The 54,092-nt window shown below is 60.4% G+C and carries 44 protein-coding genes and 1 tRNA gene; 17 read left to right on the top strand and 28 right to left on the bottom strand.

The genetic code is table 11. From position 1 onward, the window contains the following. Positions 1–375: 375 nt before the first annotated feature. From rplT to recJ, 9 genes are all read right to left on the bottom strand, one after another. Positions 376–735, bottom strand: a complete 360-nt coding sequence (gene rplT / locus GPK39_RS00650) for a 50S ribosomal protein L20 (RefSeq protein WP_006234421.1) — start codon at positions 733–735, stop codon at positions 376–378. A 46-nt stretch (positions 736–781) separates the two neighbouring features. Then, positions 782–973 carry a 50S ribosomal protein L35 gene (gene rpmI / locus GPK39_RS00645; protein ID WP_006234422.1) on the bottom strand — a complete coding sequence of 64 codons (192 nt, stop codon included), beginning with the start codon at positions 971–973 and terminating at the stop codon, positions 782–784. Positions 974–1,005: 32 nt separating this feature from the next. Continuing rightward, entirely contained in the window at positions 1,006–1,575 is a 570-nt protein-coding gene (infC, locus tag GPK39_RS00640; protein ID WP_006234423.1) for a translation initiation factor IF-3, read from the bottom strand. A gap of 432 nt (positions 1,576–2,007) precedes the next feature. Further along, a tRNA-Leu gene (locus GPK39_RS00635) sits at positions 2,008–2,094 on the bottom strand. A gap of 39 nt (positions 2,095–2,133) precedes the next feature. After that, positions 2,134–3,567, bottom strand: a complete 1,434-nt coding sequence (locus tag GPK39_RS00630; RefSeq protein WP_215673387.1) for a transglutaminase-like domain-containing protein — start codon at positions 3,565–3,567, stop codon at positions 2,134–2,136. 254 nt (positions 3,568–3,821) lie between these two features. Beyond that, complete coding sequence (fba, locus tag GPK39_RS00625; RefSeq protein WP_006234429.1) at positions 3,822–4,688, bottom strand: class II fructose-1,6-bisphosphate aldolase; 867 nt, start codon at positions 4,686–4,688, stop codon at positions 3,822–3,824. 194 nt (positions 4,689–4,882) lie between these two features. After that, positions 4,883–5,566, bottom strand: coding sequence for an MBL fold metallo-hydrolase (locus GPK39_RS00620; protein WP_055310560.1), 684 nt, complete (start codon positions 5,564–5,566; stop codon positions 4,883–4,885). Between the two features lie 88 nt (positions 5,567–5,654). Beyond that, positions 5,655–8,015, bottom strand: a complete 2,361-nt coding sequence (locus GPK39_RS00615; RefSeq protein WP_115596178.1) for a RelA/SpoT family protein — start codon at positions 8,013–8,015, stop codon at positions 5,655–5,657. Between the two features lie 15 nt (positions 8,016–8,030). Further along, positions 8,031–11,318: a single-stranded-DNA-specific exonuclease RecJ gene (gene recJ / locus GPK39_RS00610; protein ID WP_215673386.1), complete on the bottom strand. Its 3,288-nt coding sequence runs from the start codon at positions 11,316–11,318 to the stop codon at positions 8,031–8,033. Between the two features lie 276 nt (positions 11,319–11,594). Here recJ and GPK39_RS00605 point away from each other — a divergent pair, with 276 nt between their 5' ends. After that, positions 11,595–12,593: a bile acid:sodium symporter family protein gene (locus GPK39_RS00605; protein ID WP_215673385.1), complete on the top strand. Its 999-nt coding sequence runs from the start codon at positions 11,595–11,597 to the stop codon at positions 12,591–12,593. A gap of 27 nt (positions 12,594–12,620) precedes the next feature. Here the strand turns inward: GPK39_RS00605 and GPK39_RS00600 are convergent, their stop codons facing one another. The 7 genes from GPK39_RS00600 to GPK39_RS00570 form a co-directional block, all read right to left on the bottom strand. Continuing rightward, on the bottom strand, positions 12,621–13,421 hold the full coding sequence (locus GPK39_RS00600; protein WP_161145022.1) for a DUF4931 domain-containing protein: 801 nt from the start codon (positions 13,419–13,421) through the stop codon (positions 12,621–12,623). Positions 13,422–13,424: 3 nt separating this feature from the next. After that, positions 13,425–14,102 (bottom strand): copper homeostasis protein CutC, encoded by a 678-nt coding sequence (locus GPK39_RS00595; protein WP_215673384.1) that lies wholly within the window; start codon positions 14,100–14,102, stop codon positions 13,425–13,427. Positions 14,103–14,277: 175 nt separating this feature from the next. Further along, positions 14,278–14,991, bottom strand: coding sequence for an ABC transporter ATP-binding protein (locus tag GPK39_RS00590; protein ID WP_006234438.1), 714 nt, complete (start codon positions 14,989–14,991; stop codon positions 14,278–14,280). Beyond that, the gene (locus GPK39_RS00585) at positions 14,992–15,852 is read right to left on the bottom strand and encodes an ABC transporter ATP-binding protein (RefSeq protein WP_215673383.1); all 861 of its coding nucleotides are present in this window, start codon (positions 15,850–15,852) and stop codon (positions 14,992–14,994) included. Beyond that, positions 15,842–16,921 (bottom strand): branched-chain amino acid ABC transporter permease, encoded by a 1,080-nt coding sequence (locus GPK39_RS00580; RefSeq protein WP_215673382.1) that lies wholly within the window; start codon positions 16,919–16,921, stop codon positions 15,842–15,844. Before GPK39_RS00580 ends, GPK39_RS00585 begins: the two co-directional genes overlap by 11 nt. A gap of 9 nt (positions 16,922–16,930) precedes the next feature. Beyond that, positions 16,931–17,812, bottom strand: a complete 882-nt coding sequence (locus tag GPK39_RS00575; protein ID WP_099432746.1) for a branched-chain amino acid ABC transporter permease — start codon at positions 17,810–17,812, stop codon at positions 16,931–16,933. A gap of 139 nt (positions 17,813–17,951) precedes the next feature. Further along, entirely contained in the window at positions 17,952–19,139 is a 1,188-nt protein-coding gene (locus GPK39_RS00570; RefSeq protein ID WP_215673381.1) for an ABC transporter substrate-binding protein, read from the bottom strand. 581 nt (positions 19,140–19,720) lie between these two features. Between GPK39_RS00570 and GPK39_RS00565 the strand changes: the two genes are divergently transcribed. Then, positions 19,721–21,064, top strand: coding sequence for a homoserine dehydrogenase (locus tag GPK39_RS00565; RefSeq protein WP_138111975.1), 1,344 nt, complete (start codon positions 19,721–19,723; stop codon positions 21,062–21,064). Positions 21,065–21,286: 222 nt separating this feature from the next. Further along, positions 21,287–22,036 (top strand): SDR family NAD(P)-dependent oxidoreductase, encoded by a 750-nt coding sequence (locus tag GPK39_RS00560; RefSeq protein ID WP_215673380.1) that lies wholly within the window; start codon positions 21,287–21,289, stop codon positions 22,034–22,036. Positions 22,037–22,319: 283 nt separating this feature from the next. On the opposite strand, the gene GPK39_RS00555 is transcribed toward GPK39_RS00560, so the two are convergent. After that, positions 22,320–23,882 carry a cation:proton antiporter domain-containing protein gene (locus GPK39_RS00555; protein ID WP_215673379.1) on the bottom strand — a complete coding sequence of 521 codons (1,563 nt, stop codon included), beginning with the start codon at positions 23,880–23,882 and terminating at the stop codon, positions 22,320–22,322. A gap of 184 nt (positions 23,883–24,066) precedes the next feature. On the opposite strand from GPK39_RS00555, the gene GPK39_RS00550 reads away from it, so the two are divergent. Both GPK39_RS00550 and GPK39_RS00545 read left to right on the top strand, forming a co-directional pair. Beyond that, the gene (locus GPK39_RS00550; RefSeq protein WP_215673378.1) at positions 24,067–27,813 is read left to right on the top strand and encodes a phosphoribosylformylglycinamidine synthase; all 3,747 of its coding nucleotides are present in this window, start codon (positions 24,067–24,069) and stop codon (positions 27,811–27,813) included. 99 nt (positions 27,814–27,912) lie between these two features. Continuing rightward, on the top strand, positions 27,913–28,848 hold the full coding sequence (locus GPK39_RS00545) for a DMT family transporter (protein WP_215673377.1): 936 nt from the start codon (positions 27,913–27,915) through the stop codon (positions 28,846–28,848). A 187-nt stretch (positions 28,849–29,035) separates the two neighbouring features. On the opposite strand, the gene GPK39_RS09705 is transcribed toward GPK39_RS00545, so the two are convergent. The 4 genes from GPK39_RS09705 to GPK39_RS00525 form a co-directional block, all read right to left on the bottom strand. After that, positions 29,036–30,178 carry a GGDEF domain-containing protein gene (locus GPK39_RS09705; RefSeq protein WP_215673376.1) on the bottom strand — a complete coding sequence of 381 codons (1,143 nt, stop codon included), beginning with the start codon at positions 30,176–30,178 and terminating at the stop codon, positions 29,036–29,038. A 188-nt stretch (positions 30,179–30,366) separates the two neighbouring features. Then, on the bottom strand, positions 30,367–31,389 hold the full coding sequence (locus GPK39_RS00535) for a 2-keto-3-deoxygluconate permease (RefSeq protein ID WP_215673375.1): 1,023 nt from the start codon (positions 31,387–31,389) through the stop codon (positions 30,367–30,369). Between the two features lie 141 nt (positions 31,390–31,530). Continuing rightward, entirely contained in the window at positions 31,531–31,854 is a 324-nt protein-coding gene (locus GPK39_RS00530; protein ID WP_055310541.1) for an AzlD domain-containing protein, read from the bottom strand. Then, on the bottom strand, positions 31,844–32,500 hold the full coding sequence (locus GPK39_RS00525) for an AzlC family ABC transporter permease (RefSeq protein WP_161145017.1): 657 nt from the start codon (positions 32,498–32,500) through the stop codon (positions 31,844–31,846). The genes GPK39_RS00530 and GPK39_RS00525 overlap by 11 nt, the downstream gene beginning before the upstream one ends. Positions 32,501–32,662: 162 nt before the next feature. Here GPK39_RS00525 and GPK39_RS00520 point away from each other — a divergent pair, with 162 nt between their 5' ends. Next, positions 32,663–33,475, top strand: a complete 813-nt coding sequence (locus tag GPK39_RS00520; protein ID WP_215673374.1) for an HD domain-containing protein — start codon at positions 32,663–32,665, stop codon at positions 33,473–33,475. Here the strand turns inward: GPK39_RS00520 and GPK39_RS00515 are convergent. Genes GPK39_RS00515 through GPK39_RS09700 form a run of 3 tightly spaced genes read right to left on the bottom strand, consistent with a single transcriptional unit; the run spans position 33,472 to position 37,097 of the window. Then, positions 33,472–34,677, bottom strand: coding sequence for an electron transfer flavoprotein subunit alpha (locus tag GPK39_RS00515; protein WP_215673373.1), 1,206 nt, complete (start codon positions 34,675–34,677; stop codon positions 33,472–33,474). The two genes, GPK39_RS00520 and GPK39_RS00515, sit on opposite strands and share 4 nt — an antisense overlap. Further along, complete coding sequence (locus tag GPK39_RS00510; protein WP_215673372.1) at positions 34,678–35,493, bottom strand: electron transfer flavoprotein subunit beta/FixA family protein; 816 nt, start codon at positions 35,491–35,493, stop codon at positions 34,678–34,680. 2 nt (positions 35,494–35,495) lie between these two features. Continuing rightward, the gene (locus GPK39_RS09700; RefSeq protein WP_338404363.1) at positions 35,496–37,097 is read right to left on the bottom strand and encodes an FAD-binding oxidoreductase; all 1,602 of its coding nucleotides are present in this window, start codon (positions 37,095–37,097) and stop codon (positions 35,496–35,498) included. 346 nt (positions 37,098–37,443) lie between these two features. Here GPK39_RS09700 and GPK39_RS00500 point away from each other — a divergent pair, with 346 nt between their 5' ends. The 9 genes from GPK39_RS00500 to GPK39_RS00460 all read left to right on the top strand — a co-directional run bounded on the left by GPK39_RS00500 (position 37,444) and on the right by GPK39_RS00460 (position 47,191). Beyond that, positions 37,444–37,740, top strand: a complete 297-nt coding sequence (locus GPK39_RS00500) for a hypothetical protein (protein WP_117746255.1) — start codon at positions 37,444–37,446, stop codon at positions 37,738–37,740. Further along, positions 37,737–38,246: a hypothetical protein gene (locus GPK39_RS00495; RefSeq protein ID WP_117746254.1), complete on the top strand. Its 510-nt coding sequence runs from the start codon at positions 37,737–37,739 to the stop codon at positions 38,244–38,246. The genes GPK39_RS00500 and GPK39_RS00495 overlap by 4 nt, the downstream gene beginning before the upstream one ends. 90 nt (positions 38,247–38,336) lie before the next feature. Then, the gene (locus GPK39_RS00490; RefSeq protein WP_022095047.1) at positions 38,337–38,936 is read left to right on the top strand and encodes a hypothetical protein; all 600 of its coding nucleotides are present in this window, start codon (positions 38,337–38,339) and stop codon (positions 38,934–38,936) included. Positions 38,937–38,985: 49 nt separating this feature from the next. Further along, positions 38,986–39,201, top strand: a complete 216-nt coding sequence (locus tag GPK39_RS00485) for a hypothetical protein (protein ID WP_215673371.1) — start codon at positions 38,986–38,988, stop codon at positions 39,199–39,201. 18 nt (positions 39,202–39,219) lie between these two features. Next, positions 39,220–40,650: a hypothetical protein gene (locus GPK39_RS00480; protein WP_215673370.1), complete on the top strand. Its 1,431-nt coding sequence runs from the start codon at positions 39,220–39,222 to the stop codon at positions 40,648–40,650. 118 nt (positions 40,651–40,768) lie between these two features. Further along, positions 40,769–41,485 carry a DUF554 domain-containing protein gene (locus GPK39_RS00475; protein ID WP_006234467.1) on the top strand — a complete coding sequence of 239 codons (717 nt, stop codon included), beginning with the start codon at positions 40,769–40,771 and terminating at the stop codon, positions 41,483–41,485. An 87-nt stretch (positions 41,486–41,572) separates the two neighbouring features. After that, positions 41,573–43,333 carry a TerB N-terminal domain-containing protein gene (locus GPK39_RS00470; RefSeq protein ID WP_338404362.1) on the top strand — a complete coding sequence of 587 codons (1,761 nt, stop codon included), beginning with the start codon at positions 41,573–41,575 and terminating at the stop codon, positions 43,331–43,333. Beyond that, positions 43,326–44,630 (top strand): ATP-binding protein, encoded by a 1,305-nt coding sequence (locus tag GPK39_RS00465; protein ID WP_006234469.1) that lies wholly within the window; start codon positions 43,326–43,328, stop codon positions 44,628–44,630. Before GPK39_RS00470 ends, GPK39_RS00465 begins: the two co-directional genes overlap by 8 nt. A gap of 116 nt (positions 44,631–44,746) precedes the next feature. Beyond that, positions 44,747–47,191, top strand: coding sequence for a DEAD/DEAH box helicase (locus GPK39_RS00460; protein WP_215673369.1), 2,445 nt, complete (start codon positions 44,747–44,749; stop codon positions 47,189–47,191). A 26-nt stretch (positions 47,192–47,217) separates the two neighbouring features. On the opposite strand, the gene GPK39_RS00455 is transcribed toward GPK39_RS00460, so the two are convergent. The 4 genes from GPK39_RS00455 to GPK39_RS00440 all read right to left on the bottom strand — a co-directional run bounded on the left by GPK39_RS00455 (position 47,218) and on the right by GPK39_RS00440 (position 51,720). Beyond that, entirely contained in the window at positions 47,218–48,096 is an 879-nt protein-coding gene (locus GPK39_RS00455; RefSeq protein ID WP_215673368.1) for a spermidine synthase, read from the bottom strand. Continuing rightward, entirely contained in the window at positions 48,097–50,004 is a 1,908-nt protein-coding gene (locus GPK39_RS00450; RefSeq protein WP_215673367.1) for an elongator complex protein 3, read from the bottom strand. A 97-nt stretch (positions 50,005–50,101) separates the two neighbouring features. Next, complete coding sequence (locus tag GPK39_RS00445; protein WP_148332552.1) at positions 50,102–51,001, bottom strand: DUF4097 family beta strand repeat-containing protein; 900 nt, start codon at positions 50,999–51,001, stop codon at positions 50,102–50,104. Beyond that, on the bottom strand, positions 50,998–51,720 hold the full coding sequence (locus tag GPK39_RS00440; protein ID WP_148332550.1) for a helix-turn-helix domain-containing protein: 723 nt from the start codon (positions 51,718–51,720) through the stop codon (positions 50,998–51,000). Before GPK39_RS00440 ends, GPK39_RS00445 begins: the two co-directional genes overlap by 4 nt. Positions 51,721–51,987: 267 nt before the next feature. On the opposite strand from GPK39_RS00440, the gene GPK39_RS00435 reads away from it, so the two are divergent. Then, positions 51,988–52,860, top strand: a complete 873-nt coding sequence (locus tag GPK39_RS00435) for a class I SAM-dependent methyltransferase (protein WP_215673366.1) — start codon at positions 51,988–51,990, stop codon at positions 52,858–52,860. Between the two features lie 118 nt (positions 52,861–52,978). After that, positions 52,979–53,818 (top strand): tRNA (guanine(46)-N(7))-methyltransferase TrmB, encoded by an 840-nt coding sequence (gene trmB, locus GPK39_RS00430; RefSeq protein WP_215673365.1) that lies wholly within the window; start codon positions 52,979–52,981, stop codon positions 53,816–53,818. Positions 53,819–54,092: the final 274 nt, after the last annotated feature.

The following is a 54,092-nucleotide window of genomic DNA, read 5'->3' as shown; positions in this document are numbered from 1 at the left end:
TGCCCGGATGCGACACTGAAGTAAGTGTCCATCCTCGCAGTATCCGGTTCTCAAGGTGCACGCCCCGCGGCTGATCCGGTCCGACCGGGCCGCGCGGCAAGGAGATATATTGCCAGACCGTGAAGCCCTGTGGGACGTCAATTCCACTCTTCACAAGTCCTACACAATACATCGCTTCCTATATAAGTCATAGAAAGGCTGGTACAGAAATACTGCACGTATCAGATGATGACCCTTTGGTTCAGGAATATATAGAGATCGGTCACCTGTAAGTGTTTATCTACCCGCGCTTTTAGCAATGTAAACCGCGCTTCAGATAAAAAGAGGGAGCGCCGCGCACAACGCGACACTCCCCTAGCGATTCAAGAGAATCTATTAGGCCTCGAGAGCCTTCTTGGCGATGGTAGCCAGCTCGTTGAAGGACTCGATGTCCTCGTAAGCCATCTGAGCCAGGACCTTGCGGTCGAGCTCGATGCCGGCAACCTTCAGGCCGTGCATGAACTGAGAGTAAGAGATGTCGTTCAGGCGAGCAGCAGCGTTGATACGAGTGATCCAGAGAGAACGAATCTCGCGCTTCTTGTTGCGGCGATCACGATACTGATACTGCAGGGAGTGCTGGACCTGCTCTTTAGCATGCTTGTAAGTACGCGAAGCGGCACCGTAGTAACCCTTCGCACGGTGCATAACGGTACGGCGCTTCTTCTTGGCGGCAACAGCGCGCTTAATACGTGCCATGTTCTATCAACTCCTAGACGGTAAAACGAAAAACGGGAACGCGAACTTAGGCGAGACGCGACTTGATGACCTTGCGGTCGGCAGCGGCGATCTCGGTCTCCTGACGGAAGCCACGCTTACGCTTGGTGGACTTCTTGCTCAGGATGTGGCTCTTGAAAGCCTTGGCGCGCATAAGCTTGCCGGTACCAGTCTTGCGGAAACGCTTCTTGGTGCCGCTGTGGGACTTCATCTTAGGCATGAAATACTCCTTAATCGGTTACAGAACACTAGTTACTTGGTATCGCTTGCCGCTTTATCCTCATCGAAGGCGCCCTTAATCGGGGCGAGCAGCATAAGCATGTTACGGCCTTCCATCTTAGGCTTGGACTCGACCGTAGCGTAAGGCTTGAGATCCTCGGCGAGACGCTCGAGAACGTTAAGGCCCTGCTCCGGGTGAGCCATCTCACGGCCGCGGAACATGATGGTGATCTTAACGCGCGCGCCCTTCTTGAGGAAACGCAGAACGTGGCCCTTCTTGGTCTCGTAGTCGCCAACGTCGATCTTGGGTCGGAACTTCATTTCCTTGACCTCGACCTTGGACTGGTTCTTACGAGCAGCCTTGGCCTTCATGGCCTGCTGGTACTTGAACTTACCGTAGTCCATGACCTTGCAGACCGGCGGCTCCGCGTTGGGAGCGATCTCGACCAGGTCGAGACCCTGATCGTCGGCGACGCGCTGGGCATCGCGGATGGCGAACAGGCCGAGCTGAGAGCCATCGACGCCAATCAAACGGCACGAAGACGCAGTAATCTCGTCGTTGATGCGGGTGTCATCAGACTTAGCTATTTTCCCTACCTCCATTCATAAAAAAATAACCCGGCGCTTCTCAGCAACCAGGTCGTACACATAGACATCCTCGATTTGAGGAAGAGAATCTAATTTGTATGACCAGTCAGCTGCTCATTGGCGCCAAAAGGTGGGAACCCTCGGGTTCCTCTTTAGGGCATTGCGGAAACAACGCCTTGCGAATAATAACACGTACAGCGCGTTATCACATTACGTACACGAAAAAGGGGGCCGCAACCCCCTTGAAGCGCAGGTGCATGTATGGTGCCCGAGGCGAGACTCGAAGGGACTTCGCTTCGCGAAGCCCCGGGCTTCGGGCGCATGGCGCCCTCGCCACGCTCCGCTACAAACAGGCCACAGGCCTGTTTGCTTAACGCTCCGCGCGCTCACGCGAGTTCGGCACGAAAAAGGGGGCCTTGACCCCCCTTGAACGCTCACTTGCATGTATGGTGCCCGAGGCGAGACTCGAACTCGCACGTTGTTGCCAACGGTGGATTTTGAGTCCACTGCGTCTGCCAATTCCGCCACTCGGGCACGTAATGCGTGAGTTAGTTTATCACAGCTTTCTACCGATTAGTCCGAAAATGGAACTTCGAGCATTTCGATAAGCTCAACCTTGCGTAACATCTCCCGCTTACGACATCCACGTCCGTCAACCGAGGCCTCACCCATCTGGTTATCGTAAGGGTCCTCGCGCATGCCGTCGAAAGAGGGCTCAAACTCTGCCTGGAATCGATTGTTGGCCACCATACGCCACGGGTCGAGATTGCCAAAGTAGTGACGGCGGCGCCACTCCTCCCCCATCCTGCGAGCAGAAGATCCAAATGACACGTCGGCGTTGAGCCAACCGGTCTGCGGCGTATAGAACTCTGCCCAGTCGTGCGACCCCACCGAATCGGGCGCAACGTACAGGCCGCTCTGCCAACGGGCAGGCACGCCCGCGATACGGCACATGGTGATAAACGTGAGCGCCATAACGCCGCAATCGCCGCGGAGCGAATGCGCGCAGTCATCGGCAATAGATCCCAAAAGCAGGTACGGCGGCTGATAGCGATAGTCGATATGCTGCGTCAGATAATCATAGATAGCACGAGCGCGATCGAGCGGATCCTCGAGTCCGTCAACAACACCGGCCGTCAGCTGCTGCAGATACGGCGTGAATGCAATGTGCGGACGGTCCTCGGAAATATCTTCGGGCAACGGCGCGTCCATACACGGATGCGACGGAAGCGCACCCCCATAAATATCGCGATAAGCGGCATTGATTTGATAGCGATAGGTCACCGAGAATGAGCGATCACTCGAAGAAGACCACGAGGCGGTACGCGCCGAAGCGTTCGCGGGAGCAACAGCACCCTCCGGCGTCATATCGAGAATCTCGACCCGAGACTGCTGACGGCAGGCAGCCGCGACGGGAAGCCAAGCGCAAACGGTCTCCCCCTCTAGAGCGCCGGGGACAGACAAGGACGCCTGAAGCGTAATAACGCGAGTCAATCCGTTTTGCGACTCCATCTCCTTGAGCATCTCGTTGCGCAGTGCTATTCCGTCCGTAGAATCGGGACGCATGCCGGGGACCTCTTTGGGATATACGCGAAGCGAATCGAGGAAGTTGTCGAGAACGAACAGCTCGCCATCGATAAAGCGCCAGTCAATACGCTTACGATCAATCAGATCGTCAAACTGCTCCTCGGTAAACTCAGGCCACTCCTCGCGAATCATCGCAATAGCTCGATCGCGCGACACCGAAAAATGAAGCGGCGTCTCAAGCATGCGATACCGCTCGGCACGAACGCAAGCCGCCAGCGAAGGCTCAGGATTCTGCCCCAAAAGGCGATCACAAGCCGCAACAGCCTGCGTCAAATATCCGGCATCCTTGAGTCGAAGAATCTCGGGCGGCAGTCCAATATCGAGATGACGAAAGTCATTACAGCAAACATCAACAGAGCAACCAACAGGACCCTCGTCAATAACCTTCCCATCCGAAGGCAGCACATTAATAACAGCCATACCAAACTCCAAGTCATTAGAACTCTTGAAGTCCATTGTAGCGAGATAAAAAGAAAGCCCCAATAAAGGAACCCTCAACACCGATAAACGGTACCTATAATAAATGAATTCAGCCCAGTAACCCTGTGGCGAGTTAACGAAGGAGGCCCCGTTCACCCGAAGCTTTTCCCATTGCGCGACTTCTGGCGAAGCCAGGTGAGCGCAAAGGAAACAGTGTAGGGAGACGGGGCTTCCGGTGGGAAGTTTAGCGACGCTTACGCCTTGTTGACGGAGCCAAACTCCTCCATGAGCTCCTTGGTGCGGGCAACGATGTTGTCGCGACCAGGCTTGAGGAGCTTGCGGGGGTCAAAGCCCTTGCCCTGCTGATCCTTGCCAGCCTCGATATACTCGCGAACGCCCTTGGCGAAGACGAGCTGCAGATCGGTGTTGACGTTGATCTTGGAGATACCCAGGGAGATGGCCTTCTTGATCTGATCCTCGGGGATGCCGGTACCACCGTGCAGAACGAGGGGCAGGTCGCCGGTCTGAGCCTTGATCTCGCCCAGACGCTCGAAGGAAAGGCCAGCCCAGTCGGCGGGATACACGCCGTGGATGTTGCCGATACCGCAGGCGAGGAAGTCGACGCCCAGGTCAGCAATCTGCTTGCACTCAGCGGGGTCAGCGAGCTCGCCGTTGGAGGTCACGCCGTCCTCGGTGCCGCCGATGCCGCCGACCTCGGCCTCGATGGACATGCCCTTGGAGTGGGCAAGCTCAACGAGCTCCTTGGTGCGGTCGAGGTTAAGCTGGAAGGTCTCCTCGTGAGAGCCGTCATACATGATGGACGTGAAGCCGGCCTCGATGCACTTGAAGCAGTCCTCGTAAGAACCGTGATCGAGGTGAAGGGCGACGGGGACGGTAACGCCCGTGGCCTCGACGGCAGCCTTGACCATGTCGGCGCAGACCTTGAAACCGCCCATCCACTTAGCGGCACCAGCGGTGCACTGAAGGATCAGCGGAGACTTGGCCTCCTCGGCGGCCTGGAGAATAGCCAGGGTCCACTCGAGGTTGTTGGTGTTGAAGGCACCGAGAGCGTACTTGCCGGCCTCGGCCTTCTTGAGCATGTCTGCTGCGTTGACGAGCATAAAAGAAACCTCCTGTAAGGTTGCTCCGATAACGCCTGAGATTTTACCACGACATACCCGAGCATAAACGTTCGTTTGTTCACGAATACCATCCGATTGGACAATTTTTGACCGTTTGCCCCACAGAATCGACCCACTGGGGAAAATAGCTTGACGATTGAGCGGTCTTCGTGGTTCGAAAGACGGCTTCGAGCCTACATCTGCATAAACGGATTCTGCATAAGTTCGCGCGCCATCGTGGTCGAATCGCCATGGCCCGTCAAGCAAACGGTATCGGGCGGAAGCGTCTTGGCAAGTTTGGAGAGCGAGCGCATAATCGCCGCCTCGTCACCGCCGGAAAGATCGGTACGACCGTGGCTGCCCGGGAAAAGCGTGTCGCCCACAAAGGCGATGTTCCCCTGCTCGGTCGCGGCGAACAGGACGATGCCGCCCGGCGTATGCCCCGGCGTCTCGATCACCTGCAGGCAGATATCGCCCAATTCAATCGTATCGCCCTCGGCAAGCAGCCGCGTCGGCTCGCCCGGATCGGGCGTCTCAATACCCCACATGGCGCGCTGCTCCTCGATATTTGCGCGAGGCACCGTCACGTCCTTAGCGCACAACTCATATAGCGCGCTGTCGCCAACGACAGCTCGAACCCCGGCGACCCCGCCAACATGGTCGGCATGACCGTGCGTGCAGACAGAGCCGAGTACGCGAACCTCGGGATGCGCGGTGCGGATATGCTCCACAAGACGCTCGCCCTCCCACGCCGGATCGACGATTAAGCACTCGTCATTCGAAATCACGACGTAACTGTTGGTCTGAATCGGGCCGTTGACGAGTGCCTCAATCGAAGCTGCACCTCGGGGTGTCAGGTCCAAAGTCATATCGCCCATGCGCATACCCTCCTTCTAAAATACGTTCGAGGCACCAAACGATGCCTCGAACGTAACCAATATCTATGATGCTGAGAGGCTCTCGCACCTACACACGGCGCTTGAGCTGAGCTCCGCCTTCGCCGGGCATAAGACGGCGAGCGTCGTAGACCGAATCGACACTGCTGATGGAAGCCAGCAGCGGATCCAGACCACTCGCGTCCGAGATCTCGACCATAAAGCGCAGGGTTGCAATACCCTCGCGGTTGGTCGACGTGGCGGCAGAAAGGATATTGCCGCCCGCATCGCCAATGGCAATGGTGACATCCTTGAGCAGGCCCATACGGTCCAAGCACTCGACCACGATCTCGACCTGGAAGAGGGTGTCGGCAGCGCCGTCCCACTCCACATCGATCATGCGCTCGGGATGTTCCATAAGACCCTTGACGTTGGGGCAGTTGGCGCGATGTACCGAAACGCCACGACCGCGCGTGATGAAGCCGACGATGTCGTCGCCCGTCACGGGGTTGCAGCAATGAGCCAGACGGACCAGCAGGCCGCTGTTGCTCTCGCCCTTGACGATAATGCCGTTACTTGCGCTCTTGCCGCGCTTTTGCGGCTTGCGGTTGGAGCCGCGAGCAGGCTGTTTCACGACCTCGGCGATAGCCTCGGCCTTGGTGAGCTGTTCCTCGGGCTTGGGGTCCAAGATTTGCTCGACCTTATTGCCCACAGCGCGCGGGGCAACCTTGCCGGCGCCGACGGCGGCAAACAGGTCCTCGAGCTGCTTGAAGTTAAACTGCTCCGCTACGGCGTTGAGCGCACGCGTCGAACGCGGCGTAGAAATGCCATAGCCACGCTTCCGCAGGTCCTTGGCCAGCATATCGCGGCCGGCAGCAGCGTCGTCATCCTTGGTCGCAGCGGCAAAATAGCGGCGGATCTTTGACTTGGCGGAAGGCGTCTTAACGATCTTGAGCCAATCACGCGACGGCTTGGAACTCTTGTTAGTCAGGATCTCGACACGGTCACCCGTCTTAATCTCGTGCGTGAGCGGAGCCACCGCACCGTTGATTTTGGCGCCGACGCAATGGTTTCCCACCTCGGTGTGAACGGCATAGGCAAAGTCGAGCGGCGTGGAGCCGGCACGAAGCGCCATGACCTCGCCCTTGGGCGTAAAGACGAAGATCTCCTGATCGAAGAGGTCGACCTTCAGCGAATGCAGGTATTCCTTGGCGTCGGTGATCTCATCAGACGCAGCCCAATCGAGCGAATGCTTGAGCCAGTTGATCTGGTCGTCCAAACGTTGAGCGTCATTGGTCTTGGAAGCAGACGATCCGCCCGACTTCTTGTAAAGCCAGTGGGCGGCAATGCCGTACTCGGCCTGCTCATGCATCTCGTAGGTTCGAATCTGAATCTCGAGCGGACGGGCCGTGGGGCCGATGACCGTCGTGTGGAGCGACTGGTAGTTATTGACCTTGGGCATGGCGATATAGTCTTTAAAGCGACCGGGCATGGGGTGCCACAGCGTATGCACCGCGCCGAGCGTGGAGTAGCAATCGCGCACCGAATGCGTGATGACACGCAGTGCCACCAGGTCGTAGATCTCGGAGAATTCCTTGCCCTTGCGCTTCATCTTTTGGTAGATGGACCAATAGTGCTTGGAACGGCCGTTAATCTGGAAGTCCTCCAGGCCAATGCGGTTGAGTTCGTCGGTGAGTGTCTTGATGGTCTCGGCCAGATAGCGCTCACGGACCTCGCGCGACTCCGCCACCATGCGCGCGATGCGCTGGTAGGCGTCGGGTTCAAGGTAGAAGAAGGACAGGTCCTCGAGCTCCCATTTAATGGAGCTCATGCCCAGACGGTCGGCCAGGGGCGCATACACGTCCATGGTCTCGCGAGCCTTAAACAGGCGACGATCCTCGCGCAGGGCTGCCAGCGTTCGCATGTTGTGCAGACGGTCGGCAAGTTTAACGATGATGACGCGGATGTCCTTGGACATGGCGAGGAACATCTTGCGCAGCGTGAGGGCCTGCTTCTCGTCCATGCTGTCGACTTCGATGTTGGTGAGCTTGGTCACGCCATCGACGAGCTCGGCCACCGTATCGCCAAACAGGCCGGAAACATCGGCAAGCGAGGTCTCTGTATCCTCAACGGTATCGTGCAGCAGCGCGGCGCACACCACATCGCAGTCCATCTTGAGATCGGCCAAAATGATGGCAACCTCGACGGGATGGTTAATGTACATCTCGCCCGAGCGGCGCTTTTGGTTGCAGTGCTTCTCGGCGGCAAAGCAGTAGGCCTGCTCCACCTTGGAGAAGTCGTCCTCATTCATATATTTGAGGCACAGGCGCTCCAGCTTGTCGTAGCTGTCCGCCACAATCTCGGGCGGCAGCTCATCGGCATGCTTATAGTGCTCCATCTCCGAAAACGGCTGGAGGGTGGAATCATGGGCGGTACGGGCTGCGGCATCCATCGAGGTCCCCTTCCCCTAGGCCCGCGGTACGATCGGGCGGTTAACTTTGGCTAGCATATCAGAAGCGCACGAATCGAGCGCCCAGCTCCGGAAAGCCGAAAACTCCATGCGCGAGCGCAAGCCCTCCAAATAGCGAATTGACCTACTCAATTGCACGCGGCCGGGGTTTTTGGCCATCGCGATGCGACGGGTGTCGTCAAACCCCGAAACTCGACAAAAACCAAGCTCTTCGAAGATTCCCAGGCCGCTTTCCACCGAACGCTCGTCGACCGGCGTGCGAGCATCGATGGCAAGGCACATCTGTGCGATGTCGATATCGCTCGCGCTAAAGGAATCGTCCCCGGTTTTGCCGCGGTTGGAGCGCCACATGGTCTGCAGCGCGCGATAGAGCGTGACGAGCTCGTCGCGCTCGGGCGCATAGCAGTCGAGTAGGCGCTCGTTAATGCGGGCGTCGCGCGACGAATAGAGCAGATGGATCACGGCGGGCTGGCCATCGCGACCGGCACGGCCGCTCATCTGGTTAAACTCAATGCCGCCAAACGGCATGTGATAGAGCACGACATGGCGAATATCGGGAAGGTTGACGCCCTCGCCAAAGGCAGATGTCGAGACGATGCAGCAGAGGCTTCCGTCTCGGAATGCTTCCTCCACGCGACGGCGATCGGAACGCGCAAGCCCCGCGTTATAGAACGCGATATGGGTTGCGCAATCGGGCACACGCTTGCGCAACGTCTTGGCGAGCGCCACGGACTGGTCGCGCGAATTGACGTAGATGACGGTCTTTTCCCCCGTCGCCACAATCGACACCAAACGGTTCTCGCGACTTGCAAGATCACGGTCGTCCTCGAGCCGCAGGTTCTCGCGCACCGTCTCGTCGACCACCGTGCGAGTGATCGGCAGCATGCGGGCAAGCTCGGCCACGACCGGAGCCGTCGCGGTGGCCGTCGCAGCCATAACGACCGGGTCGCCCAGGGCTTTGAGGATATCGGGCATGTCGAGATAGGCGCTGCGGTCGCCGCCCTTGGCAAGGCCGGCGTGGTGCGCCTCGTCGATAACGACAAAGCCGATGCGGCCCGAACGTGCGAAGCGGTCACGGTGGATAGATAGGAACTCGGGCGTCGTGAGCACGATACCGGTGCGGCCCGAAGCTAGGCCGGCGAACACATCATCGCGTGCGGCCTCCACGGTCTCGCCGGTCAGCACGCCAACACCAATACCGAGCGCTGCCATCGTCGACGAGAGGTGATAGGCCTGGTCGGCAACGAGCGCACGCAGCGGATAGACAAAGATGCTCGAACGTCCGCGAAGCACCGCCTCACGCGCGGCATGCACATGGAAGATGAGCGACTTGCCGCGCCCCGTTCCCATAACGGCCAGAACACTTTGGTGATCGGCCAGGGCATCGAGCGCCTCGACCTGCGCGCGATGTGGCTGGTTCGAGCCGATAAAGCTATGGATAAGCGAGCGCGTGAGCTCGGTATAGGAAAGCTGGGCGAGCGTCTCGCGCTTGCGCGACTCCAAGCGCAGGCCGGAATCCGCCGGCTGCACGCCACGACGAAGCTCGCATGCCGGATCGTCGACGCTGGGCAGCGTGGTATCGCGGACCAGAACATCCTTGACCATGAGCTTGGGCTTCACACGACCCTGCCAATGCTCGGCAACGGCCTCGAACACCAAGTCGACAGCGCTATCGCAGTTGATGAGCTTATCGATTTGCGGCACGCGGAACATAATAGCCGGCACACTCGCGGCGCCATCGGTCGCCACAAAGCGCATGTGCTCGCCGGTCTTACCCACCACGGCGCGATCACACATCGTCACGCCCTCGGCAGCCAGCAGCGGCACCTTATTACCCTGGCCAAACGGCTCAAGGCGGGAAATCTGCTCGATGGTCTCGATATTCAATTCGGAAAGGTCGACCGTGGCGGCAACCTCGTCGGTGTCCTCAAAGTCCTCGGCGGGAAGCTCGGACAACACGACGGAAAGGCGACGGCGGAACTCATCGAGCTTGGATGCCTCGATGGTCACACCCACCGCACCGGCATGTCCGCCGCGACGAATCATCAGGTCGGAACAGCGTTCGATGGCGTCAAACAGGTTAACTTTGCCCACCGAGCGACCAGAGCCGCGCGCGATACCGTCCTCGATCGAGAACAGCAGCGCCGGCACGTGGTAGCGGTTGGTCAGACGGCTTGCCACGATGCCCTTGACGCCCTCGTGCCAACCTTCGCCGCCCACGACGATCGCGCGTCCGCCGTCATAGGTCTCCTCGACCTTTGCCATGGCATCGCGCGTGAGCTCCGCCTCGATCTCACGGCGCTGGCGGTTGATTTCCTCGAGCTCAGCCGCCAGTGCGCTTGCTTCGATGGGATCGCGGGCAAGCAGCAGGTCGAGCGCCAGCTTGGGATCAGCCATGCGACCGGCAGCGTTTAAGCGGGGAATGAGCGAGAATGACAGGCCATCCGCCGTAATGCTCGAAAGGTCCGCCTTGGCGAGCGCGGCAAGCGCGATATAGCCCGGGCGAGCGGTTACGCGCATCTGCTGGATGCCCTCGGCAACCAGCGCGCGATTCTCGGGCGTGAGCGGCATCATGTCGGACACGGTGCCCAGCGCCGCGACCTCGATTAGCGAACGCCAATACGACGGCTTGCCCAGACGTTCGCCCAGGACTTGCACCAACTTGAGTGCCACGCCGGCACCGGCAAGCTCACGCGAAGGACCATCGTCATCGAGCTTAGGGTCGGTCAGGGGTACGCCCTGCGGCACCTGATCGGAGGGCTCGTGATGGTCCGTGACCACCAAATCGATCCCCAGGCTCTTCAGATAGGAAACCTCTTCCTTGGCGGCAATGCCGTTATCGACGGTCACGATCAGCTGGGGGCGAGCGAGCTCGTTAACGCGGTCGAGCGCCGCGCGCGAAAGACCGTAGCCCTCATCAAAGCGATGCGGAATAAACGGCGTGACATCGGCGCCAAACGTGCGCAGCGCCTCGGTCAACAGGCAGGTCGACGTAATACCGTCAACGTCAAAATCGCCAAAGACTGCAATGTGCTCGTGGTTGCGAATAGCACGCTCGACGCGGTCGGCAACGACCGACATGCCCGGGATAATGAGTGGGTCGGCCCAGTCGCGATCGAGCGAAGGCGTCAAAAACAATTGGCCCTCTTTGATTGAGCCAATGCCGTGCGCGACCATAATGCGCGCCACCAGCCCGGGAATGCCCAGACCAGCCGAAAGCTCCTTTTCGAGCTCGGGGTTTTGCTGAGCGACCGCCCAGCGATGCGTCGTCTTAAGCGATGACATAGGCACCCACCCCCGATAGGGGCAGGTCGCCGCGATACCTCTCACGGTTCATAGCGATGAGTCCTCTGTGTATGCCCGCTTCGGCAGGCAGATCTGTTGAACGGATTTATTATACCGTGCGGCGCGGACGCAAATCGCCGCAGCATGCCGCGGTTTCGGTAAACGATGCCGGTAATAGCCTCGAAATAATCGAGCGTTTCTGACGCACGGACACATGTGAGCGTCTAGCATATCCAGTCAAAACGGATTCACGAGCAAAGGGAGTCACAAGAGCATATGAAGCAATGGGTTGGACTGGGCAAGTTTCTCGCGGGGCACATGCAAATCATCGTTCCGATTTGTGTGGCGCTCGGCGTGCTCTTTCCTCAACAGATCGGCGTTCTCAAGCCCATCGTTCCCACCTTGTTTGCCTTTATGACGTTCCAAGGTGCGCTCAGCAACACCTTTCACCAGGTAGCCGAGGTGTTCCACCGTCCGCTGCACCTGATTCTGGCGTTGTTGGTCTCGGCGGCGCTTATTCCCATCGCGGCCTACGCCATGGGATCGTTGTTCTTTGGTTCCAACCCCAACCTTGTCTGCGGCATCGTGCTCGAATACAGTGTGCCCGTGGCAGTCACCGCTTTTATGTGGATCAGCATGTTCGGCGGCAACGGCCCGCTCGCGCTCACCATCATCCTGACGTCCTCGGTCATCTCCCCTGTGACGATTCCGCTTACGCTCAAGCTCCTGCTGGGCGCCACCGTCTCGATCGACGTGCCGAGCATGATGCAGAACATGGCCTTTATGATCGCCATCCCCGCCGTGCTCGGCATCGTGATCAACGAGCTCACGCGCGGATGGGGGCACGAAAAACTCTCCCCCGCGCTCTCGCCCGCCTGCAAGTTCATGATGATGGGCGTTATCGCCTCCAACTCCACCGCCATGAGCGAGTACGTGCTGCACATGAACGCGGTGCGCTTGGAAGTCGCCCTCTTTATTTTGGTCTTCGCCATCAGCGGCTTTGTCGTCGGCATTCTGGTCGCCCGCGCGCTGCATCTGCCATATAGCGAAACGACCACCATGTGCTTTACCTGCGGCATGCGCAATATCTCTTCGGGCGCCGTCATCGCCACGCAATACTTTCCGGGCGAAGTTGTGTTTCCCGTCATGTGTGGAACGTTGTTTCAGCAGGTGCTCGCCTCGCTTATCGGACACTTCTTTGAGCGTCTGACCGGCGAGGAGCGCGCCGCCCAGCGCAAGCGGGTCGAGGCCGGCCGCGATGCAATGGCGCGCTAAACCGTCCGCAGTGTGCGGGCGCTCACTTTACGATGTGAGCGCCTCCAGATGTGCGCGGAATCGCTCCGCATCGACATCGAGCGTGGTCTCAGCATTGACCTGAGCCAGCCGATACCCGACAAAGTAGGGTGAAACCACCCAGCGCGGAAGCGCCTTGGCAATGGTCCGGCCGTCCATGTGGTAGAAGAACAAGTTGTACGACTCTGCGCGACCACCATGGTGCTCGTTCAGGATATAGCGCAGAGCTACCTGAATCGCATCGGCGAAGAGGTCCGTCTCGGCTTGGTCTCGCGCGCCATCGCTGGCGGCGATTCCCTGCGGGGCTGAAACATTGACCTCAAAGAACCCCATAATCGGTTCGGTTGAGATGTTGACCGCAACCCTTCCCCTCTGCCAAACATCGATGCCTTCAAAGTTGGCTGAGGTCAGCGCCGCATAGCCGTCCTCCTGTTCCAAGCCCACAATCTGCATGTGTGGATGGACGAGGCTGCCGCCCGAAAGCGGACCCTTGTTCTTGTACATGAGCACGCTTCGATACTGCTGCGAATCGATCATCTGCTGCCAGCAATCCAGAGCAAACCTCATCACATGGTGGAGTTCATCCGGCTTATAGGTCACCAGGTCGGCATCGTGATCGGCCGACTCGATCAGCACGGTTTGACGGGTGGCGCGCAGGGTCTTGAACTTATTCTCGAGCCAGATGCAGTCACCGTCGCGCTGGATGATGTTGGTGAGCCCCTCCGTGTTGCAAAAGGGACACGCGGTACCGGGGCGACGGTTGTCGTCGGGCTTGCCGCTCGCCTGCTGAACATCGAATACCAGCGCCACGGGTTATACCTCCAGCGGCACGATCTTGGTGCCATGGAGCTCGGAGACGTCTAGCGCCGCCGCGACCGCGTCGCGATTTGCCGTAGTGATGCCGCCGCCGGGAAGGATGGTCAAACGATCACCCGCATACTCGATTAAACGAGCCAGGTGATCGAAATTATCCTCGATCGACGTACCGGCAGCGCCGCCATGCGTGAGGATGCGCGTAACGCCGCAGTCGGCAAGTGTATCAATCGCATCGAGCTGAGCCTCGGGCGAGAGCTGGTCAAATGCCATGTGGAAGGTGATGTCGATGGGCTCACGCTTACATTCCTCGGTCGCGCAGCCCGCAGCCATCACGAGGGCGCCCAACGTAAGCTCGTCGAGTGCCCATCCGCCAGCGCGGGGCTTGCAGCAGCCAAAGACTAAGCCGTCAACGCCGGCGCTCACGGCAAGGCCCAGGTCCATCTCCATCATACGCAACTCGTCCTGGTTGTAGTGAAAGTCGCCGCCACGCGGGCGAATCATGCACATCACCCGCGCATCGTGCTCGTGTGCATAGTTGGTCGTAGCGCTGATAACGCCGGCCGAAGGCGTGGTGCCACCAACGGCAAGGTTGTCGCACAGCTCGATACGCCTTGCACCGGCATCGATAGCCGCCGGCACCCGCTCAAAGTTCTCGGCACAAAACTCGTACAGCATAGATAGACCCCCAAAGACAGCAGATGTTTTCCGACGGGCATTGTCACACACCCCCATGAAGTTGCGGTGGAATAGGGACTCTTTTGGCCTCTGGAGCCCGTATTCAGTCCCTATTTCACCGCAACTTAAAAAGGGGCGCTGACTGAGATAGTCAGCGCCCCTTTTGTTAGGCGGGTTAGCCTCCGAGGTAGGCTTTGCGGACGTTGTCGTCGTGCAGCAGCTCTTGACCAGTGCCGGTCATGGTGATCTTGCCGGTCTCGAGCACGTAACCGCGTGTGGCGATGGAAAGCGCCATCTGCGCGTTTTGCTCGACCAGAAGCACCGTGGTACCGGCCTTGTGCAAGTCCTCGACAATCTGGAAGATCTGTTCGATCAGAATCGGTGCCAGACCCATGGAAGGCTCGTCGAGCATGAGCAGTTTGGGGTTACTCATAAGGGCGCGCCCCATAACGAGCATCTGCTGCTCGCCGCCTGAAAGGGTGCCGGCGACCTGGCGACGACGTTCCTTCAGGCGCGGGAACTGCTCGTAGACGCGCTCCAGGCCCGGAGCCACCGTGGACTTGGGCTGCGTGTAGGCGCCCATCTCCAAGTTCTCCTCGACCGTCATCTGCAAAAAGGCACGACGGCCCTCGGGGACCTGAGCCAGGCCCTTGCCCACCAGCTTGTCGGCAGGCGTATGGGTAATGTCCTCGCCCATAAACTTGATGGAGCCGGTCTTGGAGCGCAGCAGGCCCGAGACAGTCTTGAGCGTTGTGGACTTGCCGGCACCGTTCGCACCGATCAGGGCCACGATCTCGCCCTCGTTGACGTTAAAGGAGATGTCCTTGATGGCGTGGATAGCGCCGTACCAGACGTTGATGTTGTAGACGGAAAGCATCGGCTCTGCCATTTAGTTCTCCCCCTTATCCTGCTTGCCCAGATACGCCTCGATAACGGCGTCGTTGTTCTGGATCTCCTCGGCCGTGCCCTTGGCGATGACCTTGCCAAAGTTAAGCACGCAGATACCCTCGCATATATTCATGACGAGCGACATGTCGTGCTCGATAAGCATGATGGCGATGCCGAAGGTGTCGCGAATCTTAACGATGTTCTCCATGAGCTCCGCGGTCTCGGACGGGTTCATGCCGGCGGCAGGCTCGTCGAGCAGCAGCAGCTTGGGGTTGGTGGCAAGCGCGCGGACGATTTCCAGACGACGCTGAGCGCCGTAAGGCAGCGATCCGGCCTGCTCGTTTGCCAGGTGCTCCATGTCAAAAATGGACAGTAGCTCCATGGCGCGCTCGTGGGCGGCCTTCTCGTGCTTCCAATACGTCGGCAGGCGCAGCACGCCCTCAAAGCCGGAGTAACGCTCCTCGTTGTGCAGGCCGACCTTAACGTTATCCTCCACCGTCATGGTGTTGAACAGGCGGATGTTTTGGAAGGTACGGGCGATGCCCATGCGGTTGACCTGGTAGACCGACTTGCCCGAGGTGTCCTCGCCGTCGAGCAGGATGGTGCCGTGCGTGGGCTGATACACCTTGGTGAGCAGGTTGAAGACCGTGGTCTTACCGGCACCGTTGGGGCCGATCAGACCAGCGATCTCGGTCTTGCCGATAGTCAGGCTAAAGTCGTCGACTGCCTTAAGGCCGCCAAACTCAATGCCCAGGTGGATGCACTCGAGTGCCGGGCGCTCGCCCAGGTCGCGGTCGGGAACGATGGCGCCAGAAGGATACGGGACCATCTTGCCCTTGTTGAACTCAAACTTACTGGGCATCGGCTGCCACCTCCTTCTTGGAAGCAAAGCGGTCCTTGACGCGACCGAAGAACGCCTTGAGCTGCGGGTTGTTGGTAAAGATCATGACCAGGATCAACACGATGGCGTAGATGAGCATGCGGTAGTCCGAGAACTGACGGAGCAGCTCGGGAAGCACCGTGAGCAACGCCGCCGCGATGACGGAACCGCGCATGTTGCCCAGGCCGCCCAGGACCACGAACACCAGAATGAGGATCGACGTGTTGAAGTCGAACTTGGTGGCGGAGAGCTGCGAGAAGTTACCGCCGAAGAGGGCTCCGGCAGCACCGGCGAGGGCAGCGGAAACCACGAAGGCGATCATGCGGTACTCGGTGACGGAGATGCCTACGGACTCGGCTGCAATCTTGTTATCGCGCACGGCCATAATGGCACGGCCGGTACGGCTGCGAACCAGGTTGAGCACGATCACGAGTGCGACCATGACCAGGATGGCACCGGCGAGGAAGGTCGAGTACGTCGACACGCCCGAGGCGCCCTGGGCGCCCTTGATGATGGCGGTGCCGTCCTCGAGCAGGTGCAGGTCGTCGATCGTAGAGTTGCCCGTGATGTTAAAGATCACGTGCAGGCCACGGGAGTCGACGCCCACAATGAGGCAAGTGACGATCTCTTTGATGATCTCGCCAAAAGCCAGGGTCACGATGGCCAGATAGTCGCCGCTCAGGCGCAGGACCGGGATACCGATCAAGAAGCCCAAGACGGCAGCGGCGATAGCGCCGACCACGATGCTGATGATAAGGCGCACCGGATCGGAGGGAACGGCGCTCTCGAGGGCTACCGCGGTGACGATGCCCGTGTAGGCACCGACACTCATAAAGCCCGCATGGCCCAGCGACAGGTCGCCCGCGATGCCAACGACAAGGTTGAGGGAAATAGCCATGACGATGTAGGCCGTAATAGGAACCAACTGACCGGCGATCATGCGCGGAATCATGTGGTTCGACTGCATAAAGAACACGATGGCGAAGGCCACGATGCACATGGCGTACGTAACAAAGTCGTGACGCGTCTGCTTATCTTTAAGAAACTTCATAACGCTCACCTACACCTTCTCGGGGACGTACTTGCCCAAGAGGCCGGCAGGCTTGACGAGCAGGACGATGATCAAAACACCAAAGACGATGGAGTTGGCAAGGCTCGTGGAAATGTAGGCCTGCGCCATCGCCTCGATGATGCCGATGAGAATGCCACCGACAAAGGCGCCGGGGATGGAGCCGATGCCACCGAAGACGGCGGCGTCGAAGGCTTTGATGCCAGGCATGGCGCCCGTCGTGGGCTGCAGCACCGGCGAGTAGGAGCACAAGAGCACGCCGGCGATGGCGGCAAGGGCGGAGCCGATGGCGAACGTCATCGAGATGGTGCGGTTGACGTTGATGCCCATGAGCTGAGCGGCGGCCTTGTCCTCGGACACGGCGCGCATGGCCTTGCCCATCTTGGTCTTACCTGTAAAGAACATCAGGCCGGCCATGATAACCAGGCAGGCGACGATGGTGACAAGCGAGACGGCGCTTACGTTGAACTTGGCCAAGAACTCCGGCACCTGGAAGGTGACGAGCGAAGTGAAGTTCTTGGGCGTGGCGCCCCACAGAAGCTGCGCGGCGTTCTGCAGGAAGTAGGACACGCCGATAGCCGTGATCAGAACGGCCAGCGGGCCTGCTTGGCGCAGCGGCTTATAGGCCAGACCCTCGATGAGAACACCGAGAACGGTACAGACCACACAAGAGAGAACTACAGATGCCCAGCCCGGGAGGCCGAGATACGACGTGGCGCAGAACGAGACATAGGCACCGACCATGATGACGTCGCCGTGAGCGAAGTTCAGCATCTTGGCGATACCGTAGACCATGGTGTAGCCCAACGCGATGATGGCGTAGACGCTGCCCATGGACAGGCCGTTGACCAGGTATTGGATAAAGACCGTCATGTTCCACATCCCCCTTTCGAATAGGTTTCCAGTTAATGTATGAAACAGGGACGTTACATCGTCCCTAGATACCAAGCAAGCAGGGAAGGCCAAAACCTCCCCTGCTTGGGATCAAAACCGCTCTATGTAAGGCGGCCAATTAGGCCTGTACGTACTTGCCGTCGGTGATGACGTACGCCGTGGGCTCCTTCTGGACCTGACCCTTATCGTTCCAGGTGAGCTTGCCGGTCAGACCGTCAACGGTAATCTTGAGCATAGCCTTGGACAGCTTCTCGGCGGCCTCGGTCGGGTCGGCGTCGACACCAAGACCGGCCTCCTTGAGGGCCTCGGCCACCGCGTGCACGCCATCGTAGGCGTCGGCGGCAAACTGGTCGGGGGTATCGCCGTACTTATCCTTGTAAGCGTTGACGAAGTCGGCGTTCTTCTCGTCGTCGGCGGAGAACGGGGTCATGAGCAGCAGACCCTCGGCAAGAGAGGTATCGAAGCCCTCAACGCCCAGGATGCCGTCCATGCCATCGCAGCCCATCATCTTGACGTCGTAGCCCATGTCCTTGGCGTTCTTGAGCAGGACGGACGCCGGCGTGTAGTAGATTGGCGCAAAGATCATGGTAGCGCCGGCCTGCTTGGCCTTGGTCAGCTGGTTGGTAAAGCTCGTGGCAGAGTCGTCCTTAAAGGTCTCCTCGTCAACAATCTCGAGCTTGGACTCAGCGGCCTGGGCCTTAAAGGAATCTGCGATGCCCGAAGAATAGGCGTCGCCGGAGTTATAGAACAGCACGAACTTCTCGTCCGCATACTTCTGCGCCAGGAACTTGGCAGCGTTGACGCCCTGGTTGGGGTCGGTGAAGCAAACCTGGAAGACGCAATCCTTGCCGTCGGTGACGTCCTCGGAGGACGCGGACGGGGTGATCATGAACGTCTTGGGGTCGTTACCGCACTCGGCGGCAACGGCAACCGACGCACCCGTGGTGGTCGGACCGACGAGGGCCTGCATGCCCCAGTCGAGCAGGGTGTTGAAGGCGTTGACGGCCTTCTCGCCATCGGCCTGGTCATCCTCGGCCTTGCTGGCAAGCGGCAGCTCCTTGGTCGAGAAATCCTTGCAGCCGAGCTCGACACCCTGGGTAACGGACTTGCCGTAGGATGCGTTGGCGCCGGTCAGCGGGCCGATGGTGCCGATCTTAAACGAAGCGTCGCTCGAAGCGGAACCGCTGTCGCCGCCGTTGGAGGAGCAGCCAGCTAGAATGGACATCGCCCCCAGACCTGCTGCGCTCACGATAACGCTCCTGCGATTCATAACAGGGTTCAATGACTTACCGGTGAGGCTCGACATGCGGCTCTCCTCTCAAATCTCGTCGGGTTTCGGTTGCCCGACAGGCCATCCTTCGCCGTGTTCGGCGTTCGCAAAATAGTAGACGCTTTAGTTAGGAAAAGTGGCGGTTATTTCGACTTTTCTTTGGATTTGTTCATTTATCCATATTTCTGCGTATTTCTATTACTTTATGCAGTAATGCCACTTTATTGTGTGAAAGTAATGTTTCCGTTCTGTTACAGGCGTCCTTGCCTTGCATAAAACGGCCCCACCGGTCTCGTTATATGCACTTAGGCGGCGATGTACTTGCCGTCCTGGATCACATAAGCCGTAGCGGGCTTTTCGACCTGGCCCTCGTCATTCCACGCCGACGAGCGCCTGTATGCCCCAGTCGCACAGGGCAAACCTTATGGCGCAAACGTTGACAGTTTGTTACGGAGTTCCGTTTGTAGCGAGCATGTTTCCAATGTTTCCGCAGCGTTTCGGGGGTGCCGTTTTGTGCGACTCCTGTTGCCTGGCGAGCACGCGCCCCCGGTTCACGCTAGAATGCACTCAACCTTTAAGCGGTTAATCCATCCATAAGATGCACGAAGGAGCTATCTATGAGCGAACCCCTGCGCACCGTGAACGTCGGCCTCATCGGTCTGGGAACCGTCGGCGGCGGCGTGGCCCGTCTGATCAAGAGCCACCACGATGAGTACCTGGCAGCCTACGGCATCGACCTTAAGCTGACCCGCGCCTGCGCGCTTGCCTGGGAGCAGGCCGAGGCAGCCGGTATTGAGCGTGAGGCCTTTACGAGTGACTGGCACGACGTCGTCACCGACCCCGCCGTCGACATCGTCGTCGAGCTGATCGGCGGCGAGCATCCCGCGACCGAGATCTTCACCACTGCCTTTGAGCACGGCAAGCACGTCGTCTCTGCCAACAAGGCCCTGCTGGGCCGTCACGTCGAGACGCTTGCCGAGAAGGCACGCGCGTGCGGCGTGCAGATTAAGTGCGAGGCCAGCTGCGGCGGTGGCATCCCCATCGTGAGCACGCTCGAGCACGACTTGGTGGGCAACAAGATCCTGACCATCGCCGGTATTCTCAACGGCACCACCAACTACATCCTGTCGCGTATGGACGCCGAGGGCGCCGATTACGCCGACGTGCTTGCCGACGCGCAGGCCAAGGGCTATGCCGAGGCCGACCCGTCCGCCGACGTCGACGGCTTCGATGCCGCCAGCAAGACGGCCATCCTCGCCTCCATCGGCTTTGGCACCCGCGTGACCACTGACGATGTGTACCAGCAGGGTATCCGTACCATCGGCGCCGAGGACATCGCCCAGGCCCGCGAGCTCGGCTACACCATCAAGCTGCTGGGCATCGCCCGCAACACCGACGCCGGCGTCGACGTTCGCGTGCACCCCACGCTGATCCCCGCCGACCACATGCTCGCCAAGGTCAACGGCGCCATGAACGCTGTCTACGTGGTAGGCGACGCCGTAGGCGAGACCATGTTCTACGGTGCCGGCGCAGGCTCCTTCCCCACCGCGAGCGCCGTCGTGGGCGATATCCTGTCGCTCTCCGAGCAGATCAGCCGCGGCGTGGCTCCGCTGCCCGAGATTGAGCCCTATGGCCACAACCTCGCCTTTAAGCCCATGGACGAGCTCCAGACCAAGTACTATGTGCGCCTGAAGGTCGCCGACCGCGTGGGCGCCCTGTCCGAGACGGTCGACATCTTTGCCAAGCACAACATCTCGATCTCGCTCATCAACCAGGTCGAGGACGGCAAGTCGGGCGTCAGCGATGCCTGCTCGGTCATCTTCCTGACGCACCGCGCGCTCGAGAAGGACGTCCAAGCTGCCGCCGCCGAGCTTGCCAGCGTCGACTGCGTGGCCGAGGTCGCCAACGTCCTGCGCATCGAGGACGTCGAGGCCTGGACAGAAGGCGTCATGGCGAACTAGTTCGGTTCTCGCCATACGACATATATTTGAGGGGCTCCCGTCCGGTCTTGGACGGGAGCCCCTTTTGCTTGCGCGCTCGGAGCGCATTGACGCGGCCAGCGTTTGAACAACTTGACCGTTCGGTGTCAAGCAGGGATACCGCTCACCGATAAGCAGGCATGTTTGTTTTTGTCCGCCGCTATCCTGTGCTGCGTACGTCCACCCCAGAAGAATGGAGGCACCATGTTGCTCGAGGGCAAGAAAGCAATCATCACCGGAGGCACGCGCGGCATCGGCTATGCCATCGCCTGCCGTTTTATCGAGGAGGGTGCCGCCGTCACTGTCTTTGGCTCGCGCCAGGAGACTGCCGACGCGGCCGTTGAGAAGCTGACAGCCGCCTATCCCGACGCCAAGATCTGGGGCCGCTCCTGCGACCTCACCTCACTCGAAGCCGTGACTGAGGCCTTTACCCAGGCTGCAGCCGACATGGGCGGCTTGGACACGGTCGTCAACAATGCCGGTATCTCCCAGCGTTCACCCCTCTTGGACTACACGGCCGAGGATTTCGCCAAAGTTATGGACCTCAACGTCGTCGCCGTCTTTAACGGCCACCGGGCAGCCGCCAAGATTATGACCGAGGCCGGCCACGGCGGCACCATCACCACCACGAGCTCAATGGTCGCCAAGTACGGTCAGCCCTCTGGCGTCGGTTACCCCACGTCCAAGTTTGCCGTTAACGGCATGGTCCAGTCGCTCTCGCGCGAGCTCGCCCCCATGGGTATTCGCGTCAATGCCGTCGCACCTGGCGTAACCAAAACCGATATGGTCGCCAACCTGCCCGAAGAGGTTATTAAGCCCATCGTCGCCACCATTCCGCTGGGTCGCATGGGCGAGCCCGAGGATGTCGCCAACGCCTTTGTTTTCCTGGCGAGCGACATGTCCTCCTACGTCACGGGCGCCGTGCTCCCCGTCGACGGAGCCGCCCGCTCCTAGGGAGCCACAAGCTTTGGCTTCAAGCCTCAACATAGCTCAACCAAAAAGGCGCGCCGTCTGCATCAACTGCAGGCAGCGCGCCTTCTTCTGTTATGAAAGGGAAACTATGTCCCAGTATTTCGGATCAGAACGGGGCACGGTTTCCCCAGGACCTCCTTGCGGAAACTGCGCCCCGCTTTGAACGCCGATTCTGGGATACCGTTTCCCAACGGCCCCCGTTTCGGAAACCACATCCCGTTCCGGGCCTTCAAAGCGGGACGCGGCTTCCTCGAGAGAGTATCGGCTACTTGCCGTCGTCGTCCTCGGCTTCTTCTCTTGCATAGAGCTCCAGCATGCGGCGGCGGTATTCGCGCACGGCGAGCTTGGCGCGCTCCAGGCGGCGACGCTCGCGCGGGGTCAGCTCGGACGGGTCGACCTCATCACCATAGGTCTTATCGGCAAGAAGATGCGCCGCGTCCACGATGCGGGCATCGATGTGGCCGCTCGCCGCCTCGGCGGAAAGACGCTCGGCAATCGTATCGAGCGTAGGCAGGCCCTCGAATACGCGACCGTGACCATGCGAGGTCAGCAGCTCGTGCTCGCGTGCGAGCAGGCTCGCCAAATCATGATGAGCGCGCAGGATGTCGAGCGCATCGGATGGATGCTCGGCAACTTCTGCCACGGCGGCGACCGGCGCAGCATCCACCACGCGGTAGAAGAGCTGCGCGAGCAATGGCATCAAGAACACCGTGATGGCGCCGGCGGCAACCATAACCGACGCGATGTCTTGCGACAGCGCGCCCGCGTTGACGGCAACGCTTGTCACGGCAACGATGATCGGCAGCGCCGTGGTGCAGTACAGGGCCACGGTAATGCGACCATACGCCGACACATCGCGCGTCGCAGGGCAAATGCTCATAGAAATAAGAATGGGCACGGCACGAATAATCAACAACGCCACGATAAAGCCCAGGAGCAGACCCGGGCGCGACGCCACGGCCGTCAGATCGATCTTTGCGCCCGATACGGTAAAGAACACCGGAATCAAAAAACCGTAGGCCAGGCCGTCGAGCTTGGTCTCGAGCGTATGGTTGCCCTCGGGGATGATGTAGCGCAGGACAAAGCCGGCGGCAAAAGAACCCAACACGATGTCGAGATCAAAGACAGCCGAGAACGCCACGAGTGTGACCAGGATGAGCACCGTCAGGCGCACGAAGGTCTGCGACGTGGTATCGGCACGTTCCTCGACAAACGCAAAGAAGCGGCTGCCGACGCGCTTGGAGCGGCTTGGGACCACGGCAAGCAACACGCAGACCACCGCAAACAGGCCAAGAATCACGAGCGTTTGGATGCCGGTACGGGCAGACAGCAGCACCGACATGGCAAGCACGGGGCCGAGCTCGCCCCAGGTGCCATACGCGAGAATCGAGTCGCCCACGCGCGTTCCGACAAGTGAACGCTCACGCATGATGGGCACGAGCGTGCCGAGCGCCGTAGAAGTGAGGGCAAGCGTCACGGCGATACCGTCGAAATGACTGACCGAGAACCACGGGGTAAAGCGCACGGCAAGCCAGGCGATACCAAACGTGACGACCCACGTCGCCAAGCCGTAGCGCCCCTCGACGCCCGTGATGCTCTTGGGGTCGATCTCAAAGCCGGCAAGCAGGAACAAAAAGGCCAGACCGAGCTCGGACACAAGCGAGACCTCGGCATCTACATGGATGACGCCGAGCATATGGGGTCCCAGCACCGCGCCGAGCACGAGCAAAAAGACCGTCTCGGGAACGGGTTTTCCAGGAATCGCCGAGGCGATAAAAGGACTCGCAAAGGCCACGAGTGCGATGATGGCGAGCGAAACGAATGCCATGTGATGCCTTTCTCTTGATTGCGCATCACTGTAGCACCCTCGCCGTCCTCAACGCGCCACGAGCTGTCGTATCATAGTGAGGTTTACAAACATGTGGCTCAAGGCGACCGCGAGGCTTGCCCCGCAAACCGACCGCTGCCGCATACCGTACCGTACGCCCAACCGATCAGGAAGGCAGGAACCAATGGTCTCTCGTATCTACGTGGAGAAGAAACCCGGGTTCGACGTCGAGGCTCAGCAGCTCAAGGGCGAGCTGACCGAAATTCTCGGCATCAAGGGCATCGAGGCCCTGAGGATCATCAACCGTTACGACGTCGAGGGCATCGACGAGGAGCTTTTCCGCTCCTGCGTGCCGACCGTCTTTAGCGAGCCCCAGGTCGATGTGACCTACGACGAGCTCCCCGCAAGCGATGGCGCCGTCTTTGCCGTCGAATTCCTGCCTGGCCAGTTTGACCAGCGCGCCGACTCCGCCAGCGAGTGCGTGCAGCTCATCAGCCAGGGCGAGCGCCCTGCCGTGCGCTCCGCCAAGGTCTATATGATCTCGGGCGCTCTGAACGAGGCCGCCATCGATGCCATCAAGCACTACGTGGTGAACCCCGTCGAGGCGCGCATCGCCTCGCTCGACCTGCCCGAGACGCTGTACATGGAGACCCCCGAGCCCCAGCCCGTCGAGGTGCTCGACGGTTTCCGCGAGCTCGACGAAGCCGGCCTTGCCGCCTTTATTTCCGAGCGCGGCCTTGCCATGGACGAGGCGGACATCGCCTTCTGCCAGCAGTACTTCCGCGATGAGGACCGCGACCCCACCATCACCGAGATCCGTGTGATCGACACCTACTGGTCCGACCACTGCCGCCACACCACCTTCGGCACCGTCCTGGACGACGTGACGATCGACGACGCCGTGGTGCAGCAGGCCTTCGACCGCTACATGGAGATGCGCCACGAACTCGGCCGCGACGCCAAGCCCGTCTGTCTCATGGACATGGGCACCATCGGCGCCAAGTACCTTAAGAAGACCGGCGTCATGACCGATGTCGACGAGTCCGAGGAGATCAACGCCTGCACCGTCAAGGTGAAGGTCGATGTCGATGGCGAGGACCAGGACTGGCTGTTCCTGTTTAAGAACGAGACCCACAACCACCCGACCGAGATCGAGCCCTTCGGCGGTGCCGCCACCTGCGTGGGCGGTGCCATCCGCGACCCGCTGTCGGGCCGCAGCTACGTGTACCAGGCCATGCGCGTCACCGGCGCCGGCGATCCCACCGTCCCCGTGTCCGAGACGCTCGAGGGCAAGCTGCCGCAGCGCAAGCTCGTAACCACCGCCGCCGCCGGCTACTCCAGCTACGGCAACCAGATCGGACTTGCCACTGGCCAGGTCAACGAGCTCTATCACCCCGGCTACGTGGCCAAGCGCATGGAGGTCGGCGCCGTCGTGGGCGCTACCCCGGCAAACCACGTTCGTCGCGAGTGCCCCGCCCCCACCGACAAGATCATCCTGCTGGGCGGCCGCACCGGCCGTGACGGCATCGGCGGTGCCACCGGCTCCTCCAAGACCCAGAACACCGAGTCCATCGAGACCTCGGGTGCCGAGGTCCAGAAGGGCAACGCCCCGGTCGAGCGCAAACTGCAGCGCCTGTTCCGCCGCGGCGATGCCTGCCGTCTGATCAAGCGCTGCAACGACTTTGGCGCCGGCGGCGTCTCGGTCGCCGTAGGCGAGCTTGCCGACGGCCTGTACGTGGACCTGGACACCGTGACCAAGAAGTACGACGGCCTGGACGGCACCGAGCTCGCTATCTCCGAGTCCCAGGAGCGCATGGCTTGCGCCGTCGCCGACGGTGACGTCGAGGAGTTCATGGGCTACGCCGCCGAGGAAAACCTGGAGGCTACCGTTATCGCCGAGGTGACCGCCGAGCCGCGCATGCGCATGGCATGGAACGGCGTCGCCATCGTCGATCTGTCCCGCGAGTTCCTCAACTCCAACGGTGCGCCCAAGCACCAGGTCGCCCACGTCTGTGCCCGCAGCGTGTGGCAGCCCAGCTGGGCCGGCACCACGCTCGCCGAGCGCATGACCTCGCTCGTCACCGACCTCAACGTCGCTTCCAACAAGGGCCTTTCCGAGCGCTTCGACTCCACCATCGGCGCCGCGACCGTGCTCATGCCCTTTGGCGGCAAGACGCAGCTCACCCCAAGCTCGGCCATGGTCGCCAAGTTCCCCGTGGACGGCGAGACCACCACGGCGAGCGCCATGGCATGGGGCTTCAACCCCTATCTGATGGAAGCCGACCAGTTTGCTGGCGCCTACCTGTCCGTGGTCGAGTCCATCGCCAAGCTCGTGGCTGCCGGCTTTGAGCACAAGCGCGCCTACCTCTCCTTCCAGGAGTACTTCGAGCGTCTGCGCACCGAGGCCGAGCGCTGGGGCAAGCCCACGGCAGCCGTCCTGGGCGCCCTCATGGCCCAGGTCGACCTGGGTGCCGGCGCCATCGGCGGCAAGGACTCCATGAGCGGTTCGTTTGAGGACGAGACCGGCGAGCTCAACGTCCCGCCGACCCTGATCAGCTTCGCCGTCGCCGTGGGCAAGGCCGCCCGCGCCGTCTCACCCGAGTTCAAGGGCCTCACGCACCGCGTCGTCCGCATCGCCCCCGCCACCTATGGCGAGGACTACCGTCCCGACGCTCAGCAGCTGCTCGCCGCGTTTGACGCCGTCGAGGCGCTCACCGCCAACGGCAACGCCCTGGCCGTCTCCACGCCCGGCTACGGCTGCGGCGCCGAGAGCCTCTTTAAGATGTGCGTCGGTAACCAGATCGGTATCGAGCTTGCCGAGGATGTAGACGTGGAGAGCCTCTTCACCCCGCTCTACGGCAGCTTTATCGTCGAGCTCGCCGAGGACGCCGAGCTGCCCGAGGTCGCCAACGGCGTTGTCGTCGAGCCCCTGGGCACCACCGTCGAGGGCTATGTCATCGACACCGGCTCCGAGGTCATCGAGCTCTCCGAGCTCCAGGAGGCCTGGGAGAGCGGCATCGAGGGCGTCTTTGCCTACCGCAGCGCCGGCGAGACCCCCGAGGTCGAGACCATCGACTTCCGCGCCAAGGACATCCACGTGTACGGCGGCGCCAAGATCGCCCGCCCGCGCGTGATCATCCCCGTGTTCCCCGGCAACAACTGCGAGTACGACAGCGCACGTGCCTTCCGCGCAGCCGGTGCCGAAGCCGACACCTTCGTGATCAACAACCTCACGCCCGAGGCCGTCGCCGAGAGCACCCACGAGCTTGCCCGCCGCATCCGCGCAAGCCAGATCGTCATGATCCCCGGCGGCTTCTCGGGCGGCGACGAGCCCGACGGCTCTGCCAAGTTCATCACGGCGTTCTTCCGCGCTCCCGAGGTCACCGAGGCAGTCCGCGACCTGCTCAAGGCCCGCGATGGCCTGATGCTGGGCATCTGCAACGGCTTCCAGGCCCTGATCAAGCTCGGCCTGGTGCCCTACGGCGACATCGTCGATGCCACGCCCGATGCGCCCACGTTGACGTTCAACACCATCGGTCGCCATCAGAGCCGCCTGGTGCGCACCCGCATCTCGTCCAACCTGTCCCCATGGCTGTCGCAGTGCAGCCTGGACGACCCCTACACCGTCGCCATCAGCCACGGCGAGGGCCGCTTTGTCGCCAATGACGAAGTGCTCACCCAGCTGATCGCCAACGGCCAGGTCGCCACGCAGTACGTGGGCGAGAACGGCAAGCCCAGCATGGATCTCTCCGTCAACCCCAACGGCTCCGCACTCGCCATCGAGGGCATCACGAGCCCCGACGGCCGCGTCCTGGGCAAGATGGGCCATGCCGAGCGTCGCGGCGACAACCTGTACCGCAACGTGCCCGAGCATGTCCCCGGCGATAAGTTCATGCCGATCTTTGAGAGCGGCGTGGCCTACTTCGCTTAAACCTTTCCCATCAGGTACAATCCCTTCGGGTAACAACACCCGCCACCGACACATCCGGTGGCGGGTTCTTTTTTACTTCGCGCATGTAGGAAGGACATCATGGAAAGCCGCAAGCCGTATCTCGCCACCCTGCCCGGACTCATCCTGGGCTGTCTTGTTTGCTGTGCACTCTGGGGATCGGCCTTTCCCTGCATCAAGATCGGCTACGCACTCTTTGGCATCCCAGCGCACGATAGCGCTTCGCAGCTGCTCTTTGCAGGTTTACGCTTTACGCTTGCCGGCGCCCTGGTTATCGTTGGGATGAGCGCGGCCCAACGCCGCCCCCTCATACCGCAAGCGCGCGACATCAAGCCCATCTTTGTCTTGTCGCTCTTCCAGACTATCGGGCAGTACTTCTTTTTCTACCTGGGCCTCTCGCGCGCCAGCGCCATGTCGAGCTCCATCATCGAGGCCAGCGCCAACTTCCTAGCCATCCTCTTTGCCGCCCTGGCGTTTCACACCGAGAAGCTCAATACGGCCAAGGTGCTTGGCTGTGCGCTGGGCTTTGCCGGCGTCGCGCTCGTCAACCTTTCGGGCGCGGACGGCACCTTTGGCTTTACGCTCGACGGCGAGGGCTTTATCTTGGCTTCCACTGTTGCAGGCGCCCTATCGACCTGCCTGATCGGCATCTTCTCGCGCGAGCACGACGGCGTCTTGCTTGCCGGGTGGCAGTTTTTAGTCGGTGGCGTGGTCCTTACCGCCATCGGGTTTTTGATGGGCGGCACGTTGTCCCCCACCGAAATCGCCCCCGCCATCGCGCTCATCATTTATATGGCACTCATTTCCGCCGTCGCGTACTCGCTGTGGTCGCGCCTGCTTGCCGTCAACCCCGTCAGCCGCGTCTCGGTCTTTGGGTTTATGAACCCCGTCTTTGGTGTGGTGCTGAGCGCGCTGCTGCTCGGCGAGGGCGCTGGCACGAGCCCCGTTACCGTCATCGTTGCCCTGCTGTTGGTCTGCGGCGGCATCATCATCGTCAACAAACCCAAAAAAGCCTAGCGAGTTCACCTTTTTGAGAGGATGTTCGCAAACTTTAGCTTAATGGAGCACACTGGTTCTCGTTGATTTCGTACCGAGTCGCGGCGGCAGACGCCCGTCTTGCCGCACCGCGCCTGGGCATTATGGCCGGTGGCCCCCACAAACGCAAAAAGGGGCGCACGACCACCACGGTCGTGTGCCCCTTTTCCTAGCGTATCTGGACGCCGGCCTTCTTTTTCTCGGCCTTGACGCGGTAGAGCTCCGCGTCGGCAGCGCGAAGCAAGTCTTGCCAGGTATCGACGCCGTCACCGACCCATGCGTAGCCGATGGACATCCGCAACAGATACGGCACCTCGGCGCGCGCGAGCTCGTCGTTGATTGCCGCGCACAGACGTATGATGTCCTGTTCCGCTGCCGCCTTTTGAAGGACTACGAACTCATCGCCGCCATAACGTGCGATAAAGCTGCCAGACGCCGTGCAGACCTTTTTGAGCGCAGCAGATAAGACCTGAAGAGCATGATCACCCTCCACATGTCCATAGCGATCGTTAATCTGCTTAAAGCCGTCAGCGTCCATCATGAGAAGATACACATCGTCCGTATGACCAACATTTGAGAAGAGCGACAGCATATAGGTCTCAAAACGGTTGCGATTGTTGAGGCCAGTCAACGGGTCGGTCGAGATGAGCTGCTCCTGGCAGATGATATAGAGCAGCAACATGCTAATCATTATGCCGACACAAAGGCCAGGCACCGAGTATACGATCTGAAAGGTACCGCCCACCAGGGCCGGAATGGCGAAAAATGCTAAGGTTCGATAGATAGCCTTCGTCTGCAGGCTCTCGACCCTGCGAGATTGCACAAACGCATGCAGGGACGTATGTATAACGTAACAGTAGCTGACAATGGGCTGGATCATATAGGCAAAGCCGCGACGATACACGCCCTGCGAATCGATATAGAACAGGGCGTGCGTCCAGTAACTGGTAAAAGCCAGCACGACCACCAGAGCCGTAGGCAACGTTACAAGCACCACCCTATAGCGCGAGGTCACAAGGTGAGAGCCCTGCATCGTCTCGGAATAGATAAACCAAATGAGACACGCGATGGCGAAGAGCGAAAACGAAACCGCGTTGGAAATCCAGTTGGCTGCAATGCCCAACGTGCCGTCCACACCGTCCGAGAGCGTCCAGATCATATCGAAGAAAATGTAGGCAGCAGACGTGTAGCCCAGCATGCTAAACAAAAGCTGCTGGGTGCTCGAGAACAGGGAGCGACGGCTTCGTACGGCAAGTCCGATAAGAATAATCATGCACAGCAGGAATATCTCGATCTTGAGTGCCTTTACCACTAGACGCCCTCCCTTCAATATCCAAGTGGCCAGAATCGCCCAATTCGAATCTGGGCAACAAACACCCCCTACTCCGCAGGGGTAAGGGGAATAATAGCAGAGCGACCGAACGTCACTGCAAGACAGCTCTCGTTCGGGCGCTCAAACGGCGCGAGTTGCACGCCGGAATCATTGATGGGTATCGATTGCTACTCGCCATCGATGTCGGTCGCGACAGCCTCTTCGATGGCCTCGACACCGGCAGGCGACAGGTCTTCCTTGCTCTGGCAGAACTTCTTATCGACCCAGCCGGTCAGAATCGGGGCCATGATTGCCGTGATGATGACGGCAGTGGTGATCTGCGCATACGCGGTGGGCGCAAGCTCGGCATAGCGCGGAGCGACCTCGGCGAGGGCGACCGGCGTGGTCATGGCCGTGCCGGCAATGGTGGAACATGCCACAGCCGCCTTACCATTGCCGCCACACAGGCGCTCGAAGGCAAAGGTAATGGGACCGACGATAAAGAGCGTGATGAGGCCCAGCAGGATGCCCGAAATGCCACCGGCGATGAAGCTCGAAAGGCTCATGGACGCACCGAGCTGAAAACCAATTACAGCGATCGCGGGATTGGCGCCGGGAACCAGCAGGTTCTTGATAAACGGGAACAAGTTGCCCAGGACCATGCCGATAACAAGCGGCAGGATGGATCCGATGATGGTGCCGACGGGGATGTTGGCGAGACCCGAAACACCAAGGATGATCATCGTGACGGCGGGGCCGGCCGTAAAGAACAGGATACCGACAGCGCCCTGCTCGGACTCATCGCCGAACTCGCCCATGATGCCCGTATAGAGCGCCATGTTGCAAAACGTAATGCCGCCGATGATGGAAACCGAGCTCAGGCCTAAAAAGTTATCGTTAAAGAAGTATGCGACGCCCAGACCCAGCGCGGCTGCCACTACAAGCTTAGGAATCAGCACGACGATGCCGGTCTTGATGGCGCCCGGCGTGGACTTAAAGCTGATGCCGGCGCCCACGAACAGCAAGATCGCGGCAACGATGGTGTTGGAGCCGCCGCGGCAGGCAGCCGTAAAGAAGCCGCCGACCTCAAAGACCTGCGGGCAGAAGGTATTGAGCAAAAGGCCGACGATCATCGGATAGATCATGATGTCGCCCGGGATGCGCGGTACCTTGAATTTCTTTTGCTCGCTGGCGGTCGCTTCCTGTGCCATGAAACCCCCATTTCCGCTGACGCAGAACAAAAGCCCACGTCACGCTTTGCTACAGTAAAGTTTGACCATGGTACCAGAAGAAGCAGACCGCCTCGGTGAGAAATTCGATTCGTTAGGCCGGGACGATAACGCGTCCTGCTCCTATACGAGGCTCAAAACGATATAGAACACGATGCCCGAAACGCAGCACCACAACATCGACTTTGTCTTGATTGCCACCGCCACGACGCCGGTGGCCGCAATCCAGGGAACCAAGGCAGGCCAGAGTCCCGCGTCGAACGCGCCGGGGTTCACCAAGTCGTTGGCGACCAGCGCGGCAAAGGCAGCGGGCGGGATATAGCCCAGGGCCTCGGTAATGCGGGGCGACAGGGTCCGCCCGCGTAAGGCGAACGCCGGCGCGATGCGAAAGAACGCGATAGCAGCCCACGACGACAGCCACAGAACCAAGAACTCGTTAGCGGGCATCGCGGGCACCTCTTCCGTCAAATACAGCATCGCACGCCAGCGCAATGGCAATGCCGACCACGACGCTTGCCGGCACGGCAATATTCGCGAGGCCCAAGAACTTGCATACGGCGACGGACACCGCGCCCGAAACCGCCGCGACAACGTTACCGCGCGACAGCCGCTGCGAAAAGAGCAGGCAGATAAAGAGCGAGGTGCAGACAAAGGCTGCAATGGCGGTGGGAACATCGACAACGGCGCCGACGATGGCGCCCATCGTACACGAAACGCCCCATGTTGCGATGAGGATTACGTTGAGCACAAAGGACTCGCGCGGGCCCCAATCCTCCCCTTCAACCAACTTGGCAAGCGAGATGCCATATGCCTCCTCGGTAAGTGTCGCGGCAACAGCCAGCGTCTGACGCTTCGAGGCACCCCTCAGATGCGGTGCGATCGATGCCGAGTAAAGCGCAAAGCGCGAGGAGATTGCGGCGACGCTCGCGACGATCGATGCTGCAGGCACACCCGCCAGCCACAGGTTGCAGATCATAAACTGGCCGCTGCCCGTCACAAACGTACTGCTTAGAGCAAAGACCATCCAGGGCTCCATTCCCGTCTGCCCCATGATCATTCCGCACGGCGCGCCTATTGCAACATAGGTAAGCATCACTGGCCAGACGGTTCTAACGATTTTGAGCACCATACGTTTCTCATCCTGACAAGGTCTCCGAGCCGCATGTAGCGACACGGCAGAATCATCATCCGGCAGCAACCGAGTTCACCTACAATTGCCACCGGATCGAAAGACACAACTTTTTAGGAAGTCATTATGACAGCTATCGATCGAGACCGGGCGCGCGCGGCCTTCAAAAGCTACACCGATGCCTACGACGCCACCAACCCACGCATCGCGCTCAAAATCGAGCATACGTACCACGTGGCCGAGGCATGCGATGCCGTAGCGCGCGAGCAGGGCTGGTCGTCAGAAGATATTGACCTGGCATGGCTTTGCGGCCTGCTACACGATATGGGCCGCTTTGAGCAGCTGCGACGCTGGGACACCTTTAAGGACGCCGAGAGCATGAGCCATGCGGCGCTGGGCATCGAGGTCCTCTTTGGCGAGAATCCCGCCGATGCACCCGCCACGACAAACATCCGTGACTTTATCGAAACCGGTGCGCATGACGAGCTCATCCGAGCGAGCATCGCCTATCACAGCGACTTTCGCCTGCCGGCACAACTCGACGAGCGTACACGGTGCTTCTGCGATATCGTGCGCGATGGTGACAAGATCGACATTATGCGCACCATCGCCGACAGCACCGTCGACACTATCCTCAAGGTGGACGAGAAGACGTTTCTCGGCAGCCGTTTCTCGTCGCCGACACTTGCCGCCTTTGACGAGCACCGCTGCGTCACGCGCGATGAGCGCGATGAGCCCGCCGACTTCTTGGTGGGGCTTATCTGCTTTATGTTTGAGCTCGTCTATCCAGCAGGCCGCGCGCTGGCGCGCGAACAGGGCGATATCCACCGCCTGCTCGACGCGCCCTTTGGCATTACGCGGCCCTTTACCGACCCCGCCACGCAGGCAACCTGGAGCCGCCTAAAGGACGAGATGCGCGACTGGCTGGCGCGCGCCTAGCGCTCAAGCTGGGCCAGCAGCTCCTCGACGACCTCGACGGCGTCCCCAACAACCTTGTACTGGGCAGCACCGAAAATGGGGGCATCCGGGTCCTCGTTGATGGCGATAATGCACTCCGCCCCACCGATGCCGGCAAGATGCTGAATGGCGCCCGAAACACCGATACTCACGAGAAGCTTGGGCGAAACCGATACGCCCGTCTGGCCAATCTGATGGCGATACTCCAACCAGCCGGCCTCCACGACAGGTCGCGTGCAGCCAAGCTCGGCTCCCAGAGCCTCGGCGAGCCTTCGCATCAACGGCAGGTTTTTCTTGGAACCAATGCCGCGACCCACCACGACCAGGCACTCGGCATTGGCGATCGAGGGCTGCTGTCCCCACTCCTCGGCGGGAATCGAGATCTCGACACGAGCCTTAGCATCATCCGCAAGCGATATCTGGGTGATCGTACCAGAGCGGCCGTAGTCGAAGTCGGGAGCCTTAAAGATACCGGGGCGCACCGTTGCCATCTGCGGACGGTGGTTGGGGCAAATGATGGTGGCCATCAGGTTGCCGCCAAACGCCGGACGCGTCTGCTGCAGCAGCCCCGTTTCCGCATCCATCGAAAGTACGGTGCAGTCAGCCGTAAGGCCCGTCTGCAAACGCACGGCAACGCCGGGTGCCAGTTCGCGACCAAAAGCGGTCGCACCGTATAGGATGGCCTCGGGTTTGCGTTCGGCTACCAAATCGCAGATCAAGCGGGCGTAGACCTCCGCATCGTTTTGGCGCAGGCGCTCGTCGCGACAGGCCAGGACTTCGTCGGCGCCCGCGCAAACCAGATGCTCCAGGTCCCCGAGCGAGCCCTCGGGGCTCATGCCGACCAGTGCCACCAGACGGCAGCCGCGAGCATCGGCAAGCTCGCGCCCCTTGCCCATAAGCTCATAGGCAACGGGAGTCACCGTATCGCGCTCGTCGGTCTGCGCGAATACCCAAATGTCTCGATATGCATCAAGGTCCACCGCACCAGCAGCCTCGTCACGCTCGATCGAGATAGCGTTGACAGGGCAGGGGTCGACACACCCACCGCATAGGATGCAGCCGTCGGTTACATGGGCGCATCGGTTGGGTCGCTCGCCTTCCACTACGATGCCGCCCGAGGCACAGGCACGAACGCAGCGACCGCAGCCGATACAGGCTTCGCTATCGATAATCAGTCCGCTCATCTATGCCATCCCCTCGATAATCTTGGCAAGTTTTACCGCCTGCTCGGACGCCGTTCCCTCAACGGCCTCGCACGTTTGGTCACGGTCGGGCACAAACGAGCGCACGACCTGTGTCGGCGACCCGGCAAGACCGCAACGCGCGGGGTCGGCGTTCACGTCGGCGGCACTGACCACGCGCACGTCCGCCTCCTCCGCCGCGCGAATACCGGCAATACTCGGCATACGCAACTGGCCAATCTCCTTGGCAGTCGTCATCGCGCACGGCATCTCAAGATACACCGTCTCCTCGCCGGCATCGCATCCGTGAATGAGCGCCAGCGAGCCACAGGTCGTAAAGCCCGCGCTCTGCACGCAACTCACGTCGGTCACGCAGGGAATCTCAAGGGCACCGGCAAGCTCGGGACCGATCTGGGCCGTATCGCCATCCACCGCCATCTTGCCGCAGATGAGCAGGTCGAAGTCCTCGTCGAGCGCCTCGATGCCGCATTTGAGAGCATAGGTGGTCGCCAGGGTATCGGCACCTGCAAAGGCGCGATCGGTCAGCAGCAGCGCGTCGTCGGCGCCTCGGGCGATGCAGTCGCGCAGCAGCGACTCGGTCGCGGGGATGCCCATCGACACCACCGTCACGCGCACATCCATGCCAAAGCCGATAAAGTCGTCCTTCAGCGCCAGCGCGCATTCCAAAGCGCTCGCATCAAAGGGATTAATGACCGCCTGCTTGCCATCGCGCACGATGGTATTGGTCTTGGGGTCCATCTTGACCTCGGTGCTGCCCGGCACGGCCTTGACGCACACCACCATATGGAAATCGCTCATCTTCACGCGCCCCCTTTCTGGACGAGCTCATCCAAGAGCTTCTCCGAAAACAGGTTGCCGCGACCCAGCTGCCCGTCGGGATCGAGCTGGAGCTTGAGCCGCGCCGACTCGACCATGGCCTCGTGACCGTACATCGTCTCTAAGAAGCCCGCCTTGATCTTGCCGACGCCGTGCTCGGCAGAAACGGCACCGCCCATAGCCGTTACCTCCGCAGCCCACTGGGCAAACAGCTCGCCACCGCGACGGTAGTCCTGCGCATCGCGCGGCAGGATGTTCACATGCAGATGGTTGTTACCGATGTGCCCCCAGGCAGCAGATTCAAGCCCGCTTTCGGCCAGTGCGCGGCGATAGAGGACCACGACATCGGCAAGGCGTGCATTGGGCACCGACATGTCCGAACCCAGTTTGGTGATGGTGGGATCCGTGCGGCGACGCTCGTCGATAAGCATATTGACGCTCTCGGGGACCGCATGGCGGAAGAACCGCTGGCACTCGCGATCAACCTCGGTGCGCGCGACCCATGTCGCATCGTCGCGGCCACCCGCAAACTCGAGCACCCATCCCAGGTGGTACAGTTCCTCGGTCGCCTGGGCCTCGTCATCGCAGTCGAGCTCCACGTACACACAGACCTTGGCCTCTTTGTCGAGCGCCGGCAGCGAGGCAAACGCCGTCGACTGCTCGCGCTGGCGACGTAGAATATCCAGGGCGCCAGCGTCGAAGTACTCGATGGCAGCCGCATGGGACAGGACGGGACGCACGGAATCGGTAAAGGACACGGCCTTGTCTTCGCTATCGAAAAAGCAGCTCACACCCCAAACGACCGCAGGCGCCGCCTGCAGGGCAATCTCGAGCTCGGTGATAACGCCGAGCGTGCCGCAAGCACCGATAAAGAGGTCGATGGCGTCCATTTCGTCCGCAACGAAATAGCCTGAGGCATTTTTTGTCTTGGGCATGGTATAGCCGGGAAGATCGAGCTCGAGCGTACGGCCCACTGCCGTCACGAGCGACAGGTGGCGGCCCTGGGCAAAAGCCTCGCCGCGCTGAAGCTCAAGCAAATCGCCATCAGCCAGCGCGACGTGGAGTCCCGTGATATGTGGGCGCATGGGACCGTAGGCGTAGCTGCGGGCACCAGAGGCGTTACATGCCGCCATGCCGCCCAGACAGGCAGATGCCTCGGTGGGATCGGTGGGAAAGAACTGCTCGGGGGCCTCTTGGAACTCCTCGTAGGCCTCAAGCGATGCCTGGTCCCAACCAGCAGTCGGCAGCACCTTCTTGCTCAGCTGCTTGCGCAGCTCCGAGAGCACAACGCCCGGCTCCACGCGCAGCAAAAATTGGCCTTGTTCATCGCGGCGAAGGCCCAAGTAGCGATTCATACGGGAAGTATTGAGGATATGCCCGCCGTGGGGCACGGCACCGGCGGCAAGGCCGGTTCGGGCGCCCTGAACCGTTACCGGGACACGCTCGGCATGGAGCTTTTCCAAAATGGCACGGACCTCGTCTTCCGTTGTCGGAAACGAGATGCTCGATGCTTCGCCCGATGCGCGAGATTCATCGCGGCCATACTCTTCGAACTCGTCGGTGAAGGGTTTGATGGTTACAGACACGCGAACTCCCCCTTTAGCTAACTACAGTGTTTGCAGGGAGATGTTACCGCATCGTTTCGTCGACGTGTTCGAGACCGTCTCCATAATTGGCGATTTTTACGTTCGTGCAATTCGGCGAGCGGCTGGATTTCCTCGGCAGACGATGCTTTTAACACATATGGCCCCGCCGTCACTGACCGCGCGATTGCCGCTCGAAAAAAGTTGGAGTATTTTTTGCCGCCTTTTACCTGCGGAGACGCCAATCCGTCAAGCATTTGGTCAGCAATTGGTCAAGTAACGGCTGATACGGTCGGCATCGACAGCCAAAACCGACAGAAGTTTTGGCCCCAGAAGCAGGGAGGTTCCCATGGCATATTACTGGCCCCAGTACGGCATCGCCATCGAAGTCGACGACGATCCCCATCTCCTGCCTTTCGACGAAGAGGCATTCCCCGATACGACGGTCTACCACGTTACCACCGATGTGATCTGCGACCCCGAGTCGTTCTCGGCGCTCGCCCACCGCATCGCGCATATCCACGACATCGAGCTCCCTCCCGACTTCGACGAGCTTGTCTACTCACGCCGCCTGATGCTTCACATGCTCTTTGGAGCGAACCCGTCCACCTTTGCGCGCATCTATACCGCCAAGGATGCCGCATGAGCGCGAAGAAGCCACCCCACTTTGCAGGCCTGGGTCGTCGCAAGAAGCTCATCGTTGCCTGCTTGGCCATCGTCTGTGCCCTTGTCGCCGTAGGACTATACGCTTGGCAGTCGCAGCCCGTACCCGAGGCGGGCGCTTCGGTTACGACGGCCGAGGGCAAAACGCGTCAGGAAATCCAAGATGAGCTCGACGCCATAGTCCGCGACAACATGATGACGATTTCGGTCGCACCGGTCGCTCAGCTGCAGGAGGACGGCAAGCTGCGCGTCAACGTGCAAAACGTCCAAGACAATAAATTTCCCCAGCGATTCCGCGTCATCCAAAACGACGAGACCATGTACGAATCCGGTGTGGTCGAGACCGGCAAGACAATCGAAACGTGCCCCGCCGGCGACATCAAAGAAGGCGAGGCGTACATCGAGATCCAGGCACTCGATGCCAAGACCCTCGACAGCCACGGCAATCCGACACGTGTCAAGGTGCGGGTTGAGCAAGCCGAGAACTAGCTTTTCCGGCCGACGCGGCACCGCACGCAATTCACCAGCATTCGTCCAATCATCGCGGGGACGGCCCGCGGCGAATAGAAAGGAACGACCATGGACATCACCAGGAACATGAACGGAGCCAGAGCGCTCGTCGTGGGCGCGGGGCTCGCGCTCGCGCTCGCAATGGGCGCCGCCCCGACGCCAGCTATGGCGGCCGGACGCGTTGGAACCACGAAAGTAATGGTCAGGACCGAGATCGACAACGTTGAGTTCAAAGTTCCGACGGTTATTCCCTTCGTCGCCAAGGCCGACGGCACGCTTCAGGGCCCCTCAGAAGACGCGACCACCATCGACAATCATTCGGCCTACGGCATCCATGTCACCAACATGAAGATCGACGCCATGAACACCTGGACCATTGCTGCCGACGCCAAGGCCGGAACCGCGCAGAACTCCATCGACTTTAAGGTCGGCCCCGACGGCGCGCTCCAGAACGCCAGCGCCGCAATGCAGGGAACGGGCCTCGATCTTTCCAAGAATGCAGCCTTCGACATGGGCTACCAGGGCATTGCCGGTGGCACGGACAAAATTAAGCTCAAGACAAGCGGAAACGTCGCCCGCGTCACGCGCGACATCTTCCGCGTAACCGGCGAAGGCGATCAGGTTGCAACGATCACCTGGACGGTCGAGCCCGGTGCGCACACGGCATAAGGCCGTCGCCCTGGCCGCCGCCGTCAGCATCCTAGCGTTTGGGCCAGCCATGGCCTTTGCCCAGCAAGAACAGGCGCAGGCCGCCACGCAAGTGACGGTCGACCTCTCGGAGCTCGACCGCAGCGACCGCGAGGAACCGTTGGCGCAGACAGGCGACAGACGATGGCTCTTGGCAGCAGGCGCCGCAGCAGCAGGCGCGGGAACCGCCGGCCTCGGTCTGCACATCAAACACAGCCAGAAACAAAACATGAACAGGCCGCACTAAATTAGCTAAGGAGACCCCATGGCATCGAAGAACCTTTTGCCCGTCGTCGCACTCTGCGGCGCGCTCGCAACCGGAACGCCTGTCGCCGCTTGGGCGACTCCTGTCATGGCAGACTCCTTACCAGCGGCCCTAAGCTCCGCACCAAATCCGTCGAGCGCCATTGCGTGCAAGCGTTTTTCGATCGCACAGGCCGCAATCTCAACCTCGGGATGCCTTCGTCGTAATACGGACGGCTCGATAGTCGTGGATATCAATCGTTCGAACAAGGCAAACGGCTCCCAGGCGGGGTGCGCCGTCTGCACGTGGCGCTCGGTTGTGCTCGATGCAGATGGCGATCCATGCAATTTAGAGCTGCGCATCGACATCGCTTCGGTCGATGACTCGGCGAACGGAGCGAAGGTCGCCTTCGACGGTACGTTTTTTGAGAAAGGAGGCGGTATATGTCTGGGCTGCGCCGCCGCGAATGCAGACGACACGCAGCCCACCCTCTCATTCACGGCATCGTTGCGGCTGACCAAAGCCGGTACCGATGCCATCGCGGCGGGAGAAGCGTCCCTGCTGTTCTACGCCGTCAGTACCAAAGACACAGACGCTCATTTCGAGAAGCCATCCGGATCACTCAGCCTTACACGAGGGATAGAGGCAGGCCCTATTGAAATCGATGCCCGCGCGCAAAGCAGGCAACGCATTCTTGCCGACCCGGCGCTTCTCGAAATGGAGTGGAACGGATCCGGAGCCATCGGAATTCTCCCCTCCGCGTTTGACGCCAAGACGCTCCCCCCAAACGACGAACCCATCAACGCAACCATACAAGAAGAGAGCGCGGACAAAGAAGCAGGTGCGGGCGACACGCCGTCGCCGACAAACAGCGTCCCAGCTTCTTTCGAAGCGCCGAATGAGCCCGCTGCCGATCCAAACGATCCCGAGTTCGCGGACAGTCTGGGGCTTGCTGATCCTCAAGAGATCGATGAAGGTAACTGCTGCGTGCTTGCCGCGCTCGACCACACGGAGGTCATCGACGCTGCGAACATCGAAGTTGCCGCCGCCAATCAGCCCGTCCGCAAGTCGGCTATCATCGCATTTCCTGAATCCATCGAAGTCGTCTTTTTGCCATCGGGCGAGGTCGTGGCCCCAACACTGCTCACCTTGTTGGGCGCCAAGAATACTCGAAACGAAATTAAAAAGGTCACGGTTGTCGACCCTGCAACCACCGCCAAGCTGCGTCTATACGCCGTTGCTCCAGACGGAGGCAAGACCTTGGAATTCGATGGTGACACACTCCTAGCCTGGCGACGTCTGGACATTATGCAAGACGTCTCGTATCAGATCGAACTCGAAGGGTTTGATCGTGCCCGCGATGCCAATATCATCGCCGCGGCTATTGAATCCCCGCAGCGGCTTATGACACTGCGCTTTGAATACTATCCCTATGTCCCGACAACCACCTGAGGCTTAAATGCTGCACATCATTCCTAACACCACTTATATAACGTATTAGATGAGTCGCGATGTGCCTCGCATTTCGTTCTGCTACGATTGCCACGTTGGCATCAATACAGGAGGGCTCATGCCGGGCTTGGGAACAATCATCAACGTTGTGCTTTTAGTTGCGGGCGGTCTTTTGGGATTAGCGGGCGGCCGCTTCATCACACCGCGCATCCAAGACACGCTCATGAAAGCATCGGGGCTGTGCGTCCTGTTTATCGGCCTTGGCGGCACCATGCAAAAGATGCTCCTTATCGATGGGAAGGCGCTAGCGACCACCGGCACCACCATGCTCATCGTCTCATTTGCGCTCGGTTCGCTCATCGGCGAGGCCGTCAACTTGGAGGCCGCCATCGAGAACCTTGGCGAATGGCTCAAGCGCAAGACCGGCAGTGAGGGCGATAACGAGTTCACCAACGCTTTTGTCTCGACTTCACTCACCGTGTGTATCGGCGCCATGGCAATTGTGGGATCGATCCAGGACGGCCTGCTCGGCGACTGGTCAACGCTTGCCCTCAAGGGCGCACTGGACTGCATCATCGTCTGCACCATGACGGCGTCGCTCGGACGCGGCTGCATCTTCTCGGCCCTGCCCGTAGCCGTGTTCCAGGGGACGATCACGTTGTTTGCCGGCGCGCTCTCCCCCATCATGACCACAGCAGCCCTCAACAGCCTTTCGCTCGTAGGCTCCATGCTCATCTTCTGCGTCGGCGTCAACCTCATCCGTCCTCAGACCTTCCGCACGGCCAATATGCTCCCCTCCGTCGTCATCGCCGTCATCTACGCCCTCCTGTTCTAAATCTATCAACGCAGCGGTATCTCGAACACCTGTTTGATGCTGTGCTATGATATGAGGTCACCGTAGCTGCGTTCGAGAGGAGGAGCGGTGGCCGACCAGGACATCAAGATGCTCATCGAGCGCATTATGGCCGAGGCCCGGACCCATCAGTCTGCCCGCTTCTCACATGAAGTCTACGCAGACGAGCCGATTCTCAAAACCGGCCGACAGATGCAGAATTTCCTCCCCGACCAGTACCGTAAAATGCGCGAGATATCGCGCTGGCAGGATGACCCCAAGGGCGGTGCGGGCCGCTGGCTTTCGGAAGCCGAGCTTTTCTACCGCCAAGGCCTGCTGATGGCCGACTTTGAGGACGACTGCCCCTACAACGGCACCTTTAACTCGTACTTTCCCACCTACAATGCCATGAGCGATCGACAGTTGCGCGGCTACTTTACCTGGCGTGCCCAAGTGCGTCGCGGAACCGTCGAGGAAACGTCTACGTCCTTTGCCTTCCTGTATCTCTATGAGCTGATTTGCGGCATTGGCGTAGATAATCCGCTCGATGGTTTTAACAAGATCAAGGCTTTTTGGGATGTCTATCGCGCCTTCGAGCCCGGCATTGATCGGTTTGCACGCGTGTGGTTGCAGGACTACGCCGTGTTCCACGGGCTCGACCCCAAGCTGCTTTGTGACTCTAAAACCGTCATATTCGATAACGCCCTTATCGAGCTGCGGCGCGCGGCACGAGACCTTGTACCAGCACCGGCGCCGTCCGGCCAGACCCCTACGCGTCGCAAAACCTCCGAACCCACACTCCCCCTTCCGCCCGATGAGGAGCGCGAGGAGCGACTCATGGCCGCCATCAACGCGCTCTCCACGTACAACCTCAATAACTCACGGCTCGATCGCAGCCACCACCGCGATCTGCGCCACGTGGCATGCTCCGCGTACGTCCGCATGGCGCGCTACTATGACACGCACCGAAAGACCGGTATCGTGGCGAGCTTGTTTGGGGAGGAGACGGCCATGCCCTATACCATGTTTGCATCGGCCGTGTTCTTTGCACCCGAGCGCCACGAGGACTGCGAATACCGTCTTGACCCCATCCATATCTACCGCTGTCAAAACGGCTTTTGGGAATGTCTGCGGATTCATGGCAGCAGGCAAAAGAGCAGCAAGCTTGGTGAGATGATGCGCGCCTGTGATCGGCGCCTGCGCCTGGCCTTGGACCCCGCTCACCCCCTTAAGGAAGAAAAGGTCCCCAAATATTTGGCCAAGATCATCGATGACGAGATCGTGGCATGGCTGTCGTGGGATGCCGCGCACCAGCCCGTCAAGATTGATATCGACCTGAGCCAGCTGGGGCACATTCGGAGCGCCGCCGCGCAAACGCGCGAAGCGCTTTTAATCGATGAGGAGCGCGAGGACGGCGCACCTGTGGAAGCCGAGGCAGCGGACTCAGGGCAACCGGAAGCCGAGCCCGTAGCCGACGCGATTGTCGAGGCGGTCGCGGCACCCATTCGGCAGGACGAGACCGACGAGCCAACCATATCCACCGAACAGTTTGGTGTCGTGGCACCGCTTCTCGCGCCGACGCCCGCGTTCGCAGCTGTTGCGCCCGCTGACGCCACGAACGAACTCACGCCTGCCGCAGACACCTATCTCCGCGCGCTGCTCGAGCACAACGCAGTACAGGCGGAATCGGCGGTAGTGCAATCGGGGCAGAGCGAGGACATGCTCGTCGACAGCATCAACGAGGCGCTCTTTGACCTGGTGGGCGACACCGTAATTGAATTTAGCGCGGCAGGGCCGCAGATTATCGAGGACTACGAAGCAGACGTGAGAGGATACCTAGACCATGAGTGATACCGCATCCGCAGCGCCCCGTGTACCCAAACGCGTCGCCGCCGTTATCCTTAACTCGCTCAAGGGCGGCGTGGTCCCGCGCATCGGCCTTCCCTATATCACCGTGGGTCGCGAGGTCGAGATTCGCGCCCTGCTCACCGATTTGAGTCTCATCGCCGATGGCGGCGCGAGCTTCCGCTTCTTAGTCGGTCGCTACGGCGCCGGCAAGAGCTTCTTGCTTCAGACCATCCGAACGCATGCCATGGGCGAGGGATTCGTCGTCGCTGATGCCGACCTTTCCCCTGAGCGCCGCCTGCAGGGCGGTCAGGGACAGGGCCTTGCCACCTACCGCGAGCTCATCCGCAACATATCGACCAAGACGCGCCCTGAGGGCGGTGCGCTCAACCTTATTCTGGATCGCTGGGTCGCCTCGTGCGCCGACGTCGACGAGTCGGTCGTCAATGCCCAACTGGCCCCGCTCGAGGAGATGGTCCACGGCTTCGACTTCACCCGCATGCTCCGCCGCTATCGCACGGCCGTATCCGAGGGCGACGAAGAAGCCATGAGCCGCGTGACCAAATGGATCCGCGGCGAATACCGCACCAAGAGCGAGGCCCGCGCCGAACTGGGGTCCTCAACCATCATCAGCGATGACGACTGGTACGACTACGTCAAACTCATCGCGCGTTTTTTGGTTTGCAGCGGCTACAAGGGCATGCTGGTGCTCATCGACGAACTCGTGAATCTGTATAAGATTCCCAACGCCATCACGCGCCAGTACAACTACGAGAAGATCCTGACCATGTACAACGACACACTTCAGGGCAAGGCGCAGTACCTGGGCATGATTATGGGCGGCACGCCAACCTCCATCGAAGACCGCCGCCGCGGCGTGTTCTCCTACGAGGCTCTGCGCAGCCGACTCGCTCAGGGTCGCTTTGCGCGCGAGGACCTTAAGGACATGCTCGCGCCCATCATCCGTCTGCAGCCACTCACCTACGAGGAGCTGCTGGTGCTGATCGAAAAACTCATGCAAATTCACGCCGGCTACTTTGGCTGGACGCCCACGCTTACCGAGAACGACTTGGTGGACTTCCTCAAGATCGAGTTCGGTCGCGTGGGAGCCGACACGCATCTGACGCCGCGTGAAGTCATTCGTGACTTTATCGAGCTGCTCGACATCCTATGCCAAAACCCCGACGCCAACGTGGCCGAGCTGCTGCAAAGCGTCGGCGGCGACGCGCTGGCGACGGCAGCCGCAACAGGTGACACCGATACCGCAGGCGGCGACCGTAACTTCGCCGAATTCACCATCTAACCTGCCAAAAAGAGACAGGTTTATTTTGGCAGGTTTTATCTGGGAAAACGTTGAGGCAGTCATGCAGCAAGCCGTTGCCAGCCGCGCTGAGAGATTCGTTTTTGAGAGGAGGCCCCGTGAACGCCTTTGACCGCTACGCCCCGTTTATCCAAGACTTCATCTACTCCCACGATTGGGAGAGTCTGCGCTCTATCCAGGTTGCGGCAGCAGATGCCATCTTTAACACACAAGACAATGTGCTCCTAACGGCATCCACAGCTTCCGGCAAAACCGAAGCGGCCTTCTTTCCCATCCTGACCGAGTTTTGGGAGAACCCGCCCGCAAGCGTGGGCGCCCTCTACATTGGCCCCCTCAAGGCGCTCATCAACGATCAGTTCGTCCGCCTCAACGACCTCTGCGAAGAAGCCGACATCCCCGTCTGGCACTGGCATGGCGACGTTTCGCAGTCGCACAAGGCAAAGCTCATCAAAAAGCCGAGCGGTATCTTGCAGATTACGCCCGAGTCGCTCGAGGCGCTCTTGATCCATAAGCACATGGCGATTCCGCGCATGTTCTGCGATCTGCGCTACGTCGTCATCGACGAGGTCCATTCGCTTATGCGCGGCGATCGAGGCGGGCAGACGCTCTGCCTTATTGAGCGCCTGTCGCGCATGGCCGGCGTACAACCCCGCCGCATTGGCCTTTCGGCTACCATCGGCGACCCCGAGCGCACGGGTGCCTTTCTCTCGCAGGGAACGGGACGCGACTGCGTTATCCCTCGTTTTGAGGAACCGCGCCGCGTGTGGCGTATCTCCATGGAGCACTTCTACAACTCGGGTCCCCAGGCGCAGCAGCGGGGATTCAAGAGCATGGGTCCTCAAGAGGCCGAAGTGCTTGCATGCGAGCGCATTGAGGCAGCGGCACCCGCGGCACTGCCCGTCAGCACCCAAGACATGCGCCATAGCGGACAACTCACACAGGAGGAACGCCGCCAACGTCGCGAGCAGGCACGGGGCAAGGCTGCCCCCAAGGACAGTCGCGCTTCCTCGGCCCCCGAGGGCGAAGTCGACATTCCCCGAGCACCCGAACAGGCATTACTCAACCCCACCGACACAGCACCAGACAACGCCGACCCCGGCATGGGCTATATCTTCGAACACACCCGCGGCCGCAAGTGCCTGGTCTTTGCCAACTCGCGCGAAGAGGCGGAGGCCGTATGCTCCATGCTGCGCAGCTACTGCGAAAGTCGACACGAGCCCGACCGTTTCCTCATCCATCACGGCAATCTTTCGGCATCGTTGCGTGAGACGGCAGAAGAGCTTATGCGCGACGAGGAACAGGCACAGACGACCGTTACCACCTCTACGCTGGAACTCGGCATCGATATCGGCCGTCTGGAGCGTGCGTTTCAGATCGATGCGCCGTTTACCGTCAGCTCCTTTTTGCAGCGAATGGGCCGCACGGGGCGCCGCGATCTTCCGCCCGAGATGTGGTTTGTCATGCGCGAGGAAGAGCCCGAGCCGCGCACGATGATGCCTGAAACGATACCTTGGAAACTCCTCCAGGGCATCGCGCTCGTACAACTCTATCGCGAGGAAAAGTGGGTCGAGCCGCCTGAGCTCGATCGACTCCCCTACAGTCTGCTCTATCACCAGACCATGTCGACCCTCGCCAGCACCGGAGAGCTCACGCCGGCGGAACTTGCCCAGCGCGTGCTCACGCTCAGCTATTTCCATCGCGTCTCGGCCGATGACTATCGCGTGCTGCTGCGTCACCTCGTCAAGATCGACCACATCCAGGTCACCGAGGGCGATGGGCTCATCGTGGGCCTCGCGGGCGAGCGCATCATCAACAACTTTAAGTTCTACGCCGTGTTCCAGGAAAACGAGGAGTTCACCGTTCGCAGCGAGTCGGCCGAGTTGGGCACGATCGTCAACCCCCCTCCACCCGGTGAGCGCATCGCCATCGCCGGACACTGCTGGATTGTCGAGGAAGTGGACTGGAAGCGCCACACCGTCTTTGCCACGCAGGTCAAGGGCCGGGTGCCGGCCTACTTTGGCGACTGCCCCGGTGATATCAATACACACGTACTCGAGCGCATGCGCAAGGCGCTCAACGAGCACGCAGCATATCCGTACCTTATGGGTAACGCACGGGCCCGCTTGGCGCAGGCTCGTCATACCGCCGAGATTTCGGGCGCGGGAACTAAGCCGCTCATCAACCTGGGTGGCGACACCTGGGTGCTCTTCCCCTGGTTGGGCAGCTACGCCTTCCTAGCACTCGAGCGCATGCTTAAAATCAAATGTGCCGCTGAGTTGGGCCTTCGCGGACTCGACCCGTCACGCCCGTACTTTATGCAGTTTAAGATGAAGGCCGACGAGGAGACGTTCTTTGAGGTGCTCGCCGCCGAGGCCGAGAAAGACTTCGATCCCATCGAGCTCGTCTATCCTGGCGAGGTGCCTTACTTTGACCGCTACGACGAGTTTGTTCCCGAAGAGCTCGTGCGCAAGGGCTTTGCCGAAGGCGTGCTCGACATAGAGGGCATGAAGCAGCGCGTCCTCAGCTGGCGCGACCACGCCTAAGACCAGTCTTTTTGGGACGGAGAGACTTACTTGTCGTGAAGGGCGGTGCCGAGGAAGTCGGTGTCGAAGGGCACGGCTTCGGCAAAGACATAGTCGCCGTCGCTGGCGATGAGCAGGTAGTTCTCCTCGCCGCCGAACTCCGCATCGCCACAGGGGACCACCCAGACATGGGCGAATACCTCGAGTGCCGTGGCAGCGCAGTCGCGCAGGAACGTCACATCGCTCCCCTCGTTTGTGCTTACGATATTGGCAACGTAGACGCCACCGACATTTAGGCTGCCCCGCACCAAACGCAACGCCTCAACCGTCGCCAGCTCGCGTACGGGCTCGGCACCGCCAAAGCAATCGCTCACGACCACGTCGTAGCGACGATGACCAACACTCGTCACGCCCAGATAAGAGCGAGCCTCAGCGGTTATCACCCGCAGGCGATCGCCCGCCGTGCACTCCAGCTCGTCCAGATAGAACCAGCGGCGCGCCAGGCGCGTAATCTCTCCGTCATACTCGATGACGTCCATGCGCAAGCCCTCGTGCGACATCAGCGCGAACTTGGGATAGGCAAACCCGCCGCCACCCAGCATAAGCATGCGGTTGATACCGTGACCATAAGCATCACGCATCGCATCCTCGGACTCAAACACGTCGTCAAACGCACGATAGTACGCAAAGACGGGCTCCGCCCAACGCTCACCAACGTAACTTGCGCTTTGGTAGACGCTGCCTTGCACCAACACGCGAATCTCGTCGCCGCCCTCATCGTGCACGCGTTTCACACGCGCCAACCCATTGCGGGTTCGCGCAACCTGCAGACAGGCAGCACGAACAGCGACAGCGGCCGCACCAAGCGCCGCGGCTCCCAGAGCAACACCGGCAACGACGCCAGCAGAAACACTCGGCTTGTTCATCTAGAGCTCCTTTTGCAGATAGAGTCCATGGTCGCAAAAACCCAAATGGCGATAGTACTCGCGCGTACCGATTGCGCTAATCACGTTGATACGCGTATAACCCGCATCCCGGGCAATCTCGCACGCACGCTCTACGAGCAAACGCCCCAATCCATGGTGCTGGGCTGCCTGGCCTTGATCTCCCACGCGCGCCGCCATGCCATACACGTGCACCTCGCGAATCATCGCCTCGTCCGGTGTCGTCGGCAACTCATCCGCATGCGCGGCAACAAAAGCACGATCGGGCAGAGACAGACGCAAAAAGCCCGCGATCTTGCCCTGCGGCGTCACCCACTGCAAAAAGCGCTCGTGCGTCACCGGCGTCTCGTACGCCACTTCCTCGTCAAGGGTCAGCTCATGCAAGTCGGCGCCCGCCGTGCTAATCTCGCGATAGCGAATCTCACGCACTGTCGCGCCTTCCCCACGAGCCGACAAGCGGTTTTCAACGAGCTGACGCAGGTTGGGCTTCTTGTTGCCCACCATGATGTCGTCGGAGCTAAAGTCGCGGATCATGCGACTGATGCGGCAGAACGCCGGCGTCACCACGATGTCGTCGGCCAACACATCGAGCAGCTCTTCCTCGGTATAGGGACGCCACTCGCCGCGCTCATAGCAGCCCACCAGACGCGAGCCCTCGATGAGCGCGCACGGGTAGACCTTGACCTCGTCGGGCATAAAGGCCCCTTCGGTCATAAAGCGCTCGTAGTCGCGCTTGTCCCCCTCGGGTGTGGCGCCCAATAAGTTGAGCATAAAATGCGCATGGATCTTAAAGCCAAAGAGGCGCGCAAGCGAAAACGCCTGCTCGATCTGAGCCACCGAAATGCGACGCTCGTTGATATCGAGCAAATGCTGGTCGAGGCTCTGGATGCCCATCTGAATCTTGGTGCAGCCCAGACGACGAATGAGCGTGAGCGCCTGTGGCGTCACGGCATCGGGGCGGGTCTCGATAACGAGCCCCACCACGCGATGCTTCGCCGTCTCGTTGATGCGCTGCTGACGCTCAAGCTCCTCCATCGTTGCCGTCTGCCACTCGGCAGCCTCGCCCCATGGCGTACCGGGGCCGTACAGACGACGCACTGCGCGGTTATAGCCACCAACGACAGCATCCACACGCCCCTGCTCGTCGGCAACGCCGCTCGCAAGCTCGGCCTCGTCGGTCGCAATGCCGGCAGCCCGATAGCGCTCGCGGCGCTCTGTTACCACCGGCGGCAGGGCATCGGCGGGAGCGTCATCGAACAGGCGCCCTGCCTCGGCACGGCTGATGCCCGGACGCGCCAACATGGGGTTTGCCGCCACACCGGCGACGGCATCGTCATTGAGCGCACGGAAAAGCTCCGACATAAACCACGTCTGATACCCTTGCGGATAGTCGCTCCAGGTACCGCCGAGCACAATGAGCTCTATCTTGTCGGTCGCATGTCCCATCTGCGAAAGCGCGGTCAGACGAGCGCTCACCTGCAGATACGGGTCGAAGCAGTTTTGCTCCGCACGGGCGCACGCCGGCTCGGCGTGCAGATAGCTTTTGGGCATGCGCAGATCGTTGGGGCAAAACAGGCAATCGCCCGAGCATGGCCAGGGCTTGGTAATGACGGTAATGGTCGCCACGCCCGAGGCCGTTCGGCGCGGCTTCATACGCAGGACCTGCAGCAGTTGACGCTCCAGATCGGAATCGACATTCCACGCAGCCCACCGAACCGGCTCCTCACGTTTAACCCGCTGGTAGAACGGCAGCAGACGGCGCTTGGCCAAATCGCGTTTGTCGGCACCCTCACGGCGCGCCTCGGCATGTATCAGTTTGACGAGCGCTTTGTCGTCCACGGTCTCGCCGCGACGCAGGGCCTCGAGTATGTTCAAGATAATCTGTTCCATGTCCCCATTGTAAAGGCAAAGGCGCCGAAGCCCGTCACGGCTCCGGCGCCTCCATCAAAGAGCATGCCTATATGTACCGATCTCCGAAAACCGCATGTCACTCCGGATCAAACGACATGTCGCCCGAACCGACCTCAAAACGATACGTAGCAGACTTATCGCCGTTATCGAATTCAAGATTCAAAATGGTCTCGCCGTCGTAGCCAAGCGGAAGGAAATCGCTCTCAAAGTCGCCGCTGCCCAAGGTGAGGCTCGCCTTAAAGCCCGTCGAGTTCGGAACCGTCATCTCCACATCGCCCGAGCCCACACTCACGTCCATCGACTTCGCGGGGGCCTGGTAGAGCTCGAACGTCACATCGCCCGAACCGACCTCGGCATTCAGGGTATCGGTCACGGTGCCCGTAAACTCAACGTCTCCAGAGTCCAAAGTCAGGTTGAGGTCATGACACGCAATGCCCGCGACCGTCAGGTCACCCGATCCTACATTCGCTGTAATGCCCACCATGTTATCGGCAACTTCGCGCGGCAGTTCGACGGTAACCGTGCGGTCAATGGCGCGCTCGTCATCGCAATCGAACTGGCGAATCTTGAGCGTAGAGCCCTTGATTTCGGCCAGGTTCTGGGTTGCCGCATCGAAGGCAACGGTCCCCGTTGCCACGCGACCGCTTTCAATTACGCGCACTGGCCCGCTGGAGACGTGTTTGACCTCGACCGTGCCCGACGTCACGTCCAAGTCAAGCGATGTGAACGCGTCGGCATCAAAGGTTTCGCTCGAAAGCTGCTGAGGCTGAGCGGAATAGTTACCGCCATCCAAAAGATCGTCCTCGTCAACCGCATCGTCCATACCAGAGAAGCCGGATACAACATCGTCGAGATCCCACGGGCCATCAAAATGAATCAAAGTCCGCGAAATGCCAAAGACAAGCCCGATGATGAGCACAAACGCTCCGATGCCAACGCCCAAGCGTACCTTGGATTCATGCGAAAGCTTCATCATTCATCACTCTCTTTGGCAATCGGCTCAGCGGTAGTCGCGGTAGCCACGTCAGCATCAGATTCCGCAGAAGTATCCTTCCCCTGGGCCTTGACCGCCACCGACGCCGAACCAACCTGAATATCCCCGCGCGCCCAATCGCCATCGAGCGCACGCGCCACCCAGTGATAGATGGGAATCGTAAAGAAGATCAGTGCGGCAAAGGGGCCGGCACCAAACAGGAACATCAGCAAAAAGAACAGCAGCCAGCACACGGCCCAATACGGGAACGACTGGAACGGGCCCTTCACCGGAGTCGAGCCAACCGCACCGCCACTCGTCGCCTGCGCCGTAGCGGCATTGGCGGCCTGTGCACTCCAGCTTGCCGCTTGCGCCGCCTTGGCGGCGGCATCACTCGCCTGCGTTGCCGCCTCGGTGGCACGTGCCGCCGCCTCATGGGTGCGTGCGCGCTCTGCCGCCTCGGCCTCGCGTTGGCGAGCGCGGTCCTCGTTCTCAAACTCGATATCGTCCTCAATCTCGTCGCTCGGATTGAGCAACTCGTCCAAGCTCACGCCATAGAGTTTGGCGAGCGAGATCAGGTTCTCGGTATCGGGTGAGCTCTCCGCGCGCTCCCATTTACTGACCGCCTGGCGCGACAGCCCCAGCTTTCGCGCCAGCCCTTCTTGGCTAAAGCCTTTGCTGCGGCGAAGGTCGGCGAGCCGCTGCGCAGTTTCTACATTCATGGTTCCTCCTATGTGATGCCAGCCGTGCCGCCGGACCGTTTTTGTTCTTAAGGCGCCTTGCACAGTTAAAAATCTATCCGCCACCGCCAAAAGCATGCCACCTATTCTAGTGAGATTTTTGACAACCGGCGGTTGCGGGTGCATGTGAGCTGCGAAAATGTGTCCAAACAAAGCAATGACCCACGGCTCGGTTGTCCCCGTTGCGGCGTTAACGGTAGTATGGTCGTACTGTTTATTCCGCACCGCCAACGGAGGGAGTTCCGCGCCGTGAACCGCGATTTCGCCTCATCGCTCATCCAGCTCAACAATACGTTCTATCGCGAGCACTCCGCTTCCTTTTCCGATACGCGCCAGGCCCCGTGGCCCGGCTGGGTGCGCACCATGGACATCGCGCTCGGGCAGCTCAACGCCGCCACGATCGAGCATCCCGTCCGCATCTTCGATCTTGCCTGCGGCAATATGCGATTCGAGAACTTTGCCGCCGGCGGCGCACTTGCCGCCAAGGGCGTCGATGGCGCAAACCCCTCGGCAGATGCCAGTTGCCCGTTTGAGTTCTATGGCGTCGACTCGTGCCAAGATCTGGCCATCGATGCACATGGCCACGCGCTGCGCATTCCCAACTTGCACTTCCAGGAACTCGACGTGCTCGACGCCCTCATGAAGCTCAACCCCGCCGAGACACCCGACGTGCTTTTCGACGCCCCGCTCGCCGACATCTCGGTCTGCTTTGGCTTTATGCACCACGTGCCGTCGTGCGAGTACCGCGTACGCGTGCTCGACGCCCTGGTGCGCCAGACGCGCCCGGGCGGCATCATCGCCATCAGCTTTTGGGAGTTTATGAACGACGAGCGCATGGCGCGCAAGGCCGTTCGAGCCGAAGCCCGCGCCGAGCTCACCCCGCCGTTTGAGGGTTACGATTCCGCGCAGTTTGAAGCCGGCGACCACCTCATTGGCTGGCAAAACGACCGCCACGCCTACCGCTATTGCCATCACTTTGACGATCAGCAAATCACCGACCTAGTGCGCGGCGTCCGTACGTTCTACAAGAGCGGCGAGGTCCCCGTGCGCGAGCTTGAGCGCTTCCATGCCGACGGTCGCAGCGGCGAGCTCAACCGCTATGTGATTCTCAAGCGTCTGTAGGCACCGACGACTCGCCGCCGAGCCGCACCGCATCTTTCGGGCAAACTATGCCCACCCTTTTTCAACCCATTGACGGAACGCGCAGCTATGCGTTCCATACTTATGACCAAGGAGCCTCATGGGAGCCGTCCACGTTCGCACGCCTAAGAACTTTGTGCTCGAGGAGCGCCTGGAGCGCTACGCCGATGCGATCGAGACGAACCCCGAGGCTTATGTCGGAGATTGGCGCAAGGCCTGTGCTCCCGCAGGCAGCAAGCCCTTCGAACACCTTCACCTGGATCTTGGCTGTGGCAAGGGAACGTACCTTGTAGAACGCGCGGCCCACGAGCCAAACACCCTCTTTATCGGTATGGACCAGGAGCCCATCTGCATCGCCTATGCCGCACAGAAAATCTGCGAACAGGAACTGACCAACGCACTCGTCCTGCCCCGAGGCGCCGCATCGCTGCCGCAGCTGTTTGACACAGGCGAGCTCGATGCCATCACCATCAACTTTCCCACGCCGCAGCCCAAGGCCAAGTACGCCAAAAAACGACTCGTCCATGTCCACCATCTGATGCTCTACCGCCCGCTCTTTTCAGCCGGCGCTACCGTCACACTGCGCAGCGACAGCAAGCCGTTGCGCGATTACGCCCTGGGACAGTTTGCCGCGGCCGGCTACGATACGCTTTGGGTAAGCGACGACGTCCGCCGCGACCATCCCGAGCATCCCGAGACCGAGTACGAGCGCCGCACGCGCGAGATGGGTGCCGCCGTCTATGGCATTTGCGCCACACCTGGAGCGCAGCCCAGCGATGAACAGCTCGCGGCGGGCCGCGCGCAGGAGCAAAGCCTAGCCTGCTACCTGCCCGATAACCTCGATGAGCTCGCCTATGTGCCTCTGGGCATGGAAGAGGCCGTCGAGAACTTTAGAAACCGTGCCCGCAAGGGCAAGAAGCGTCTACCGCAAGAGTCCTAGGGGCTTCTGATGGTCGCGGCGTCAGCAAATAAGCGCAAATAGGCTCCAGCGAACGGCCCTCAAACCTAAGTGAGTAGACTATTTTGCAATAGCCAAGCACAGCCCGCATAGCGAAACATAAAACCGCAGGTAGAACCCTTGCGCAAAAGCCATGTGCTCGCAATATCGCAAAAAGTCTACTCACTTAGCTAGCGACGATCGCGTCGGAAATGTTGGTGTAAGCGCGCCGACGGCTGACCGCCAAACGCAAGCGGCCCCTGTCCTAGAATCTGGA

The sequence above is a fragment of the Collinsella aerofaciens genome (assembly GCF_018785245.1).
In the GTDB taxonomy this organism is placed as follows: domain Bacteria; phylum Actinomycetota; class Coriobacteriia; order Coriobacteriales; family Coriobacteriaceae; genus Collinsella; species Collinsella aerofaciens_AD.
The sequence above is the reverse complement of the archived record's forward strand: the minus strand, read 5'-3'. Positions and strand labels throughout refer to the sequence as shown.

What these genes read in the sequence shown, in the direction of transcription:
- GPK39_RS00585 (WP_215673383.1), bottom strand. Translation starts at nt 15,852, where the DNA reads ATGCCCAGTAAGTTTGAGTTCAACAAGGGCAAGATGGTCCCGTATCCT.
- GPK39_RS00565 (WP_138111975.1), top strand. Translation starts at nt 19,721, where the DNA reads ATGAGCGAACCCCTGCGCACCGTGAACGTCGGCCTCATCGGTCTGGGA.
- GPK39_RS00450 (WP_215673367.1), bottom strand. Translation starts at nt 50,004, where the DNA reads ATGGAACAGATTATCTTGAACATACTCGAGGCCCTGCGTCGCGGCGAG.
- GPK39_RS00570 (WP_215673381.1), bottom strand. Translation starts at nt 19,139, where the DNA reads ATGTCGAGCCTCACCGGTAAGTCATTGAACCCTGTTATGAATCGCAGG.
- GPK39_RS00530 (WP_055310541.1), bottom strand. Translation starts at nt 31,854, where the DNA reads ATGCCCGCTAACGAGTTCTTGGTTCTGTGGCTGTCGTCGTGGGCTGCT.
- GPK39_RS00525 (WP_161145017.1), bottom strand. Translation starts at nt 32,500, where the DNA reads ATGCTTACCTATGTTGCAATAGGCGCGCCGTGCGGAATGATCATGGGG.
- GPK39_RS00475 (WP_006234467.1), top strand. Translation starts at nt 40,769, where the DNA reads ATGCCGGGCTTGGGAACAATCATCAACGTTGTGCTTTTAGTTGCGGGC.
- GPK39_RS00545 (WP_215673377.1), top strand. Translation starts at nt 27,913, where the DNA reads ATGGAAAGCCGCAAGCCGTATCTCGCCACCCTGCCCGGACTCATCCTG.
- GPK39_RS00485 (WP_215673371.1), top strand. Translation starts at nt 38,986, where the DNA reads ATGGCCTTTGCCCAGCAAGAACAGGCGCAGGCCGCCACGCAAGTGACG.
- GPK39_RS00615 (WP_115596178.1), bottom strand. Translation starts at nt 8,015, where the DNA reads ATGGATGCCGCAGCCCGTACCGCCCATGATTCCACCCTCCAGCCGTTT.
- GPK39_RS00630 (WP_215673387.1), bottom strand. Translation starts at nt 3,567, where the DNA reads ATGGCTGTTATTAATGTGCTGCCTTCGGATGGGAAGGTTATTGACGAG.
- infC (WP_006234423.1), bottom strand. Translation starts at nt 1,575, where the DNA reads ATGGAGGTAGGGAAAATAGCTAAGTCTGATGACACCCGCATCAACGAC.
- GPK39_RS00555 (WP_215673379.1), bottom strand. Translation starts at nt 23,882, where the DNA reads ATGGCATTCGTTTCGCTCGCCATCATCGCACTCGTGGCCTTTGCGAGT.
- trmB (WP_215673365.1), top strand. Translation starts at nt 52,979, where the DNA reads ATGGGAGCCGTCCACGTTCGCACGCCTAAGAACTTTGTGCTCGAGGAG.
- GPK39_RS00455 (WP_215673368.1), bottom strand. Translation starts at nt 48,096, where the DNA reads ATGAACAAGCCGAGTGTTTCTGCTGGCGTCGTTGCCGGTGTTGCTCTG.
- GPK39_RS00620 (WP_055310560.1), bottom strand. Translation starts at nt 5,566, where the DNA reads ATGGGCGATATGACTTTGGACCTGACACCCCGAGGTGCAGCTTCGATT.
- GPK39_RS00495 (WP_117746254.1), top strand. Translation starts at nt 37,737, where the DNA reads ATGAGCGCGAAGAAGCCACCCCACTTTGCAGGCCTGGGTCGTCGCAAG.
- GPK39_RS00595 (WP_215673384.1), bottom strand. Translation starts at nt 14,102, where the DNA reads ATGCTGTACGAGTTTTGTGCCGAGAACTTTGAGCGGGTGCCGGCGGCT.
- GPK39_RS00445 (WP_148332552.1), bottom strand. Translation starts at nt 51,001, where the DNA reads ATGATGAAGCTTTCGCATGAATCCAAGGTACGCTTGGGCGTTGGCATC.
- GPK39_RS00590 (WP_006234438.1), bottom strand. Translation starts at nt 14,991, where the DNA reads ATGGCAGAGCCGATGCTTTCCGTCTACAACATCAACGTCTGGTACGGC.
- GPK39_RS00605 (WP_215673385.1), top strand. Translation starts at nt 11,595, where the DNA reads ATGAAGCAATGGGTTGGACTGGGCAAGTTTCTCGCGGGGCACATGCAA.
- GPK39_RS00550 (WP_215673378.1), top strand. Translation starts at nt 24,067, where the DNA reads ATGGTCTCTCGTATCTACGTGGAGAAGAAACCCGGGTTCGACGTCGAG.
- recJ (WP_215673386.1), bottom strand. Translation starts at nt 11,318, where the DNA reads ATGTCATCGCTTAAGACGACGCATCGCTGGGCGGTCGCTCAGCAAAAC.
- GPK39_RS00500 (WP_117746255.1), top strand. Translation starts at nt 37,444, where the DNA reads ATGGCATATTACTGGCCCCAGTACGGCATCGCCATCGAAGTCGACGAC.
- GPK39_RS00515 (WP_215673373.1), bottom strand. Translation starts at nt 34,677, where the DNA reads ATGAGCGGACTGATTATCGATAGCGAAGCCTGTATCGGCTGCGGTCGC.
- GPK39_RS00490 (WP_022095047.1), top strand. Translation starts at nt 38,337, where the DNA reads ATGGACATCACCAGGAACATGAACGGAGCCAGAGCGCTCGTCGTGGGC.
- GPK39_RS00480 (WP_215673370.1), top strand. Translation starts at nt 39,220, where the DNA reads ATGGCATCGAAGAACCTTTTGCCCGTCGTCGCACTCTGCGGCGCGCTC.
- fba (WP_006234429.1), bottom strand. Translation starts at nt 4,688, where the DNA reads ATGCTCGTCAACGCAGCAGACATGCTCAAGAAGGCCGAGGCCGGCAAG.
- GPK39_RS00440 (WP_148332550.1), bottom strand. Translation starts at nt 51,720, where the DNA reads ATGAATGTAGAAACTGCGCAGCGGCTCGCCGACCTTCGCCGCAGCAAA.
- GPK39_RS00520 (WP_215673374.1), top strand. Translation starts at nt 32,663, where the DNA reads ATGACAGCTATCGATCGAGACCGGGCGCGCGCGGCCTTCAAAAGCTAC.
- GPK39_RS00560 (WP_215673380.1), top strand. Translation starts at nt 21,287, where the DNA reads ATGTTGCTCGAGGGCAAGAAAGCAATCATCACCGGAGGCACGCGCGGC.
- rplT (WP_006234421.1), bottom strand. Translation starts at nt 735, where the DNA reads ATGGCACGTATTAAGCGCGCTGTTGCCGCCAAGAAGAAGCGCCGTACC.
- GPK39_RS00575 (WP_099432746.1), bottom strand. Translation starts at nt 17,812, where the DNA reads ATGACGGTCTTTATCCAATACCTGGTCAACGGCCTGTCCATGGGCAGC.
- GPK39_RS00465 (WP_006234469.1), top strand. Translation starts at nt 43,326, where the DNA reads ATGAGTGATACCGCATCCGCAGCGCCCCGTGTACCCAAACGCGTCGCC.
- GPK39_RS00535 (WP_215673375.1), bottom strand. Translation starts at nt 31,389, where the DNA reads ATGGCACAGGAAGCGACCGCCAGCGAGCAAAAGAAATTCAAGGTACCG.
- GPK39_RS00580 (WP_215673382.1), bottom strand. Translation starts at nt 16,921, where the DNA reads ATGAAGTTTCTTAAAGATAAGCAGACGCGTCACGACTTTGTTACGTAC.
- GPK39_RS00510 (WP_215673372.1), bottom strand. Translation starts at nt 35,493, where the DNA reads ATGAGCGATTTCCATATGGTGGTGTGCGTCAAGGCCGTGCCGGGCAGC.
- rpmI (WP_006234422.1), bottom strand. Translation starts at nt 973, where the DNA reads ATGCCTAAGATGAAGTCCCACAGCGGCACCAAGAAGCGTTTCCGCAAG.